The 57,671-nt window shown below is 73.1% G+C and carries 45 protein-coding genes (2 of these 45 cut by a window edge); 21 read left to right on the forward strand and 24 right to left on the reverse strand.

Annotated features, from left to right (window positions below; genetic code table 11):
• The 4 genes in view from ACZ7FF_RS18350 to ACZ7FF_RS18365 are tightly spaced (each overlapping or abutting the next) and all read right to left on the reverse strand, a layout consistent with a single transcriptional unit that may run on beyond the window.
• A protein-coding gene (locus tag ACZ7FF_RS18350) for an XdhC family protein (RefSeq protein WP_470813245.1) crosses the window boundary here: on the reverse strand, positions 1 to 599 show its 5' portion. It extends 541 nt beyond the left edge of the window; 599 of the gene's 1,140 nt are visible here — the first part of the coding sequence; it begins with the start codon at positions 597 to 599; its stop codon lies off the left edge, out of view.
• Positions 592 to 2,730 (reverse strand): xanthine dehydrogenase family protein molybdopterin-binding subunit, encoded by a 2,139-nt coding sequence (locus ACZ7FF_RS18355; RefSeq protein WP_470813246.1) that lies wholly within the window; start codon positions 2,728 to 2,730, stop codon positions 592 to 594. The genes ACZ7FF_RS18350 and ACZ7FF_RS18355 overlap by 8 nt, the downstream gene beginning before the upstream one ends.
• Positions 2,727 to 3,719, reverse strand: a complete 993-nt coding sequence (locus ACZ7FF_RS18360; protein WP_470813247.1) for an FAD binding domain-containing protein — start codon at positions 3,717 to 3,719, stop codon at positions 2,727 to 2,729. Before ACZ7FF_RS18360 ends, ACZ7FF_RS18355 begins: the two co-directional genes overlap by 4 nt.
• Complete coding sequence (locus ACZ7FF_RS18365) at positions 3,716 to 4,294, reverse strand: (2Fe-2S)-binding protein (protein ID WP_470813248.1); 579 nt, start codon at positions 4,292 to 4,294, stop codon at positions 3,716 to 3,718. The genes ACZ7FF_RS18360 and ACZ7FF_RS18365 overlap by 4 nt, the downstream gene beginning before the upstream one ends.
• A 284-nt stretch (positions 4,295 to 4,578) precedes the next feature.
• Here ACZ7FF_RS18365 and ACZ7FF_RS18370 point away from each other — a divergent pair, with 284 nt between their 5' ends.
• From ACZ7FF_RS18370 to ACZ7FF_RS18390, 5 genes are all read left to right on the forward strand, one after another.
• On the forward strand, positions 4,579 to 5,190 hold the full coding sequence (locus tag ACZ7FF_RS18370; RefSeq protein WP_470813249.1) for a TetR/AcrR family transcriptional regulator: 612 nt from the start codon (positions 4,579 to 4,581) through the stop codon (positions 5,188 to 5,190).
• A 383-nt stretch (positions 5,191 to 5,573) separates the two neighbouring features.
• On the forward strand, positions 5,574 to 8,804 hold the full coding sequence (locus ACZ7FF_RS18375; RefSeq protein WP_470813250.1) for a BTAD domain-containing putative transcriptional regulator: 3,231 nt from the start codon (positions 5,574 to 5,576) through the stop codon (positions 8,802 to 8,804).
• 64 nt (positions 8,805 to 8,868) lie between these two features.
• The gene (locus ACZ7FF_RS18380) at positions 8,869 to 10,281 is read left to right on the forward strand and encodes an FAD-binding oxidoreductase (RefSeq protein ID WP_470813251.1); all 1,413 of its coding nucleotides are present in this window, start codon (positions 8,869 to 8,871) and stop codon (positions 10,279 to 10,281) included.
• Positions 10,282 to 10,372: 91 nt separating this feature from the next.
• Positions 10,373 to 10,528, forward strand: a complete 156-nt coding sequence (locus ACZ7FF_RS18385; RefSeq protein WP_470813252.1) for a DUF6131 family protein — start codon at positions 10,373 to 10,375, stop codon at positions 10,526 to 10,528.
• 418 nt (positions 10,529 to 10,946) lie between these two features.
• Complete coding sequence (locus ACZ7FF_RS18390; protein ID WP_470813253.1) at positions 10,947 to 12,017, forward strand: PP2C family protein-serine/threonine phosphatase; 1,071 nt, start codon at positions 10,947 to 10,949, stop codon at positions 12,015 to 12,017.
• 9 nt (positions 12,018 to 12,026) lie between these two features.
• Here ACZ7FF_RS18390 and ACZ7FF_RS18395 read toward each other — a convergent pair whose 3' ends face one another.
• Both ACZ7FF_RS18395 and ACZ7FF_RS18400 read right to left on the reverse strand, forming a co-directional pair.
• Entirely contained in the window at positions 12,027 to 12,830 is an 804-nt protein-coding gene (locus ACZ7FF_RS18395; protein WP_470813254.1) for a maleylpyruvate isomerase family mycothiol-dependent enzyme, read from the reverse strand.
• 107 nt (positions 12,831 to 12,937) lie between these two features.
• Positions 12,938 to 15,397, reverse strand: a complete 2,460-nt coding sequence (locus ACZ7FF_RS18400) for a SpoIIE family protein phosphatase (RefSeq protein ID WP_470813255.1) — start codon at positions 15,395 to 15,397, stop codon at positions 12,938 to 12,940.
• A gap of 181 nt (positions 15,398 to 15,578) precedes the next feature.
• On the opposite strand from ACZ7FF_RS18400, the gene ACZ7FF_RS18405 reads away from it, so the two are divergent.
• The 6 genes from ACZ7FF_RS18405 (at position 15,579) to ACZ7FF_RS18430 (ending at position 27,021) form a co-directional block, all read left to right on the forward strand.
• Positions 15,579 to 17,642 (forward strand): SpoIIE family protein phosphatase, encoded by a 2,064-nt coding sequence (locus tag ACZ7FF_RS18405; RefSeq protein ID WP_470813256.1) that lies wholly within the window; start codon positions 15,579 to 15,581, stop codon positions 17,640 to 17,642.
• Between the two features lie 58 nt (positions 17,643 to 17,700).
• On the forward strand, positions 17,701 to 19,617 hold the full coding sequence (locus ACZ7FF_RS18410) for a glycoside hydrolase family 5 protein (RefSeq protein WP_470813257.1): 1,917 nt from the start codon (positions 17,701 to 17,703) through the stop codon (positions 19,615 to 19,617).
• Between the two features lie 116 nt (positions 19,618 to 19,733).
• A complete protein-coding gene (locus ACZ7FF_RS18415) occupies positions 19,734 to 21,392 on the forward strand; it encodes a penicillin-binding transpeptidase domain-containing protein (protein WP_470813258.1) in 1,659 nt (552 codons plus the stop codon).
• A 546-nt stretch (positions 21,393 to 21,938) separates the two neighbouring features.
• Entirely contained in the window at positions 21,939 to 24,887 is a 2,949-nt protein-coding gene (locus ACZ7FF_RS18420) for a lectin (RefSeq protein WP_470813259.1), read from the forward strand.
• Between the two features lie 193 nt (positions 24,888 to 25,080).
• The gene (locus ACZ7FF_RS18425) at positions 25,081 to 25,935 is read left to right on the forward strand and encodes an SCO2400 family protein (protein ID WP_470813260.1); all 855 of its coding nucleotides are present in this window, start codon (positions 25,081 to 25,083) and stop codon (positions 25,933 to 25,935) included.
• A gap of 84 nt (positions 25,936 to 26,019) precedes the next feature.
• Positions 26,020 to 27,021 carry an NAD-dependent epimerase/dehydratase family protein gene (locus ACZ7FF_RS18430; protein ID WP_470813261.1) on the forward strand — a complete coding sequence of 334 codons (1,002 nt, stop codon included), beginning with the start codon at positions 26,020 to 26,022 and terminating at the stop codon, positions 27,019 to 27,021.
• Positions 27,022 to 27,127: 106 nt separating this feature from the next.
• On the opposite strand, the gene ACZ7FF_RS18435 is transcribed toward ACZ7FF_RS18430, so the two are convergent.
• From ACZ7FF_RS18435 to ACZ7FF_RS18465, 7 genes are all read right to left on the reverse strand, one after another.
• On the reverse strand, positions 27,128 to 27,631 hold the full coding sequence (locus ACZ7FF_RS18435) for a cysteine hydrolase family protein (protein WP_470813262.1): 504 nt from the start codon (positions 27,629 to 27,631) through the stop codon (positions 27,128 to 27,130).
• A 248-nt stretch (positions 27,632 to 27,879) separates the two neighbouring features.
• Positions 27,880 to 28,971 carry an aldose epimerase family protein gene (locus tag ACZ7FF_RS18440; RefSeq protein ID WP_470813263.1) on the reverse strand — a complete coding sequence of 364 codons (1,092 nt, stop codon included), beginning with the start codon at positions 28,969 to 28,971 and terminating at the stop codon, positions 27,880 to 27,882.
• A gap of 78 nt (positions 28,972 to 29,049) precedes the next feature.
• Positions 29,050 to 30,075 carry a LacI family DNA-binding transcriptional regulator gene (locus tag ACZ7FF_RS18445; protein WP_470813264.1) on the reverse strand — a complete coding sequence of 342 codons (1,026 nt, stop codon included), beginning with the start codon at positions 30,073 to 30,075 and terminating at the stop codon, positions 29,050 to 29,052.
• A gap of 80 nt (positions 30,076 to 30,155) precedes the next feature.
• Entirely contained in the window at positions 30,156 to 31,157 is a 1,002-nt protein-coding gene (locus ACZ7FF_RS18450; protein WP_470813265.1) for an ABC transporter permease, read from the reverse strand.
• A complete protein-coding gene (locus tag ACZ7FF_RS18455) occupies positions 31,154 to 32,119 on the reverse strand; it encodes an ABC transporter permease (protein WP_470813266.1) in 966 nt (321 codons plus the stop codon). Before ACZ7FF_RS18455 ends, ACZ7FF_RS18450 begins: the two co-directional genes overlap by 4 nt.
• The gene (locus ACZ7FF_RS18460) at positions 32,116 to 33,765 is read right to left on the reverse strand and encodes a sugar ABC transporter ATP-binding protein (RefSeq protein ID WP_470813267.1); all 1,650 of its coding nucleotides are present in this window, start codon (positions 33,763 to 33,765) and stop codon (positions 32,116 to 32,118) included. The genes ACZ7FF_RS18455 and ACZ7FF_RS18460 overlap by 4 nt, the downstream gene beginning before the upstream one ends.
• A gap of 113 nt (positions 33,766 to 33,878) precedes the next feature.
• Positions 33,879 to 34,994, reverse strand: coding sequence for an ABC transporter substrate-binding protein (locus ACZ7FF_RS18465; RefSeq protein WP_470813268.1), 1,116 nt, complete (start codon positions 34,992 to 34,994; stop codon positions 33,879 to 33,881).
• 575 nt (positions 34,995 to 35,569) lie between these two features.
• Between ACZ7FF_RS18465 and ACZ7FF_RS18470 the strand changes: the two genes are divergently transcribed.
• Positions 35,570 to 37,822 (forward strand): glutaminase family protein, encoded by a 2,253-nt coding sequence (locus tag ACZ7FF_RS18470; RefSeq protein ID WP_470813269.1) that lies wholly within the window; start codon positions 35,570 to 35,572, stop codon positions 37,820 to 37,822.
• A 207-nt stretch (positions 37,823 to 38,029) separates the two neighbouring features.
• On the opposite strand, the gene ACZ7FF_RS18475 is transcribed toward ACZ7FF_RS18470, so the two are convergent.
• Both ACZ7FF_RS18475 and ACZ7FF_RS18480 read right to left on the reverse strand, forming a co-directional pair.
• On the reverse strand, positions 38,030 to 39,136 hold the full coding sequence (locus tag ACZ7FF_RS18475) for a sensor histidine kinase (protein WP_470813270.1): 1,107 nt from the start codon (positions 39,134 to 39,136) through the stop codon (positions 38,030 to 38,032).
• 2 nt (positions 39,137 to 39,138) lie between these two features.
• A complete protein-coding gene (locus tag ACZ7FF_RS18480; RefSeq protein ID WP_470813271.1) occupies positions 39,139 to 39,867 on the reverse strand; it encodes a response regulator transcription factor in 729 nt (242 codons plus the stop codon).
• 103 nt (positions 39,868 to 39,970) lie between these two features.
• Between ACZ7FF_RS18480 and ACZ7FF_RS18485 the strand changes: the two genes are divergently transcribed.
• Genes ACZ7FF_RS18485 through ACZ7FF_RS18495 form a run of 3 tightly spaced genes read left to right on the forward strand, consistent with a single transcriptional unit; the run spans position 39,971 to position 42,035 of the window.
• On the forward strand, positions 39,971 to 40,672 hold the full coding sequence (locus tag ACZ7FF_RS18485) for a glycosyltransferase family 2 protein (protein WP_470813272.1): 702 nt from the start codon (positions 39,971 to 39,973) through the stop codon (positions 40,670 to 40,672).
• A complete protein-coding gene (locus tag ACZ7FF_RS18490; protein WP_470813273.1) occupies positions 40,669 to 41,286 on the forward strand; it encodes a TIGR04282 family arsenosugar biosynthesis glycosyltransferase in 618 nt (205 codons plus the stop codon). Before ACZ7FF_RS18485 ends, ACZ7FF_RS18490 begins: the two co-directional genes overlap by 4 nt.
• The gene (locus tag ACZ7FF_RS18495; protein WP_470813274.1) at positions 41,283 to 42,035 is read left to right on the forward strand and encodes a class I SAM-dependent methyltransferase; all 753 of its coding nucleotides are present in this window, start codon (positions 41,283 to 41,285) and stop codon (positions 42,033 to 42,035) included. Before ACZ7FF_RS18490 ends, ACZ7FF_RS18495 begins: the two co-directional genes overlap by 4 nt.
• 313 nt (positions 42,036 to 42,348) lie before the next feature.
• On the opposite strand, the gene ACZ7FF_RS18500 is transcribed toward ACZ7FF_RS18495, so the two are convergent.
• Positions 42,349 to 43,587 carry a molybdopterin-dependent oxidoreductase gene (locus ACZ7FF_RS18500; RefSeq protein ID WP_470813275.1) on the reverse strand — a complete coding sequence of 413 codons (1,239 nt, stop codon included), beginning with the start codon at positions 43,585 to 43,587 and terminating at the stop codon, positions 42,349 to 42,351.
• Positions 43,588 to 43,700: 113 nt separating this feature from the next.
• Between ACZ7FF_RS18500 and ACZ7FF_RS18505 the strand changes: the two genes are divergently transcribed.
• Both ACZ7FF_RS18505 and ACZ7FF_RS18510 read left to right on the forward strand, forming a co-directional pair.
• On the forward strand, positions 43,701 to 45,047 hold the full coding sequence (locus tag ACZ7FF_RS18505) for a hypothetical protein (RefSeq protein WP_470813276.1): 1,347 nt from the start codon (positions 43,701 to 43,703) through the stop codon (positions 45,045 to 45,047).
• 166 nt (positions 45,048 to 45,213) lie between these two features.
• Complete coding sequence (locus tag ACZ7FF_RS18510; RefSeq protein WP_470813277.1) at positions 45,214 to 46,197, forward strand: alpha/beta hydrolase; 984 nt, start codon at positions 45,214 to 45,216, stop codon at positions 46,195 to 46,197.
• 19 nt (positions 46,198 to 46,216) lie between these two features.
• Here ACZ7FF_RS18510 and ACZ7FF_RS18515 read toward each other — a convergent pair whose 3' ends face one another.
• The gene (locus ACZ7FF_RS18515; protein ID WP_470813278.1) at positions 46,217 to 46,513 is read right to left on the reverse strand and encodes an AAA family ATPase; all 297 of its coding nucleotides are present in this window, start codon (positions 46,511 to 46,513) and stop codon (positions 46,217 to 46,219) included.
• Between the two features lie 322 nt (positions 46,514 to 46,835).
• On the opposite strand from ACZ7FF_RS18515, the gene ACZ7FF_RS18520 reads away from it, so the two are divergent.
• Complete coding sequence (locus ACZ7FF_RS18520) at positions 46,836 to 47,510, forward strand: dienelactone hydrolase family protein (RefSeq protein ID WP_470813279.1); 675 nt, start codon at positions 46,836 to 46,838, stop codon at positions 47,508 to 47,510.
• 14 nt (positions 47,511 to 47,524) lie between these two features.
• Here ACZ7FF_RS18520 and ACZ7FF_RS18525 read toward each other — a convergent pair whose 3' ends face one another.
• From ACZ7FF_RS18525 to ACZ7FF_RS18540, 4 genes are all read right to left on the reverse strand, one after another.
• Positions 47,525 to 47,911 carry a DUF2267 domain-containing protein gene (locus ACZ7FF_RS18525; RefSeq protein ID WP_470813280.1) on the reverse strand — a complete coding sequence of 129 codons (387 nt, stop codon included), beginning with the start codon at positions 47,909 to 47,911 and terminating at the stop codon, positions 47,525 to 47,527.
• 162 nt (positions 47,912 to 48,073) lie between these two features.
• Positions 48,074 to 48,532, reverse strand: coding sequence for an archease (locus tag ACZ7FF_RS18530; RefSeq protein WP_470813394.1), 459 nt, complete (start codon positions 48,530 to 48,532; stop codon positions 48,074 to 48,076).
• A gap of 125 nt (positions 48,533 to 48,657) precedes the next feature.
• Entirely contained in the window at positions 48,658 to 49,989 is a 1,332-nt protein-coding gene (locus ACZ7FF_RS18535; protein ID WP_470813281.1) for an erythromycin esterase family protein, read from the reverse strand.
• Positions 49,990 to 50,008: 19 nt separating this feature from the next.
• A complete protein-coding gene (locus ACZ7FF_RS18540; protein ID WP_470813282.1) occupies positions 50,009 to 50,533 on the reverse strand; it encodes a TetR/AcrR family transcriptional regulator in 525 nt (174 codons plus the stop codon).
• Between the two features lie 95 nt (positions 50,534 to 50,628).
• Between ACZ7FF_RS18540 and ACZ7FF_RS18545 the strand changes: the two genes are divergently transcribed.
• From ACZ7FF_RS18545 to ACZ7FF_RS18555, 3 genes are all read left to right on the forward strand, one after another.
• Positions 50,629 to 51,831, forward strand: coding sequence for a hypothetical protein (locus ACZ7FF_RS18545; RefSeq protein WP_470813283.1), 1,203 nt, complete (start codon positions 50,629 to 50,631; stop codon positions 51,829 to 51,831).
• A 210-nt stretch (positions 51,832 to 52,041) separates the two neighbouring features.
• Positions 52,042 to 53,727 (forward strand): aa3-type cytochrome oxidase subunit I, encoded by a 1,686-nt coding sequence (ctaD, locus tag ACZ7FF_RS18550; RefSeq protein ID WP_470813284.1) that lies wholly within the window; start codon positions 52,042 to 52,044, stop codon positions 53,725 to 53,727.
• A 19-nt stretch (positions 53,728 to 53,746) separates the two neighbouring features.
• Complete coding sequence (locus ACZ7FF_RS18555) at positions 53,747 to 54,091, forward strand: cytochrome C oxidase subunit I (RefSeq protein ID WP_470813285.1); 345 nt, start codon at positions 53,747 to 53,749, stop codon at positions 54,089 to 54,091.
• A gap of 54 nt (positions 54,092 to 54,145) precedes the next feature.
• On the opposite strand, the gene ACZ7FF_RS18560 is transcribed toward ACZ7FF_RS18555, so the two are convergent.
• The 3 genes from ACZ7FF_RS18560 to ACZ7FF_RS18570 form a co-directional block, all read right to left on the reverse strand.
• Positions 54,146 to 54,610, reverse strand: coding sequence for a hypothetical protein (locus ACZ7FF_RS18560; protein WP_470813286.1), 465 nt, complete (start codon positions 54,608 to 54,610; stop codon positions 54,146 to 54,148).
• A gap of 84 nt (positions 54,611 to 54,694) precedes the next feature.
• Positions 54,695 to 55,705, reverse strand: coding sequence for a TIGR01777 family oxidoreductase (locus tag ACZ7FF_RS18565; RefSeq protein ID WP_470813287.1), 1,011 nt, complete (start codon positions 55,703 to 55,705; stop codon positions 54,695 to 54,697).
• A 160-nt stretch (positions 55,706 to 55,865) separates the two neighbouring features.
• Positions 55,866 to 57,671: the 3' portion of an MMPL family transporter gene (locus ACZ7FF_RS18570; protein WP_470813288.1), read on the reverse strand. 375 nt of this gene lie beyond the right edge of the window; 1,806 of the gene's 2,181 nt are visible here — the last part of the coding sequence; its start codon lies off the right edge, out of view; it ends in the stop codon at positions 55,866 to 55,868.

Genomic DNA, 57,671 nt, shown 5'->3' on the forward strand with positions numbered 1-57,671 from the left:
CTGGTCTCGACCAGCAGGGTGAGGCCCCCGGGGCAGCGCGAGCCGTCCGCCGAGAGCTCCACCGTGCCGGTGCGCCCCGCGTCCAGCAGGACGCGGGCCTCGGCCGCCGCCGTCCGGTCCAGCTCGGCGTGGCCGCCCAGCGTGCCCTCGTACTCGCCGTCCTGCCGCACCAGCAGGGCCCCGCCCAGGAGTTCGGCCGGGCCGCGGGCCACCCGGGCGAGGCCCGTGGGCCGGTCATCGGCGGCGGCCGTCACGGCCGCTCCGAGGACCGGCCGGGCGGACGCCCGGCCGGCCACCGGCGCGACCAGCACGTCGATCGTCCCGCCGCAGGTCAGCCCGACGGCGAAGGCGTCCTCGTCGCTGTAGCCGAACCGTTCCAGCACGCTCTCCCCGGTCCGCAGCGCCTCCTGGCACAGGTCGTACACCGCGCCCTCCACGCAGCCGCCGGAGACCGAGCCGATCACGGTGCCCGCGCGGTCGACGGCGAGGGCGGCGCCGGGACCGCGCGGTGCGCTGCCGCCGACGGCCACCACGGTGGCGACGGCGAAGTCCCGGCCCTCCTCGAACCACCGGCCCAGTTCTCCGGCCAGGTCAAGCATCCAGTGCTCCCTCCGCCGCCGACAGGACACGGTCCGGGCGGATGGGCAGGTCGCGGTGGCGTACGCCCGTGGCGTGCCAGACCGCGTTGGCGATGGCGGCCGCGGCGCCCACGATGCCCACCTCGCCGATGCCCTTGATCCCGACGGGGTCGTCCGGGTCCGTGTCGTCGATCCAGTCGGCCTCCACGTGCGGCACGTCCGCGTGGCTGGCCACGTGGTAACCCGCGAGATCGGCACCGACGTTGCCGCCGGAGGCGCGGTCCCGGAGCGCCTCCTCGTGCAGGGCCATGGAGATGCCCCAGATCATGCCGCCCACGAACTGGCTGCGCGCGGTGAGGGTGTTGACGATCCGCCCCGCCGCGAAGATCCCGAGCATGCGCCGCACCCGCACCTCGCCGGTGCCGGTGTCCACGGCCACCTCCGCGAACTGGGCGCCGAAGGAGTGGCGTTCGGCGGGAGCGAGCGCGCCGACGGCCTCGGTGGTGTCGGAGCGCACCGTGATGCCCTCCGGGGGGATGTCGCCGCTGAGGGCGAGCCTGTCGAGCAGTTCCCCGGCCGCGGCCGTGACGGCCCAGGACCAGGAGCGGGTGCCCATGGAACCGCCGGCGATCATCGCCGGGCCGAAGTCGCTGTCCCCGATGAGGACCCGCACGCGTTCCGGGGCGACGCGCAGCGCGTCGGCCGCGACGAGGGTGATCGCGGTACGGGCGCCGGTTCCGATGTCGGCCGCGGCGATCCGGACGGTGAAGCGGCCGTCCGGGTGGGCGGTCACGGTCGCCGTGGACGGCGCCGCGCCCGCCGGGAAGGAGGCCGCCGCCGTGCCGGTGCCGAGCAGCCAGCGGCCGTCGCGCCGCTGCCCGGGGCGCGGGTCACGGTCCGCCCAGCCGAACCTGCGGGCACCCTCCTGGAAGCAGGCGGCCAGATTGCGGCCGGCGAAGGGCAGGCCGGACACCGGTCCCCGGTCGGGTTCGTTGCGCAGACGCAGTTCGATCGGGTCGACACCGCACTTCTCGGCGAGTTCGTCGAGCGCCGCCTCCAGGGCGAAGGAGCCGGGTGCCTCGCCGGGGGCGCGCATGAACGTCGGGGTCGGCACGTCCAGCCGTACCACGTGGTTGGCGGTGTGGTGGGCCTCGGCGTCGTACATCACCCGTGCCACTCCGGCGCTGGGCTCGACGAACTCGTGCACGGTGGAGGTGACGTTGACGGAGCGGTGCTCCAGCGCGCGCAGCCGTCCGTCGGCATCGGCGCCGAGCCTGATCCGCTGGGTGGTCGGGCTGCGATAGCCGGTGACCGAGAACATCTGGCGGCGGGTCAGGACGACCCGCACCGGGCGCTGCAGGGCGGTCGCGGCCATGACCGCGGCCACCTGGTGGGCCCGCACGCCCTTGCCACCGAAGCCGCCACCGACGTGCTCGGAGCGCACGCGCACCGAGGCCGGGTCGAGCGAGAAGAGGTTGGCGAGTTCACCGATGATCCAGGTGGCGCCCTGGTTGGAGTCGACCACCTCGAGCCGGCCGCCGTCCCAGTGGGCGGCCGCGGCATGCGGCTCCATCGGATTGTGGTGCTCCTCGGGAGTGGTGTACTGGGCGTCCACGACGACCGCCGACGCGGCCAGTGCGGCGTCGAGGTCCCCCTTCTCCGTCACCGCGGGCATGTGGCCGTCCGCCGGGTACGCGTCCGCGCGACCCCCCGCGAAGTCGATGTCGTGGGGCTCCTGTTCGTAGTGCACCACGAGCGACTCGGCGGCCTCCCTGGCCTGTTCGGAGGTCTCCGCGACGACCAGTGCCACCGGCCAGCCCAGGTGCGGCACCCGGTCGTGCTGGAAGACGGCGCAGGTCGGGTCGGGGCGGGTGCCCAGCAGGGTGGTGTAGTCGGTGTTCAGGCGCGGGGCGTTGCGGTGGTCGAGCACGGCGAGGACACCCGGCATGGCGAGGACCTGGTCGGTGTCGAGGGCGCGGATCCGGCCGCGGGCGACCGTGGAGAGCACCAGCCAGCCGTGGGCGAGGTCGGCGAAGGGGATCTCGCCCGCGTAGCGGGCCGCCCCGGTGACCTTGTCCCTGCCCTCGACACGGGTGTGGGCGGTGCCGACGGAGGGCGTCCGCGTGGGCGTTCCGGTGGTGACGGTGGTCATCGTGCGGCCTCCTCGGCGAGTTCGGTGAGCACGGCCACGACGAGGTTGCGCATGAGGGGCACCTTGTATCCGTTGTGCGGCAGCGGGCGCGCCGCCGCCAGTTCGGCGTCGCCCGCGGCGGCCCAGGTCTCCGCACCGGCCGGCGCCCCGGTCAGGACGCGTTCGGCGGCTGTGGCCCGCCAGGGCCGGGAGGCGACGGCGCCGAAGGCCAGCCGCGCCTCACGTACGACGCCGTCGCGGACGTCGAGCGCGGCGGCGAGCGAGCCGATGGCGAAGGCGTACGACGCGCGCTCGCGCACCTTGCGGTAGCGGGAGTTGGCGGCGACGGGGGCGGGCGGCAGGACGACCGCGGTGATGAGCGCGCCCGGCGGCAGGGCGGTCTCGCGGTGCGGGGTGTCGCCGACGGGCAGGTAGAAGTCGCCGAGCGGCAGTTCGCCCGGCCCCTCGGCCGTCTCGAAGTGGACGACGGCGTCGAAGGCGGTGAGCGCCACGCCCATGTCCGAGGGGTGCACGGCCACGCAGTGGCCGGACGCGCCCAGGATGGCGTGGTTGTGGTGTTCGCCCTCGATGGCGGGGCAACCGCTGCCGGGGACACGCTTGTTGCAGGGCTGGGTGACGTCGGTGAAGTAGCCGCAGCGGGTGCGCTGGAGCAGGTTCCCGCCGACCGTCGCCATGTTGCGCAGCTGTCCGGAGGCGCCGGCCAGCACGGCCTGGGCCAGCGCCGGGTAGCGGCGCCGCACCTCCGGGTGGGCGGCCAGGTCGCCGTTGGTGACGGTGGCGCCGATGCGCAGGCCACCCCCGGGCACCGGCTGGATCTCGTCGAGCGGGAGTTCCCGGATGTCGACGAGCCGGGTGGGGCGCTCGACGCCCGCCTTCATCAGGTCGACGAGGTTCGTGCCGCCGCCGAGGAAGCGGGTGTCCGGATCGGCGCCGAGCAGCGCGACGGCTCCGGTGACATCGTGGGCCCGCTGGTAGCCGAACTCCCTCATGCCGCCGCCTCCTCGGACGTCACGCCACCGGTGGGCGCCGCGGCCGTCCGCGCTTCGGCCGCCCGGGCCACCGCCTCGACGATGGAGACGTAGGCGCTGCACCGGCACAGGTTGCCGCTCATGCGCTCGCGGATCTCCTCGGCGGTCAGCGGGGGTGGTCCCGCCTCGGGCCTTACGTCGTCGGTGACGGCGCTCGGCCAGCCCGCCGCGTGTTCCTCGATCGCCCCGATGGCCGAGCAGATCTGGCCAGGGGTGCAGTAGCCGCACTGGAACCCGTCCAGGTCGAGGAAGGCCTGCTGCACGGGGTGCAGCCGGTCACCGTCGGCGACCCCTTCGATGGTGGTGATCTCGCGGCCCTCGGCCGCCACGGCGAGCTGCAGGCAGGCGACGGCCCTGCGACCGTCGAGCAGGACCGTGCAGGCACCGCATTGCCCCTGGTCACAGCCCTTCTTGGTGCCGGTCAGAGCGAGGCGCTCACGGAGGGCGTCGAGCAGGGTGGTGCGGTGGTCGACGGGCAGTGTGAACTTCTCGCCGTTGATGTTCAGGGTGATGACACTGGACGTCGATGAGGCCATGAGGAGCTTCTTTCGCATTTCCAGGGCAGTTGGGGGGTGGTGCGGCGATCGTGGTGCTGGACGGTGTGGAAAGTGCGCCGTACGAGACTCTGCCGCACGAATGGGACGGACGCGCGGGATGCCTGGACAGAAGGCGGTGGCGGGCGACTGCCGAGGGTGCGCGTCCGCGGCTATCGTGGAGCCAACCGGACATCTGTCCACTACCTGAACAACGTAACGGACAGTTGTCCGCTTAGCAAGAGCGAGGTTCGGCCACGAACCCTCGAGGAGGACGAGTGCCGCAGATGAAGGACTCACCCCGGCGCTCGGACGCGCAGCGCAACCGTGAGCGCATCCTGGAGGTGGCACTCGCCGAGCTGTCGCGCTGCGCGGACGCCCCGTTGAGCGCCATCGCCAGGAAGGCGGGCGTCGGACAGGGCACCTTCTACCGCAACTTCCCCAATCGCGAGGCGCTCGTCCTGGAGATCTACCGCCACGAGATGCAGCAGGTCGCCGACAGCGCGGCCCGCCTGCTGGAGACGCGGGCGCCCGAGCAGGCCCTGCGCGCCTGGATGGACCGGCTCTCCGAGTTCGCGATGACCAAGGCCGGGCTCGCCGACGCGATCCGGCAGGTCACCAGCGCGCCGGGGAGCCCCGCCAAGCCGGCCCCGACACCGGTGTCCGACGCGGCGGGACTCCTGCTCCGCGCCAACGAGGAGGCCGGCACCATCCGGCCCGGCGTCACCGCGGACGACTTCCTGCTCGCCATCGCGGGCCTGTGGCAGCTCGACCCCCACGACGACTGGCAGCCACGCGCCACCCGGCTCCTCGACCTCGTCATGGACGCCCTGCGCACCGGCGCACCCGGCGCGCCCCTCCGCGGCGAGGGGGTCGCCGCACCGGGGGCCGACAGGTGACCAGGGAGTCGGCTCCCGCACGCGCCGCGTCCCCCTCGGCGACGAAGGCGTGACCGAGGCTGTTGCCGCCTCGCGACCCGCCACGTCACCGAGGCATCGACTCCCGCTCACCCGTGTCCCCCTCGGGACGAGGGTTGAGCAAGGGCGCCGCCGCGCGACAGGCGCCTCAGGCACGTCCCGCCCCCCGGCGCGAGGGGGCCCGGCGCATGACAGGGGCGTCGGCCGGAGCCCGCCACGTGACCGTGGCACCGCCTCGGGCACATCGTGCGATCACCTCCAGAGGGCGGGCGTGACGGGGTCCTTCATGTTTGTGGTCGCTCGGCGTGGCCCGGGCGGGCGGGTCCTGGATGCGGTCGGGCGGTAGCCTGCTCGTGAGGACAGCCATGACCGACGAGGTGCGCATCCGGCTTCTCGGCGGGTTCGCCGTGACGGTCGAGGACCGCCCGGTCGCCGCCGGGGCGTGGCGGCTGCGCAAGGCCCGGAGCCTGCTCAAACTGCTGTGCCTGGCACCGGGGCACCGGATGCACCGGGAACGGCTCTACGACGTGCTGTGGCCCGATCTCGACCGGACGGCCGCCGCCAACAACCTCCACCAGGTGCTGCACGCCGTACGCCGGGCGCTGGCCTCGGCGGGGGCACCGGACGAGGTCGTCGTGCTCCGCGACGACATGGTGCTGCTCGGGCCCGACGGCGGCGTACGGATCGACCTCGACGCGTTCGACGAGGCGGCCCGGGAGGCGGCGGAGGGCGGCGGAGCCGAGGCGCACCGGGCCGCGCTCGCCCTGGCCGGGCCCGGTCTGCTCCCGGAGGACCGGTACGAGCCCTGGGTGAGCGAGGCGGCCGAGGCGCTGGAGACCCGGCGCACGGAACTGCGTCTGCGGCTCGCCGAGGCGCTCGGCCACGAGGGCAGCACGGCGGAGGCCGTCGACGTGCTGCGGGCCCTGACCGCCGAGGACCCGCTGCACGAGCCCGGCCACCGGGCCCTGATGCGGATCCTGGCCGACGCCGGGCGGCGCCGGGAGGCGCTGGCAGGCTACGAGCGGCTGCGGGAGGCGCTGCGCGAGGACACCGGTGCCGACCCCGACCCGCAGACGCGCCGGCTCTACCGTGCCCTGCTCGCCGACTCCGTCGAGGCGCCGGAACAGCGGCGGGAGACCCCGCGGCACCATCTGCCCGCGCCGGCCACGGCCCTCATCGGCCGGGAACGCGAGATGGCCGAGGTGGAGCGGCTGCTGCGGCGGAGCCGACTGCTGACCCTCACCGGGGCCGGCGGCTGCGGCAAGACCCGTCTCGCGCTCGCGGTGGCGGCCGGGCACGGCGACGGCTTCCGGGACGGGGCGTGGTTCGTGGACCTGGCCGGGCTCGCGGAACCGGAGCTCGTCCCCGACGCGGTCGCCTCGGCCCTGGGGCTGTGCCTCCCGCCGTCCGGCGGTCGCCGTCCGGCGCTGGTGGCTCAGCTGGCCGGCCGGGAGCTGCTGCTGGTGCTGGACAACTGCGAGCACCTGGTCGACGCGTGTGCCGCCCTGGTCTCGGAGGTCGTCGCCGGCTGCCCGGACGTCCGTGTCCTCGCCACCAGCCGGGAACCGCTGCGCAGTTACGGCGAACGCACCTTCCGGGTGCCCTCACTGGAGCTGCCGGATCCGCACCGGCTGCCGCCCCTGCCGGACCTGGAACGCTTCGCCTCCGTACGGCTGTTCACGGAGCGCGCCGCCGACGCGGCCCCCGGCTTCCGGCTGACTGCGGGCAACGCGGCCGCGGTTGCGCAGATCTGTTTCCGGCTCGACGGTGTGCCGCTGGCCCTGGAGCTGGCGGCGGCCCGGGTGCCGATGCTGGCGCCGCGTCAGATCGCACAACGGCTGGACGACGCCCTCGCGTTGCTCAGCCGCGGCACCCGGCACGGCGCGACCCGGCAGGAGACGCTGCTGGCCACGCTGGAGTGGAGCCACCGGCTGCTGGACGAGGAGGAGCAGCGCCTGTTCCGCAGGCTCGCGGTCTTCACGGGCGGGTTCTCCCTCGCCGCGGCCGAGGAGATGTGCCCGGACGGCGGCCACGACGGCCCGGTGCTGGACATCCTCGGCAGACTCGCCGACAAGTCCCTGGTGTCGGTGGAGCCCCGGCAGGACGAGGTCCGCTACCGGCTGCTGGAGACGATCCGGCAGTACGCCCTGGACCGTCTGCGGGCCGCCGGGGAACTGGCGGACGCCGAGGCCCGGCACCGGCGTTTCTACCTGGCTCTCGCCGAGGCCGGGGACCGCGAACCGCCGACCGGGGTGTCGGGGGCGATGTCGCTGGAGCTGGAGGCCGACTACGGCAATCTGCGCGCCGCGCTGCGCTCCCTGCTGCGTCACGAGCCGGGCGACGCGCTGCGGTTGGCCGTCGCCCTGCGATCGTTCTGGCCCGAACGGGGGCGGCTCGCCGAGGGCCGCCGTTGGCTGGAGGACGCCCTGGCCGCGGCACCGGAACCCTCCCCGCAGCGGGCGAGGGCGCTGATGGGCCGCGCCGTGCTGGCGATCCGTCTGGGCGACGGCTCCCCGCTGGAGGACATCGCCGGGCAGATCGTCGCGATCCACGAGCGGCGGCCGGACCCGGCGGCGCTGGCGCAGGCCCGCTGTCAGCAGGCGGTCCTGCTCTGGATGCGCGGTGCCTGGGACCGTGCCCGCACCGCCCTCGACCTGACCCGCGCCCTGGCGGGTGAGGCGGGCGAGCCCGCGGTCCTGGCCTGCGCCGCGCTTCTCGAGGGGGTCTGGGCCGTCTGCCGCGGCGAAGGCCCGAGCGCGAGGGAGGCCTTCGGGGAGTGCCTGCGGCTACTGGACGGCGTCGGGGCCGACCGTGGGCCGTTCTTCCCGGTCCTGACGCCGGGTTACGCGGTCGAGGCCGGGGAGGCGGCGGGGCAGGTGTCGCTGTTCTTCGAGGAGACGGTGCTGGCCGGGCGCACGGTCGGCGCGTCCCGGGCCCGCGGTTACGCCCTGGCCGACCTCGCGTGGGCGAGCCGTCTCGACGGCGACACCGGCGCCGCGGTCCAGGCGGCGGAGCGCGGCGTCGACTGCTTCCGTGCCCTGGCCGACCCGCACGGCGAGTCCCTGGCCCTGAACGTCCTCGGCAACGTCCACCGCAGCCGCGGCGACCACGACACGGCGAGGAAGTACCTCGACACGGCGCTGGCGACGAGGCGGGGGCTCGGCGACCGCCGGGAGGAGGGCATCACGCTCGGCTGCCTGGGCCTGCTCGACCTCGCGGCGGGTGACACCGACGGTGCCGAGGCGGCCGTGGCCCGTGCCCTCTCGGGCTTCGAGGAGACCGACGACATCCCCGGCACCGCCAACAGCCTGCTCCACCTGGCGCTCGTCGCCCGGGCCACCGGTGACCCGGAGCGCGCCCGGGCCCTGCTGACCCGCGCCCAGTGCCTGGAGGACGTGGCCGGGTCGCGCCCGGCCGCCGGCTGGGTCGCGATGATGCTGGCGCAGCTGCTGGGGCGCGGCGGCGAGCCCGAGGCCGCCGGGGAGGCCGCGGCCCGGGCGGACGCGCTCTTCGCCGGGTTCGGGGACCGCCGCGGCCGGGCCGTCCTGCAGCGCTCGGCGCCGGGCGGGGCCGACGGCAAAGCGGCTGCTGAGTGAGTGCTAAGAGGCGCTGCCTAGCGTCCTGGGTGTCGTAAAAAGCACTCATGGCAAGGAGCCGACCATGTCGATCGACACGGCCAAGGCCGTCCTGGGAGACGCCACCGTCGCCGAGCTGGAGGCGGGCCTGCGCGGCACCGTCGTCCGTCCCGGCGACGCCGAATACGACCGGGCCCGCGCCGTCTGGAACGGGGCCCACGACAAACACCCCGCGCTCGTCGTGCGCTGCGCCGGGACGGCGGACGTGGTCCGCGCCGTCGAGTTCGCACGCAGCCAGGATCTGCTCGTCGCGGTGCGCGGCGGCGCGCACAGCATCGCCGGGTTCTCGACCTGCGAGGACGGCATCGTCATCGACCTGTCGCCCATGAAGGGCGCGATCGTCGATCCGGTACGGCGCCGGGTCGTCGCCCAGGCGGGCATGACCTGGGGCGACCTCGACCACGAGACACAGGCGTTCGGCCTCGCCGTGACCGGTGGTCTGGTGTCGAGCACCGGCATCTCCGGCTTCACGCTCGGCGGCGGGGTGGGCTGGCTGCTGCGCCGCCACGGCCTGGCCTCCGACAACCTGACGGCGGCCGAGGTGGTCACGGCGGACGGCCGCGTGGTGCGCGCGGACGCGCGGAACCACTCCGAGCTGTTCTGGGCCCTGCGGGGCGGTGGCGGCAACTTCGGTGTCGTGACCTCGCTCGAGTACCAGCTGCATCCGGTCGGGCCACAGGTCCTCGCCGGGCTGATCGTCTATCCGCTCGAGGAGGCCCGGCAGGTGGTCGGGCGCTGGCGCGAGCTGACCGGCGACATGCCCGACGAACTGACCACGCTGGTCAACCTGACGACGGCCCCTCCCCTGCCGTTCCTGCCCACGGAGGTCCACGGCACCCGCGTGGCCGTCGTGCTCGGCATGTACGCGGGCGACCCCGCGACCGGCGAGTCCGCCGTGGCCCCGCTGCGCACGCTGGGAACGCCCATCGCCGACGTCCTGGGACCGATGCCCTACACGGCGATGCAGTCGCTCATCGACCCGCTGTGGTCGGCCGGATACCACAACTACTTCACGTCGGCGTTCATCGACCCGTCCGACGCCGCCCTCGACGCCGTCCTCAAGCACCACCTGGCCACGCCCACCCCCTTCAGCGAACTGCATCTGCACCAGCTGGGCGGCGCCTTCGCCCGGGTCCCCGCCGAGGAGACGGCGTTCAGCCAGCGGAGCGCGGGCGTGCTGTGCAACGTGATCGCCCGTTCTCCCGACCCGGCGGGCTTCGACCGGCACGTCGCCTGGGCCCGTGAGGCCCGCCGGGACATCGCGCGCCACGGCGACGGTGCCATGTACGTCAACTTCACCGGCGACGCCGCCGAGGACAAGGTGCGCTCGTCGTACCCCGAGGCGGTGCACGCACGGCTCGTGCGGGCCAAGGACGCCTACGACCCCACGAACATGTTCCGCCTGAACCAGAACATCCGTCCTTCGGCCGCGGCATGACCCGTCGCAGAATTACCGGCGGCCGATGATGGCATGGCTCATTTCGGGGCACCCGGTGAAACAGGAGCGTTTCGTCAACAGGAGGCGCATCATGATCGCCCTCGGTGTCATCCTTCTCATCATCGGTTTCCTCACCGGGATATCCATCCTGTGGACCATCGGCATCATCCTGCTGGTGGTCGGCGCGATTCTGTGGATCCTGGGGTCGATGGGCCACGCGGTCGCCGGCCGCCGGCACTATTGGTGAGCTTCCCGCCCAAGTCGCCCTCCTGGCCGCCGTGGTGACCCTCCGGGCTCGTGTCCGGGACACGCCGGTACGGGCGCGCGGTGTTCCCGCACCGGCCGCGGACGTGGGCCGCCGGCCACGGCGACCGTCTGCCGCCACCGGCGTCAGGTGACCTTCGGGCCACCGGCGCCGGCGGCGGTCGTCACGCAGGGCTCGGGCCTTGGACACTCGAACGGCCCTCGCCGCTGGGCGGAACATGCCGCTGAGTGGAGCAATCACCGGTGTGCCGGGGGCAGGCCCACCAGGCTGGATTCCTTGTCAGGGTCGTGTGACAGGAGTCCGTGTGCCAAGACCACGTCGCAAACCGGAGGTCGGTACCGCGCTGCGGGCCGGTCCGTCGGCCCCTCCGGCTTGGCTTCGCTGGCTCCCGGTCTTGTACGTGGTGGGCGTCCTGATCCTCGAACCCATCACGCCCGTCGACTGGCCGGTGAGCTTCCTCCTGGTCGCCCTGCCCCTGGTGACCGCCTTCGCGCACGAGCCCCTCGTCGTCGCGGGCGCGACCATCTTCGCGGTGCTCTTCGAGGGAGTGCTGGCGGGCACCCCGTGCTGTGCGGGCCGGACCGTCGGCTATCTGTGGGACCGCCACTACGTGGCCGACTACGTCTGTACGGCCCTGGTGGGGGCCCTCGGCGCGATCCTCGCGGCCCACCGGATGCGCCGTGAGCGCACCCTGGCCGACGTACGGTTCGTGGCCGAGATCGCGCAGCGCGTCCTGCTCCGGCCGGTGCCGCACCGGATCGGCAACCTCCTGCTGGAGAGCCTCTACCTGTCCGCCTCGGCCGAGGCGCGGATCGGCGGTGACCTCTACGAGGCCGTTCCCACCAGGTACGGCGTCCGGCTGCTCATCGGCGATGTCCGCGGCAAGGGCCTGCTCGCGGTCGAGACCGCCGCCGCACTGCTGGGCGCGTTCCGTGAGGCCGCGCACGACGAGCCCGATCTCGCCGCGCTGACGGACCGTATGGAGACGAGCATGAGCCGCAGGGCGACGCAACTCGGCGGCGACGAGACGAGCGAGCGGTTCATCACCGCGGTCTTCGCCGAGATCCCCGCCGACGGCCATGTCGTCCGCGTCGTCAACTGCGGCCATCCGCCCCCGCTGCTCATCCGCCGCGAGGAAGTGCTCGAACTGGACAGCGGGCGCCCGGCTCCGCCGCTGAACCTCGGGATGCTGGCCGGGGAGGCGTACCACGTCGACAGTTACCCGTTCCGTCCCGGTGAACAGCTGCTGCTGTACACCGACGGCGTCACGGAGACGCGGGACGCCTCCGGCGCCTTCTACCCCCTTGCCGAGCGCCTGCGTTCCTGGCGTTCCCTGGCCCCCCACGACCTTCTGGAGCAGCTCCACGACGACCTGTTGGAGTACAGCCGCGAAGGCCTGCAGGACGACACGGCGGCGCTCGCCGCCTGCCTGCTCGCCGACCAGCCGGGCGAGCCGCCGGCGGCTCGCTGACGGCCGGCCTCAGAAGGCGGAGTGTGCGAACCAGAGGTCGAGGGTCCCGGTCTGCCCGGACACGGAGAAGGCGGAGTCCGAGAAGGAGCGGCGCCCGTAGAGCAGCAGCAGGAGGTCCGCCGCCCGGCCGCTGACCTCCGCCGTGGGCGCCCCGGCCTCCGCGGCCCCGCCGTCCGCCGGGGGAAGCAGGCGGAAGGCGTCCGGGTCGAGTCGCACCCGCCACTCGTCACCGCGGTCCACCGCCCGGAACGCGATGGTCTCGCCGGTGCCGCGCAGCTTCTCCACACCCGGAGCGAAGAGTCCCGCGTACGGCAGGTTGACGAGGAACTCGTCCACCCCGTCGGCCGCAAGCACGGGGTCGATGTCCGCCGTGCGGCCGACCGCGGACTCCGCGTCCACCCGGTGCACCAGCGTCTCGAAGAGCATCCGGCGGGCCCAGAACCGGGCGTGCTGGTCCTCGCCCCAGGCCCACATCGCCGCCCCGGGGTCGGTGTCGCGCAGCACGGCCGCCACGGCGGCCGCCCCCGACGCCACCCAGTCGGCGTAGTCCCGCACGTCCTCCGGCAGGCCGAGGTCCACGTCGCGGCTGCGCGGAGGCTCCTGCACCAGGCGGGTCAGCAGGGTGGAGAACCAGCGCTGCAGCGCCCCCACGTGCCGGGTGAGGTCGGCGAGCGTCCAGTCGGGGCAGCAGGGCACCGTGCTCGCGGGGTCGGCGTCCCGGACCGCGTCGGCGAAGCGCAGGGTCTCGCGTTCGACGGCCGCACGGTAGGTGTCGTACGGCAGGGGGTGCCCCGCTCTGTGTGTCGCTGCCATCGTGTGCCGCCATTCCTGTTCCTCGGCCCGGTTCCGGTCCCGGCCAGTGTGGACGCTGGAGTGCGCTCGAAGGCAAATCGAGGGGGGCGGTGCGGTGCTCCGGCGGCTCAGGGCATCTCCTGTTCGGCCCAGATGACCTTGCCCTCGTCGGTGTACCGGGCACCCCAGCGATGGGAGAGCTGGGCGACCAGGAACAGTCCGCGGCCGCCCTCGTCCGTGCTCCGGGCGTGCCTGAGCCGGGGGGCGGTGCTGCTGGCGTCGGCGACCTCGCAGGTCAGGCGGGAGTCGCGGAGGAGCCGCAGCCGGATGGGCGGGGCGGCGTAGCGGATCGCGTTGGTGACGAGTTCGCTCACGAGGAGTTCCGTCGTCATGGCCAGCTCCCCGAGCCCCCACTCCGCCACCTGGCGCGTGGCCAGGGCCCGGACCTCACCGACGGCGGCCGGGTCGGCGGGGACGTCCCAGGAGACGACGTGGCCGGCTCCCAGGGCGTGCGTGCGGGCCAGCAGGAAGGCGATGTCGTCGGGTTGCGGCGCGGGGACGAGCCGCCGCACGGCGGAGGTGCAGAGCACGTTCAGGTCCGGCTCGGCGCGGGCGAGGATGTCCGCGAGCCGGGTCATGCCGCGCTCGATGTCCTCGCATCCCTCGATGAGGCCGTTGGTGTAGAGGCCGAGCAGGCTGTTCTCGGGCAGCTCGATCTCGGCGGCCTCGAACGCCAGTCCGCCCAGTCCGAGCGGGGGCCCGGCGGGGATCTCCGGGAAGTGGGCGTGCCCGTCCGGTGCGACGACCACGGGCGGCGGGTGGCCGGCCCGGGCCATCGCGCACCGCCTGGTGACCGGGTCGTAGACGGCGTAGAGGCAGGTCGCGCCGATGAAGGTGGCCGTGCTGCGGGTGTCCGTCCCGGCGGCGGCCTCCTCGGCGCTGAGCCGGAGCACGAGGTCGTCGAGGTGGGCGAGCAGTTCATCGGGGGGCAGCTCCATGTCGGCCAGGGTCTGCACGGCGGTGCGCAGCCGCCCCATGCTCGCCGCCGCGCTGATGCCGTGGCCCACCACGTCCCCGACCACGAGGCCGACCCGCGCCCCGGACAGGGGGATCACGTCGAACCAGTCGCCGCCGACCCCGCCCGCCGGGTCGGCCGGCAGGTACGAGGAGGCCACCTCCAGGGCGCTGCCGCCCATGAGAGCGGGGGGCAGCAGGCTGCGCTGCAGGGTGACGGCCGCCGTGTGCTCCCTGGTGTAGCGGCGGGCGTTGTCGACGCACACCGCCGCCCGCGCGACCAGTTCCCTGGCCAGCAGGACGTCGTCGGGCCCGAAGGAGACCGGGTTGACCGTGCGGGCGAAGGTGGTGAGGCCGAGGGCGGTGTTCCGCGCCCGCATCGGCACGGCGATCAGCGAGTGCATCCCGAACTCACGGATGCGCGCGGCGCGCAGCGGGTGCGCAGCGACCCAGAGGCCCTCCGACGGGTCCAGGACCGGGACGAGCAGCGGCTCGCCCTTGATGAGCATGTCCACATCGTGGGGTGACGGCAGGAAGCCGACCCTGTCGCCGACCCCGGACACGGCCTCGGGACAGCCCTCGCGCACCGAACTCATCGCGGCGCGGCGCATCACCGGCCGGACGGGTGCGGGCCCCGCGTCGGTCAGCCACGCTCCGTGGCCCTCGCTGCTGAGCACGGGTTCCAGCAGGTCCACGACGACGAAGTCCGCGAAGCGGGGGACGGCGAAGCCGGCGAGCTCCTCCGCCGTGCGCACCACGTCGAGCGTGGTGCCGATGCTGGTGCCGGCCTCGTTGACCAGTGACAGCAGCTGGCGGGCGGTCCACCGCTCGGTGACGTCCAGGACCATGTAGCAGACGCCGGTGATGGCGGAGCCGGCGTCCACCAGGGGGAAGAACGACGTCGAGAAGGCGTGCCGGCGGTGCGGGTCGGCCCAGCTCCATCCCACGTACTCGTAGTCGGTCACCGGCATCCCGGTCGCGAGGACCTTGCGCATCAGCCCTTCCAGGGCCTCGGCCTGGAGCCCCGGCAGCAGGTCGCTCAGGCGCCGCCCCAGCCGCTCCTCCCGGGGCACCCCGCCGATCTGCTCCAGGGTGTCGTTCAGCCAGACGTAGCGCAGATCGGGGTCCATGACGGCCATGCCGACCGGTGAGCGGGTGAGGAACCCGTCGAGGACGGACTGGCCCATCGTCCACTGCTGCCGCTGCTCGCGTGCCGACATGAGGAAGCACTCGTGTCCACCGAGGCGGAAGGAGGGCGAGACCCGCAGTTCGACGTCGCAGCCGCGGCCGTCCCGGTGGCGGGCGCGGATGTGCCCGCTCCAGCCGTTCCCGGCGCGGCAGCGCTCCGCGATGGCGCTCACCCGGCTGGGGTCCTCGGGCATGGCCAGCAGGCGTGCGGCGGAGCCGCCGACGACCTCCGGTGCGGGGTAGCCGAGCAGCGTTTCGGCGCTCCGGGTCCAGGCGACCACGACGCCGTCTTCCGATATCACCGCCGCCGCGTCACCGGACGCGTCGAAGAGCTGCCCCGATCCCCCGGACGTGGATGCGGCGATACCCTCTCGCGCAGGTTCCATCAATTCCACCTTTACACCACTATCGTGCTGTTAAACCGTCCGCTTCGCACGGGTCCGGGGTGCAGCGGCCCCACGGGTTGGGCGGCGCGGAGTGCCGGGGCAGCATGGAAGGACCGGCTGCCGGCGCTCCCGTGCGGCCGGGCCGGCCGACGGACGACCGGCGGGTGGAGGTGGTTCCGGGATGGCATTGGAATCCTTCGAGGCCGGCCATGACGAGCAGCCCGAGCTCCCCCGGCCGACGGGCCTGCTGGACGTGCTCAGCGTGGCCGCCATGGCGCTCGACCCGAGCGGGCGCATCGTCTTCTGGACACCGCAGGCCGAGGATCTCTTCGGCTACTCCGCGCAGGAGGCCCTCGGCAGGCACGCGGCGCAACTGCTCACCCACCCCGAGCACTTCCGGGCCGTCACGGGTCTGTTCACCGAGGTGCTGGAGAGCGGCCGGGCCTGGGCCGGCGCGTTCCCGGTCCGGCACAAGGACGGCAGCAGCCGGCTGACGGAGTTCCGCACCATGCGGCTGCTGGACGACGTCGGGGACGTCTACGCCCTGGGCATCGCCGCCGACCACACCCTCCTGGAGCGGGTGGAGACCGATCTCGCCCTGTGCGAGCAGCTGATCAACCAGTCCCCCATCGGCCTGGCCCTGCTGGACCCCGATCTGCGCTACCGGCTGGTCAACCCGGCGCTGGCCCGCATGGACGGCATCCCCGCCGAGGACCACATAGGCCGCCGGCTGCGGGAGACGCTGCCGTTCCTGGACGTGGGCACCGTGGAGTCCGCACTGCGTCAGGTGCTCACCACCGGCACTCCCCTCCTCGACCAGTACCACGTGGGCCGTCCCGCGACCGACCCCGAACACGAGCACGCCTGGTCGCTGTCCTTCTACCGCCTCGCGGACCCGAGCGGCCGGGTCCTGGGCGCGGCCGCATCGGTCGTCGACGTCACCGAGCGGCACCGCGCGGCCGGCGAGGCCGACCGGGCACGGCGGCGCCTGTCCCTCATAGCCGAGGCCTCCACCCGGGTCGGCACCACGCTCGACGTGGAGCAGACCGCGGGCGAACTGGCCGAGATCGCCGCTCCCGCGCTGGCCGACGTGGTCGCCGTGGACGTCCTCGACTCCGCGCTCGCCTGCCGTCGCATGACCAGACCCGGCGACGGCCCGGAGCTGTTCCGGTCGCTCGCCCTGAAGGCCGCCCACCCCACCGAGGCGCTGCGCGCCGCCGACGCGCCCGGTGACATCGCCGCCTACGAGGGCGACCGCCTGGTCACCCTGTGCGTCCACACCGGCCGGCCGGTCCTGGTGCGTCACGTGCGGGCGCAGGATCTGCCGCGCATCGCCCGGAACGCGGAGGCCGGCGCCCTGCTGGCCCGCGCGGGCGTCCACTCGTACCTGGCCGTGCCGTTGATCGCCCATGGCGAGGTGCTCGGCGCCCTCGACCTCAAGCGCACCCGCAATCCGGCGCCGTTCGACGACGACGACGTCGTCCTGGCCGCAGAACTCGCGGGACGGGCCGCCGTCGCCATCGACAACGCCCGCTGGTTCCAGAGCGTCCGCAACACCGCCCTCACCCTTCAGCGCAGCCTGCTGCCGGAGCACCCGACCCACCACACGGGCCTGGAGGTCGCCTCCCGCTACCAGCCCGCGCAGGCGACCAGTGAGGTCGGCGGCGACTGGTACGACGTGCTGCCGCTGACCGAGGACAAGACCGCCCTGGTGGTGGGTGACGTCATGGGCAACGGCATCGACGCGGCCGCCACCATGGGCCGGCTGCGCACCGCGACCTGCGCCTACGCGGACCTGGACCTCGCCCCCGGCGAGGTGCTGCAGCACCTGGACAGGATCACCTGCGACCTGGAGCACTACATCGTCACCTGCCTGTACGCGGTGTACGACCCGCGCACCCATCGGTGCTGCACGGCCAACGCCGGACACATGCCGCCCGCCCTGGCGCGCCCCGGCGAGCCCCCGGTGCTGCTCGACCTGCCTCCCGGGGCGCCGCTGGGCGTGGGCGGCATCCGGTTCGGCGCCACCCCGGTCGAGCTGCGCCCCGGCGACCTGCTGGTTTTGTACACCGACGGTCTGGTCGAGACCCGTCAGCACCCCATCGACGACCGGCTGGACGTGCTGCTGGGTCTCCTCGACGAGCCCGGCAGGCCGTTGGAGGAGATCTGCGACGTCCTGCTGTACGGGCTGCGCCACCCGGACGACCACGACGACGTGGCCCTGCTGGTCGCCCGGGCCCTGTAGGCCGCCGCGCACGACCGGACCCTTTCGGCGAGGCCGGGCACCGTGCATTGTTGTGGACATGCCGTTCGCATCCGCCGCCCCGCGCCTGGCCGCCGCCTTCGCGGGCCTGCTGCTCGCCGCCGCCACGACCACCGCGGCGTCCGCCGCCCCGCCGCCCGCCGCACCGGCGCAGCCCGCCGCCGCGGCCGCGGATGCGGCCGGCTGGTCCCCGCCCCTGTCGACCCAGGGCCGCTACGTCGTCGACGCCCAGGGCGACCGCTTCCGGCTGAAGGGCGCCAACTGGGACGGCGCACAGGGGTCGTGGACCGGTACGGGCGACGAGGCCGATCCCGCCAACCACCACGCCGGCCAGGACTCGCACGGCATCCCGCTCGGCCTGGACCGCACACCGCTGCCCCAGCTACTCGCGGATTTCCACGACTTGGGCATCAACACCATCCGGCTGCCGTTCTCCAACGAGATGATCCACAGTACGGCCCCCGTGCCCGACAGCGCCGTGGCGGCCAACCCCGGGCTGCGGGGCAGGACTCCGCTGGAGATCTACGACACGGTGGTCGGCGAACTGAGCCGGAGCGGTTTCGCGGTCATCCTGAACAACCACACCAACACCTCCCGCTGGTGCTGCGGACTGGACGGCAACGAACGCTGGAACACCCGTCAGTCCACCCAGCAGTGGGCGGACGACTGGGTGTTCATGGCCCGCCGCTACGCCTCCGTCCCGCGCGTGGTCGGCGCGGACCTCTACAACGAGGTACGGCGCGACGCGCTGGACGACCCCAACTGGGGCCTGGGCGACGGCCACGACTGGTACGCCGCGGCCCAGCTGGCCGCCGACCGCATCCTCACCGAGGCGAACCCGCGCCTGCTCATCGTCGTCGAGGGCATCAACTGGACCGGACTGCCCGTGGACGGGCTCCCGCACGGGCGCCCGGTGCTCACCCCCGTCCGCACCCTCTCGCACACCCTGGTCGACGCCCACAAACTGGTCTACTCGGCCCACTTCTACGGGTACACCGGCCCGCACCACAGCGGCGCCACCGGAATCGGCGAGACCCACGATCCCCGGTACCAGGACCTGACGCGCGACGAGCTGGACGCGACCCTCGACGACGAGGCGTTCTACGTGGAGGAGACCGGCCGGCACTACACCGCACCGGTCTGGGTCAGCGAGTTCGGCATCGGGTCGGGCGAGACGAACCCCGCGGCCCGTACCTGGTTCGGCAGTCTCACGGACTATCTCGCGGGCCACGACGCCGACTTCGCGTTCTGGCCGCTGGTGGGTTTCGAGGGCCACGACGACTGGGCGCTCCTGCGCTACGACGGCGCGGGGCACCGCTCCGGCATCCTCGACCCCGGAGACTGGCGCGGTACGGCATGGCGGCATCTGATGGACACGCCGGGGAAAACGGGTCCTGTTGCGCCCGCCCCCACCTGGCGCATGCTCAGCACCGACCACGGCGACGCGGTCGAGTCCCTGCGCGCGCGGGCGAGGGGAGACTGGGACAGCGGAGCGTACAAGGCCGCCTGCCCCGACGGACTGCGGCTCGCCGGGCTCAGCCACACCGGTGGCCGGGGCCTGTGCACCGACGCGGGACCGGCGGCCCCGAGCGCCTCCGACGGGAGCCCGACGGTCGTCACCGACGAGCGCTACGTCCCCACGGACGGCGACTGGGCGTCCGGGTACACCAAGTACCAGTGCCCTTCGGGGGACTTCCTCACCGGTTACAGCGAACGCGGCGAGCGCGTGTCGGCGGCCCTGTGCGTCCCCGCGCTGGGCACGCTGTCCGGGGCCGGGCGGACCGTGTGGTTCGACCGGTCCGACAACCGCCCGGCCGACGTCCCCGGCGGGGACTTCGCCTACGGCCGCTCCAAGGGGCAGTGCGCGTCGGACGAGTACGCCGCCGGAATCGCCTTCACCACCCGCCTGGGCAGCAGCCCCGGACCGGCGGCCCTGCTGTGCCGGAGCCTCGGCTGACCGGAGCGGCTTTGCCGTCCCTGGCCCGAGTTTTTGAGCACCCCGTCTTGACAGTCCGGTAACGAAACGGCTGAGAGCGCACCCCATCTACATGGAACGTACATACGATCCGGCGCATGAACAGAGCTGTGAAGATCGGCCTCGCCGGTACGTGCACCGCGCTGCTCGTCATGGGGGGCATCGGTACCTACAACCTCGTGCACGCGCTCGCGTCCGACGGGTCCGACGACAACACGACCAAGGCGGCCCGCGGATTCGATCCCTCCGCGGTGTCGAGTTCGCCGCCGTCCGACGCCGAGGCGCTGAAGCTGGCCCGGACCTTCCTGGACCAGTGGTCCGGCCGACACCTCGACGGCGCGGCCGGCGCCACCGACGCGCAGGACACGGCCGCGCAGGCCCTGAAGGGGTACGGGGACGGCCTGCACCTGAAGAAGCTGGCGTTCGGCGATGTGCGGGCGGCGGGCCCGTCGACGGCGACGGCGGGGGCCGCCAAGGTCTCCTTCACCGTCACCGCGCAGGTCGAGGGGGGCACCTGGACCTACCCGAGCGCCGTCGCCGTGCTGAAGAGCACCAACGGCCGGGTCGCGGTGCACTGGAACAACTCGGTGCTCTACCCGGGCCTGGGCGACGACCAGTCGCTGAGCGCGGGCAGGCTTCCCGCCGGCGCGACCGCGGCGAAGGTGGTGGCGAGCGACGGGAAGACGGACCTGTCCGGGTTCCCCTCGCTGAAGGACATCGCCGCGACGATACGGCAGCACGGCGATGCCACCGGCGGCACTCCCGGCACCGGTGTGGCCGTCGTCGACGGCGAGGGCGCCGGGGTCAAGACGCTGAAGGTCTTCGTCAAGGGGCGCCCGCCGGTGATCCGGACGACCATCGACGCCCATCTGCAGACGGTGGCCGAGACCGCCGTGAAGGACGCGCACCTGCAGGGGAGGCCGGCCGGGTCGGTGGCCCTCGACTGGCACGACGGACACATCCTCGCGATCGCGCACACCGGCGCGGACGGGGACATCGCGATCAACGGCATCAAGTCGCCGGGCTCCACCATGAAGATCGTCACCTCGGCGGCCCTCTTCGACAAGGCGGGACTCTCCCCGGCCAGTCCCGCGCCGTGCACGGACTCGCTGACGGCCAACAGCCAGCTGTTCCACAACGACCCGGGGGTGCACGCCAACCCGGGGGCGACCCTCGCCCAGGCCTTCGCCGTCTCCTGCAACACCTCCTTCATCAAGGACGGCTTCCGCGACCTGGTGCACGACGGGGACGCCTCCGCACTGCACGACGAGGCGGTGAACGTCTTCGGCATGGGCAGCTGGTCCATCGGCGGCGGGGTGGCCACCACCGACCCGAGCATTCCGCCGGACGCGCAAGGGGGTGACCAGGCGGCCCAGTTCATCGGCCAGGGCAAGGTCACGGCCACACCGTTGTTCATGGCGTCCGTGGCGGCGACCGTGCGCAACGCCGGGTTCGAGCAGCCCGTCATCCTGCCGGGGCAGCACCAGGACGCCGCGCCCCGGCCCATCTCGGCCCGCACGGCGGGATATCTGCAGTCGATGATGCGCGGCGTCGCGGCCGGCGGCACAGCGGCCCCGCGGCTCGGCGGTCTGGCCGGGGTCGGCGCCAAGACGGGCACCGCCGAGGAGGGGGACCACACCAACGGCTGGCTGACCGCCTACAACTCACACATCGCGGTCGCGTCCCTGGTCGAGGGCGGCAGCTCCGGGGTGGACTCCGCGGGGTACGTGGTGCGGCAGCTGCTGACGGGGAGCTGACGGCCGGACACCGGCCCGGCGGAGGCCGCCGGGCCGGATGTGCCGCTGCCCCGGGGCACCGCGTGCGTCAGACGAGCGGGAACTTCTGGGCGGACGAGCCGTTGCAGTCCCACAGCTCCACCTTCGTGCCGTGCGCCGTCCCGTTGCCGTCGATGTCCAGGCACCGGCCGAGCGTGGCGAGCGAACCGTCCGCGCGGTGGGTCCAGTGCTCGTCCCGCCCAGGGCTGGCAGTCCGGGCAGGCCTGGGGGGTAAGTCCGGTTCACAGCCGCCGGGTTGGAGCGGCCGGGCGGCCGGTGCGGAACCTACGCACCCTGATACTTCCCGTCAACATTTGTGGCTTTCGGCTTCTGAGAAGTTCTGTAGCTGTGTGGAGTTGTTGATTGTCGATCTCGGCCGGTTCTGGAGCACAGCCGCTTGACAGCCGGGGGTGAAGGGGTCAACGTTCCCGGAAGTACGGCCTGTTGACCCGATACAACGTTGTCGAGCGTCTCGCGCAGCATCCCCCTCCAGGTTGATCAGCCTGCTTGGCGAAGGGACTAGGTCACATGGCATGTCCGAAAGGACCGGGCAGACGGCGGAGTCACGGCCTGTCACGGCTCCGTCTTCCCTCCCTGCTGGCCGTCGTCGCGCTGGTCACGGCGCTCGGAGCCGTTCCGGCCCGGGCCGCGACGGCCGCACCGGCGCCGGTCGCCGATCCCGCCTCCCTCGTGAACCCGTTCATCGGCACCGCGAACGCGGCCGACGACTTCCCCGGCGCCGACACCCCGTTCGGCATGGTCCAGTGGAGCCCCGACACACCGCACCGGCCGTACGGCGGCGGCTACGCGTACGGCGACTCGTCCATCACCGGCTTCAGCCTGACCCACATCGCCGGACCCGGCTGCCGCGCCGCCGGTGACATCCCGGTGCTGCCGACCGTCGGCGCGCTCGACACGGGTGCCACGGCGGGCTTCTCGCACACGGACGAGGCCGCCTCCCCGGGGTCGTACACCGTGTCGCTGGACAACGGTGTCCGCACCGAACTGACCGCCACCACGCGCAGCGGGATGGCCCGGTTCACCTTCCCCGCCACCAGCCGGGCGAACCTCCTCTTCAAGCTGACGGGCAGCCAGGCGGGCGACTCCGCCGCCCGGTTCGACGTGGTGGGCGACCACGAGGTGAGCGGCCAGGTCACCAGCGGCAACTTCTGCGGGACGCACAACGCCTACACCGTCTACTTCGACATGGTCTTCGACCGGTCGTTCACGAGCGGCGGCACGACAGCGGCCACCGGCGCGGTGCCCCCCTCTCCCCCGTCGGGTGTCTCGCCGAACGCCCCCGAGGCGCCGAACAGGCCCGTGCCGCACGGCACGCTCCCCCGCGCGGGACACACCTTCACCCCGCGGGCGGCGGGGAGCGACGGCTACGTCACCTTCGACACCACCGGCCGCCGGGCCGTCCAGGCCAAGGTCGGTCTGTCGTACGTGTCGGTCGCCGACGCGGTGGGCAACCGGCAGGCGGAGAACGCGGGATGGGACCTCGGCCGGGTGCGCAGCGCCGCGCACGGCGGCTGGAACTCCCTGCTCGGCCGGGTGCGGATCGCCGGCGGCACCCGCAGCGAGCAGACCGTCTTCTACACCGCCCTCTACCATGCGCTGCTGCACCCGAACGTGATCAGCGACAGCAACCGCAGCTATCCCGGCTTCGACGGGACGACCCACACCGTCGACCCCGGCCACGGCGCCGCCTACGCCAACTACTCGGGCTGGGACGTCTACCGCTCGCAGGCCCAGCTCGAGGCGCTCGTCGCCCCGGGCACCGCCTCCGACACCGCGCAGTCGATGGTCGACGACTACCGCCAGACCGGCCGGTTCCCGAAGTGGTCCGAGAACAACGGCGAGACGTATGTCATGGTCGGCGACCCGGCGGACGAGATCCTCGCCGACTACTACGCCTTCGGCGCCCGGCACTTCGACACCGCCACCGCACTGAAGGACATGGTCGCCGAGGCCACCGCCCCGAACGGCAACCGGCCCGGGCTGAACCACCTGGAGCAGCTCGGCCGGCTGCCCACGAACGGCACGTACGGCTGCTGCAACTACTACGGACCGGTCTCCACCACGCTGGAGTACGACTCGGCCGACTTCGCGGTCTCCGCACTCGCCGGAGCCCTCGGCGACCGCACGGACCAGCGCCGTTTCGTGGACCGGGCGCAGGACTGGGGGAACCTCTTCGACCACGCCGGCGGCTTCGTCCGGCCCCGCGACGCCTCGGGCACCTGGACGGCGGGGTTCTCGCCGACCTCGGGCAAGTACTTCGTGGAGGGCGACTCCTGGCAGTACACCCCCATGGTGCCGTTCGACCTGCACGGACTGGCCACCGCCATGGGCGGCGACGCGGCCATGGCCAGGTTCCTCGACACGGACCTGTCCTCCCTGACCGGCGCCGGCGGCCACACCAACCTGGGCAACGAGCCCAGCCTGAACATCCCCTGGGAGTACGACTACATCGGCCTGCCCTACCGGACACAGCAGGTCGTACGGCAGGTCCAGGACCAGATCTGGACCGACGGACCGGCCGGTCTCGCGGGCAACGACGACCTGGGCGAGATGAGTTCATGGCTCGTCTGGTCCGAGCTCGGCATGTACCCGGAGACCCCGGGCACCGCCGATCTCGCCCTCGGCAGCCCCCGCTTCCCGCGCGCGGTCCTCACCCTCCCCTCCGGCCGCACCCTCACGATCGACGGCGCGGGCGCCGCGGACGACGCTCCCTACGTCCGGTCGGCCACATGGCGCGGATCGGCGTGGAACAAGGCCTACGTCCCCGCCGGCGCCCTCACCGACGGAGGCACCCTCGCCTTCACGCTCAGCACCTCCGCCAACCGGTCCTGGGCGTCGGCCGCGTCCGCCGCCCCGCCCTCCTACCCGGGCGCGCCCACCTACACCGACGTCGGCACCTCCGCGGACTCCGCCGCCGCCTCGGCCGACTTCGACGGCGCCGGGCACAGCTACTCCGCGGACGCGCTGGCCGGGGCGGGAGTCGCGCCGGGCTCGCGGATCACCGTCGACGGCGTCCCCTTCACCTGGCCCGGCGTGGCACCCACGACCGCCGACAACTACGAGGCGAACGGCCAGACGGTACGGGTGTCCGGTTCGGGCGCGCTGTCCTTCCTGGGGTCGGCGAACAACGGCCCGACCTCGGGTACGGCCGTCGTCACCTACACCGACGGAACGACCCAGCAGATCGGTGTCCGCTTCTCCGACTGGACGCTGAACGGGGGCCGCTCCGCGCCCCTGCCCGACGACACGGTCGCGGTGACCACCCCCTACCGCAACCACGCCGGCGCCGCGCGCGAGGACGTCACGACGTACGTCTTCGCCACGGCACCGGTCCCCCTCGCCGCGGCCAGGACGGTGCGCAGCGTCCGGCTGCCGTCCGACGTCACCACGGGAGGCATGCACGTCTTCGCCCTCGGCTTCGGCCCCGGGGCGTCCCCCGCACCGGTGCGGAAGTGACCGTTCCCCGGGGTCACCGGCGGTCGTCGGGAGATGCCCGGGGAATCTGCGCAGGAGTACCACACAGACTGCACACAGCCTTTCGATCGTCCCGTTAGCGTGACTGGCCGCTCGGTCCTCCGTGCGAACGTGACCAGGCCGTGGCCCGGACGGGCCGACGGCGCAGTCTGACCAGGAAGACCGGAAGACGCAGATGGACTACTGCTCCGCGTGCCGACGGCACCTCAACGGCGCGCTGGTGTGCCCCGGGTGCGGCGCCTACGCCCCGGACATCGCACCGCCCGGCACCGAGGGGTACAGCGGTCCGTCCCTGGCGCCGGCGGGCGCCGCACCGACCGCCACCCGGGGCTGGGAAGACATGCCCGCGGATCCGTGGCCGGACCGGTCGGCGCCCGCCGGTTCACATGTCGGGGCGGCGGAGGAGCCGGCTTCGGACACCGGTTCGTCCGCCGACGTCGAGGACGCGCCGCCCGCCCGGCAGGGGCGGGCGGCGCGCCGTCGCCAGCTGGCCCGCTGGAAGAAGAACCAGCGCCGGGCCGTGGTCGCGACCGCCGTCGCCCTCGTCGGGGGCGGACTGACCCTCGCCTCGATGGACCGGCACTCCGCCGACCGGGCACAGGCGGCCTCCGCGCCGGACGACCGGCCCATGGGCGCCACACACGGGCAGACGACCGCTCACGCCCCTTCGGCGTCGGTGCCGCCCGCCGCCCACCCGTCTTCCCACCCCGCCGCGGCGGCTCGGACACCGGGCTCCGCGGCGCCCCGGCCGCGGTCCGAACCGGCCCAGCCGGAGCCGACGCTGTCCTCCGTCCGGCCGGACTCCGCCGCGCCGCCCGCTCCGGCCACGACGTCCGCCCCGCAGGCACACACCGCTCCCGCGTCCACCACCCGTCATGCGGTCTCCGCCCCGAGCAGCGCACCGGCTCCGCGGACGGCGTCCCCCGCGCCCGCCGCCGATCCGGGCTCGGGCACATCCCACAGCGCCTCCCCCGCGCCGGCCTCGACGTCGCCGACGCAGCTGTGCGTGCTCGTGCTGTGCCTCGGCTGACCCTGACCCGCGTCCGTCTTACGGAGTCGTGACGTGGCGGGCGCGCCCCGCGGTCGGGGTGGTGCCGCCGTCTAGCGTGGCCGCATGCGTGTACTGGTCACCGGCGGTGCCGGGTTCATCGGTTCCCATGTCGTCGAGGCGCTGCGCGAGAGCGGGCACGAACCCGTGGTGTACGACGTCCGCGAGGACCCCGGCGCGGACGTGCGGGACGCCGGGGCGGTGGCCCGCGCGCTGACCGGGGTCGACGCCGTCTGCCACCAGGCGGCCATGGTCGGGCTCGGCAACGGTGTCGCCGACGCGGCCGAGTACGTCTCGCGCAACGACCTGGGCACGGCGGTGCTGGTCGCCGCGATGGCCGAGGCGGGGGTGCGGCGCCTGGTCCTCGCCGGGTCGATGGTGGTCTACGGCGAGGGCCGGTACGCGTGCCCGCGGCACGGCGGGGTGCGACCCGGACCGCGCGCGGTGGCCGACCTCGGCGCCGGACGGTTCGAGCCCAGGTGCCCGGAGTGCGGCGAGGACCTCGTCCCGGGCCTGGTCGCGGAGGACGCCCCTGCGGATCCCCGCAACGTGTACGCGGCGACCAAGCTCGCCCAGGAGCACCTCGCCGCCGCCTGGGCCCGCTGCACCGGCGGGAGCGCGGTGTCGCTGCGCTACCACAACGTGTACGGGCCCCGGATGCCCCGCGACACCCCCTACGCCGGGGTGGCGTCCTTCTTCCGGTCCGCGCTCGCCCGCGGCGAGGCCCCCCGGGTGTTCGAGGACGGACGGCAGCGGCGGGACTTCGTGCACGTACGGGACGTGGCGGCGGCGAATGTCGCGGCGCTGCGGGCGGAGCACGCCCCGGGCGCGCTCACGGCGTACAACACCGGCAGCGGCGAACCCCGTACCGTCGGCGCGATGGCGCGGGAGCTGGCCGCCGCGTGCGGCGGTCCGGAGCCCGTCGTCACGGGGGAGTACCGGCTGGGGGACGTGCGCCACATCACCGCGGACTCCGCACGCCTGCGGGCCGCGCTGGGCTGGGCGCCCCGGGTCGGATTCGCGGAGGGCATGCGGGAGTTCGCGTGCGCGGGGCTGCGCGAGGGCTGAGCCCGGCGGCTCCGTGCGCCGTCGCCGGACGTACGGGACCGGCCCGGTGGCCGAGCGCGACCTGGGCCTCCCCTGCCTCACCGGTCCCGGCCGCCGCGGGCCCTGTTCACGAGCCGCTGCCGAGCGTCCGCGCCCACTCGGAGACGGTCGGGGTGTCGCCCCTGCGGGCGAAGACTTCGTTCATGAGGGTGTCGTGCAGGGCGGGCCTGGGGTCGGCGCAGGTGTCGGACAGGACGGTCACCCGGTAGTCGAGGTCCGCGGCCTGGCAGAGGGTGGACAGGACGATGCCGCTGGTGGCGATGCCGGCCAGCACGAGGTGGTCGATGCCCTGGACGGACAAGAGCTGCTGGAGGTTGTTCCCGGCGAAGGCGCTCACCCGGTTCTTGTGCACGACGATCTCGCCGTCGCGCGGGGCGACGTCGGGGTGGATGGCGGCGCCCGGGTCGTCCGCCGTGAAGTAGCCGGCCGGCAGGGAGCCGAACACCTTGTTGCGCGGGTGGGCGTCGACGTGCCCCGGGCGCAGCCGGAGGACCACGTGGAGGACCGGGACACCGGCGGCCCGGGCCGTCTCCACCGCCCGGGCGGCGCGCGGCAGGTAGTCGGCGGGCACCCGAGGTCACTGGTGGTGACGCCGTCGGCGGTGGACAGCCGGGCCAGGGCGGACGCCTGGGGAAGAGTGAGGTCGCCGGCGTCGGAGGCGTTGCGGATGCGGCGGCGGAGGCGGCCGATGACCGCGCGGACCTCCTGCGAGGCGCGGAGCGCCGAGGGTTACAGCGGTGGGTTCTCACTCATGCGGGCGACGATAAATCCTTCAGTCTGAACTGTCCAGCTAACCTGTACAGCTGACCTGACGACCGGTCACGCCGCGAGGTGCGGGAACCGGAACTCGGTGCGGCTGCGGTACTCCTCCCCCGGCCGCAGCACGGTGCCCGGGTACTCCGGGCGGTTCGGCGAGTCGGGGTGGTGCTGGGTCTCCAGGCATACGGCGCCGTGCCGCTCGTAGGGCTTGGCGTCGGTGCCCGCGAAGGAGCCGTCCAGGGCGTTGCCGGTGTAGACCTGGATGCCCGGTTCGGTCGTCCACACCTCCAGCAGTCGGCCGCTGTCGGGGTCGGCGAGCCGGGCGGCGCGGCGCAACTCGCCTGCCGTGTGCGGCGGTTGGAGCAGCCAGCAATGGTCGTAGCCGCCCGCGTCGGTCAGCTGGACGTCGTCCGCGGCGATCCGCTCGCCGATCGGGTGCGCGTCGCGGAAGTCGAAGGGGGTGCCCGCGGTCGGCGCGGACGGGCCGAACGGGATCGCCTCGGCCGTCACCGGGAGGTAGGCGTCGGAGTCCAGTTGCAGGGTGTGGCCGAGCACGTCGCCACTGCCGGCCCCGGCGAGGTTGAAGTAGGAGTGGTTGGTCAGGTTCACCACGGTGGGGCGGTCGGTGCGGGCCCGGTAGTCGACGGCCAGGGTGCCCTCGCCGTCGAGGCTGTAGGTGACCTCGACGTCCAGCGTGCCGGGGAAGCCCATGTCGCCGTCGGGGCTGCGCAGCCGGAGGGTGAGCGCGGCCACGTCCGCGCCGTCGGCCGCGGCCGGGCCGCCCTGCCAGACCCGCCGGTGGAAGCCGTCGGGTCCGCCGTGCAGCGCGTGCCCGCGGTCGGTGGCGGGGACGCGGTGGGTCTCCCCGTCGAGGGTGAACGTACCGTCCGCGATGCGGTTCGCGTAGCGGCCGACGAGGGCGCCGAAGTAGGGGTGCGGGGTCGCGTACTCGGCCATGCCGGGCAGGCCGAGGACGATGTCGGCGACGCGTCCGGAGGGCGCCGGAACGCGCAGGGCGGCCAGGGTGCCCCCGTACGTGAGCACGTCCGCGCCGACCCCGCTGCCTGATTCCAGCCGCCAGCGGTCGACGGGCGTGCCGTCGGGCGCGCTGCCGTACGGGGACTCGGTGAGGGTGCAGTGGGGTTTCGGCATCGTCATCCTCGGTCGTGGTCGGGGCACGGCGGCGTACGCCGGCGCACTTCGGTGGCGGCGTGAAGGGGGTACGGCCGGTCAGCCCCGTCGGATCGCGGTGGACTCGCGCACGATCAACCGGTGGCCGGGCCTGATCCGGCGGGGCGCGGGCGCCGTGTCCTGGTCCCGGGCGGCGATCCGCGCCACCAGGCAGTCCACGGCGAGCCGGGCGATGCCGGTCTTGTCGGGGGCGACGGTGCTCAGCGAGACCGCCCCGTAGCGCCCCTCCTCTATGTCGTCGAAGCCCACCACCGCGATGTCCTCGGGGACCCGCAGCCCTCGCTCGACCAGGGTGCGCATGGCGCCGAGCGCGACCAGGTCGTTGTAGGCGAAGACGGCGTCGGGCCGCTCGTCCCGGTCGAGCAGGGCCGCCATCGCGGCGGCGCCGTCGGCCCGGTCGTAGCCCTCGGTCGCCACCACCAGGGACTCGTCCGGCACCAGACCGGCCCCGGTGATCGCCTCCCGCCAGCCGCGCAGCCGCAGGTGGGCGGGCTGGCGGGCGCTCTCGCGGCGGGCGCCGAGGAAGGCGATCCGGCGTCGGCCGAGATCGAGCAGATGGCGCACCGCGATCCGGGCCGCCCCCACGTTGTCGATCATGATGTGGTCGTAGGGGCCGTCGTACTCGCGCTCGCCCAGCAGCACCATGGGCGGGCCCTCGGGCCGGTCCAGCAGGTCCTCGCGCTCCAGTCCGATCGGGCTGAGGATCAGCCCGTCGATGACGTGCGAGCGGAAGCCCTGCGACACCAGCAGTTCCTTCTCCCGCAGCCCCGCGGTGTGGTCGAGGAGCACGGTCAGGTCGTGCCGGGCGGCCGCGTCGATCACCGCGCCTGCGACCTCCGCGAAGTAGGGGTTGCCCAGTTCCGGGATGGCCAGGGTGATCAGCCCGGTGCGCCCCTTGCGCAGGTGACGGGCCGTCAGGTTGGGCCGGTAGCCCAGCTCGTCGATGGCCCGCTGCACCCGCTCCCGGGTGTGCGGGGTCACGTGCGGGTAGTCGTTGACGACGTTCGAGACGGTCTTGACCGACACGCCGGCGCGCAGCGCGACATCCTTGAGGCTGACGCCCACGGCGATCCTTTCTCAGAAGAGGACGGGGGATCCGGCCGTCCGCTGGGCGGCCGCGCCGCGCCAGGTCCGGCGGTGGGTGCTCATTCCAGCTGTTGGGTACGGCTGAGCAAGGCCTGCATCAGAACTACCACAGCGAGAAACGCGCCGTTCACGGTGTCCGTGAAGGCGGAACCGTACTGCGAGAAGTAGTGGTCGATGAGGTTGTGGATGACCGCGAGCAGCAGGACGCCGCTGACGGTGCCGGCCACCGAGCCGCTGCCTCCGGTGAGCAGGGTGCCGCCGATCACCACCGAGGCGATGGCGGTCAGTTCGTAGCCGACGCCGATGGTGGTCACGCCGGAACCGAGGCGGGCGCCGCCGAGCGCGCCGGCCGCCGCGGCCAGGGTGCCCGACAGCAGGTAGACCAGCACCTTGGCGCGCGCCACCGGCAGGCCGAGCAGCAGCGCCGCGTTCTCGTTGCCGCCCATCGCGGTGAGGGTGGCGCCGAACCCGGTGCGGGTCAGCAGCAGGGCGCCCAGCGCGAAGAGCACGGCGACGATCAGGACCGGGGTCCAGGTGCCGGCGCCCAGGTCGCGGAAGGCGGAGTGCTGCGGGACGAGATAGGTGTTCGCGCCCTCGTCGGTGATGGCCTGCAGCAGGCCGCGCAGCCCGAGCAGGCCGACCAGGCTGACGATGAACGGCGCCATCCGGGCGCGCGCGACGAGCAGTCCCTGCAGGGCTCCCCAGGCGGCGCCGACGGCGAGCGGCAGCAGGACCGCGAGCCAGGTGCCGTGGGTGGAGCCGTAGGCCCCGAGCACTCCCCCGAGCGCGTACATGGAGCCGACGGACAGGTCGATGCCGCCGGTGATGATGACGAAGGTCATGCCGAGGGCCAGCAGCCACACGAACGCGTTGTTGCCGAGGATGCTGCTGATGTTGGACCAGGTCGGGAAAGTGTCGGAGGTGGCCGAGGCGATCGCGACCACCAGCACCAGCACGGCCAGCGCGCCGCGCCGCTGGATCTGCGGGGCGATCCGCTCGCCGAGGGTGGGGCGCGGAGCGGCCGCCCCCGGCTCCGCGGTCGTCAGGACGGTGGAGGTCATCGGGAACCACGCTCCTGGGAGGCGTACACGGCGAAAGCGATGATGGCCGCCTCGACGATCTGGGTGTACGACGTGTGCACGTTGTGCTGGGTGAGCACCGCCGTGATCAGCTGCATGAACAGGGCGCCCGCGACGGTGCCGAGCACCCGCACCCGGCCCCCGGACAGCGGGGTGCCGCCGACGACGACCGCCGTGATCGCGTTCAGCTCCATGTTCAGGCCCTGGTTGGCCGGGTCGGCCTCGGCGCCGTGGCTGACGATGAGCACGCCGGCCAGCCCGGCCAGCACCCCGGAGATCACGTACACGGTGATCAGCACCCGGCGCACCGGCAGGCCCGACAACCGGCTGGCCTGCCGGTTGTCCCCTACGGCCACCAGCTGCCTGCCGAAGGTGGTGCGGCGCACGAGGAGCCCGGTGAGCAGTGCGCAGACGGCGGCGATCCACGCCATCTCGGGCAGCCCCGCGATGTTGCGCGAGCCGAGGTCGAGGATGCCCGACTGCATGACCGGCTTGGCGGAGTTGCCGTTGATGATCTCGGCGAGCCCCCGCACGCCGATCATCAGGGACAGGGTGGCCACGATGGGCTGGATGCGGGCGAGGGCCACCATCGCGCCGCCGACCGCGCCCGCGACCGCGCCGAGGAGCAGGGCGACGAGCAGCGCTCCGGCGAGACCGTAACCCGCGTACAGCGGTACGACGGAGGCGGCCAGCGCGATGACGGCGCCGACCGACAGGTCGATGCCCTCGGTGCCGATGACCAGGGCCATGCCGAGGGCGACGAGCAGGGTGGGGGCGAGCTGGAAGAGCTGGACGCGGAGGTTGCTCATCTCGACGAACGACGTGTCCAGGCCGACGGCCACGCAGAACAGCACGACCAGGGCCGCGTAGACGCCGTAGTCCTGCAGCAGGCGCAGCAGCCGGGCCCGGTCGGCGGCGGGGCCGCTCCAGGTGAGCGTGGTCATCGCTGGTTCTCCTTGACGGGGTCGGACGCGTCCTCGGCGGAGCCTTCGCCGGGGGCCCCGGCCGGTGTGCCGGGGCCCTGGGCCGGCTTCCCGGCCGCTTCGTGCGGTGCGGTGGCGAGCGCGTCGAGCAGGCGCTCCTCGGTGACCTCCTCGTCGGCGAGGTGGCCGACGACCTGTCCGTCCTTGAGGATCACCACCCGGTCGGAGCCCTCGATCAGCTCTTCCAGGTCGGAGGAGATCAGCAGCACGCCGAGTCCGTCGCCGGCCAGTTCGTCGATCAGTGCCTGCACCTCGGCCTTGGCGCCGACGTCGATGCCGCGGGTGGGCTCGTCCAGCAGCAGCACCTTGGGGTTCAGGCAGAGCCAGCGGGCGAGCAGCACCTTCTGCTGGTTGCCGCCGGACAGGTCGCTGACCCGCTGGTCGGGGCTCGACGCCTTGATCCGCAGCCGCTTCATGAAGAAGGAGACGATCTCGTCCTGCTTGGCCCCCGAGACCAGTCCGGCGCGCGACAGGCGCGGCAGCGCGGCGAGCGAGATGTTCTCGCGCACCGAGAGGCTGGGGATGATGCCCTCCGCCTTGCGGTCCTCGGGCAGCATCACCACACCGGCGCGGATCGCGGCGGCGGGGCTGCGCCGGCGCATCGGCCGGCCCTCGACCTCGACCGTTCCCCCCTCGGTGGCGAGCGCGCCGACGATCGCCTTGGCGGTCTCGCTGCGTCCGGCCCCCAACAGGCCGCCGAGACCGACGACTTCGCCGGGGTGGATGTCGAGGGAGACGTCGTGCAGCCGGTGCCGCACCGAGAGTTCCGTCGCCCGCAGCGCGGGGCTGCCCTCGCGACGGTCGTGCCGGTCGGTGCCGAAGGCGGTGGTGCCCTTCTCCCGGACGGTGGACATCTCCCGCCCGAGCATCAGCGAGACCAGCCGCAGCCGCTGGAGGCCCGCCATCTCGCCCGTGTGCACGACCGCGCCGTCGCGCATCACGGTGACCCGGTCGCAGATCGCGTACAGCTCGTCGAGCCGGTGGCTGACGTAGACCACCGCGATGCCCTGCCGCTTGAGGTCGCGGATGACCGAGAAGAGGGTGTCGACCTCGCGCGGCTCCAGCGAGGAGGTGGGCTCGTCCATGATGACGACCCGCGCGTCGATCTGCACCGCCCGGGCCAGCGCCACCATCTGCTGGGCACCGAGACCGAGGGTGCGCAGCGGGCGGGTGACGTCGACGCCGACGCCGTAGCGGCCGAGCACCTCGGCGGCCTCGCGGTTCATCCGGGCGACGTCCACCAGTCCGAAGCGGCGCGGCTCGCGGCCGAGGTACAGGTTGCGCGCGACCGACATCAGCGGGACGAGGTTGACCTCCTGGTAGATGGTGGAGATGCCGTCCGCCTGGGCCTGGAGCGGGTTGCGGAACTCGCGTGCCCGGCCGGCCAGTCGCACCGTGCCGGAGTCGGGCCGGTAGACGCCGGTCATCACCTTGATCAGGGTGGACTTGCCCGCGCCGTTCTCACCGATGAGCGCGTGCACCTCGGCGGGGCGCAGGGCGAAGTCCACGTCGCGCAGCGCGTGCACGCCGGCGAAGCTCTTGTTCACGCCGGCGACCTCCAGGACGGGGCCGGGGTCGGCGTGGGGGTGCGGGTCCTGCTGGACCACGTCTGCCTCCTCGAAGGGGGCTGCCGGGGGCGGGGTGCGGGGCGGCAGCCGGTGCGACGGGTCCGGGGGCCGCGGGGGTGTGGGCCCGCGGCCCGCCGGACCCGGCGGCTCGGTCAGTACACCAGGCCCTGGGACAGGGCCTGCTCGGCGTTGTCGGACGTGAAGTGACCGTCCTTGATGATGACCTTGGGCTGGACGCCGGTGGTGCCGTAGAAGTCCTGCAGGGACTGGAAGGCGAGGGGCCCGAAGCGGGGGTTGGTCTCGATGTCGGCGACGGCCTGGCCGGCGGCGACGTTCTGGACCATCTGCGAGATGCCGTCGATGGTGACGATCTTGACGTCCTTGCCGGGGGTCTTCCCGGCGGACTTGATGGCCTGGATGGCGCCCAGGGCCATCTCGTCGTTCTCGGCGTAGACGGCGTTGATGTCCGAGTGGGCCTGGAGCAGCTGCTCCATCACCTTCTGCCCGTCGGTCTGGGCGAAGTTGCCGGTCTGGGAGGCCACGATCTTCATGTTCGGGTACTTGGCCTTGACCTGGTCCTCGAAGCCCTTGGTGCGGTCGGTGGTGACGTTGTTGCCGGGGCTGCCGGTCAGGATCGCCACGTGCGCGCTGCTGTTCGTGGCGCCGGCCAGGTCGTCGGCGGCGATCTGCGCCTGGCCGTAGAAGTTCGAGCCGATGAAGGCGACGAAGTCGGTGCAGGCGCTACCGGCCACGGAGCGGTCGATGGTGAGGATCGGGATCTTCTTGGCCTTGGCCTGGGCGAGTGCGGGGCCGAGGCCGTCGGAGTTCTCCGGGGCCACGATCAGCACCTTCGCGCCCTGCGCGATCATGTCCTCGATCTGCGAGTTCTGCGTGTTGACGTCGGCGTTGGCGTTGCGCTCGATCAGCTTGACGCCCAGCTTCTTGGCCTGCGCCTCGATGCTCTTGGTCTCGGTGGCCCGAAACGGGTTGCTGGTGGACTCCGACTGGGAGAAGCCGACCACGGTCTTGCCGTCGGTGATGTCGAGCTTGGGGACACCGCCGCCGTAGCGCTGGTAGCTGCAGCCGGGCCCTGAGGCGGAGGCGCTCGGCGAGGCGACCTGCTGGGCGGCCGCGGTGTTGTCGCCGGAACCCGCCTTGGAGCCCGAGGACGAGTCGCTGCCGGAGTTGGTGCAGGCGGACGCGGAAAGGCAGAGGCCGGCGGTGAGCACCGCGGCAGAGACGGCCTTGGCCCGGAAGGTGGCGTACATGCGCCGATCACATCCTCGTCGAAGCGGTCGGGAGGGGTGGAGTTCTTGCTGGAGAGCGAAGAGGAAACCGGCCGGGCGGGCTCGTGGGCGACCAGGCCTGACAGGTTGGTACAACGATGTAGAACAACGATGTAGAGGAACAGTGAGGGATGGCCCGGATCACTGTCAATACGTCAGTTCGAGTTCTCTGCGAACGACTTCCATCGCGCCGTCCTCAGAAGGGCTTCAAGCGGTGCGAGTTGGGTAGCCGACCGACCCGTAACGCTTCCGCGGCCTAGGGGGTGACACAAATACCCAGCTCAGAGCAGTACTTGAGGCGTGTCACCCGTGATCCGGAAGGCTGCGGCAAAGGTTCTCACCGAAGGGTGGACATGACATCCAGTCTGTGCTGTCATCGTCCTGCTTCGGCTTTTCATCGTTGTACGAACGGCCCTCCACCTCCGCCGTGTGGTCGATGCCGGACCACCGCGCGTTCCCCCCATGGCTCCTCCGGCAGTTCGACGCGTCCGCCCCGCCCCGCGCGCACATCCCTGCCCTTCACCGCTTTCCCCGAGCGGCTCCTCCAGGAGAACCGAATGACCCAAAGGAACGACAACGCCGGTCTGCCCGCGAACGGGTCCAACCTCCCCGGTCCGCAGGCCGGTTCGGACTCCCCGGGCGGCTCCGGCGGCCTCACCCGCCGCGGACTGATCAGATGGACCGGCGCGGCCGGCCTCGGTGCGGCCGGTGCCGGTCTGCTCCCGGGCCTCACCCAGCGCGCGCAGGCCGCCGAGCTGTCGGCAGGGGGCACGGCCGCCGCCTCCTCCGCCGGCGCGGTCGCCCCGGCCTTCGACCCGATCCGGCCGCCCGCCGTCCCGCTGGCCGTGCGCTCGCCCTACCTGAGCACCTGGCTGAACGCGGACCTGCCCAGCGGACACTGGCCCGGGTTCTGGACCGGCCGCACCACGGCCATGGCCGGTGTCATCCGGGTCGACGGCACCAACTTCCTGTTCCTGGGCGCCCCGAGCGTCACCGACCACCCGATCTCCCGCGGCGCGGTGCAGCGCTCGCTGACCCTCACCGCGACGCGCTCGGAGTTCGTCTTCGAGGCCGGCGGCGCGCAGCTGACCCTGACGTTCCTGTCCCCCGTGGAGCCGGGCGACCTGCGCCGCCAGTCGATGCCGCTGTCGTACGTCGTCGCGGACGTGCGCAGCCTGGACGGCAAGGCGCACGACGTCGCGCTGTACTTCGACATCTCCGGCGAGTGGGCCTCGGGCAACTCCGGGACGAAGATCCGCTGGTCGCAGGAGCAACTGTCCGGTTCGGGCGGTACGACGGCGACCTCGCTGACCTTCACTCCCGACAGCCCCGGAGTGCTCAGGGAGAACGGCGACATGGCGTCCTGGGGCACCGTCGTGTGGAGCGCCACCAACCGCTCCGGGCTGAGCTGGCAGATCGGCTCGGACACCGCCGTGCGCGCCACCGCGCTGGAGGGCAAGGCGCTGGCCAACTCCGCCGACACGCGCCAGCCGCGGGCCATCAACGACAGCTGGCCGGTGTTCGCCTTCCGGTTCGACCTCGGCAGCGTCCACGCCTCGACCCGCGCGGTCCTGTCGGTCGGCCACGTGCGCGAGCCCGCCGTCAGCTACCTCGGCGAGCAGCTGCCGCCCCTGTGGAAGTCGTACTGGTCGAGCTGGCAGGACATGGCGGCCTACTTCCACTCCGACGCGGCCGCGGCGCAGAAGCGCACCGCGGCCCTGGACCACAAGGTGCGCAAGGACGCCACGGCCGCGGGCGGCGCCAAGTACGCCGCGCTGTGCGCGCTGGCCCTGCGGCAGGCGTACGCCGGCACCGAACTGGTCAGCCGCAAGGGCAAGCCCTGGGCGTTCCTGAAGGAGATCTCCTCCGACGGCAACATGTCGACCATCGACGTGGCCTATCCGGCGATACCGGTGTGGCTCTACCTGGACCCGGAGTACCTCGGCCTGATCCTGCAACCGCTCCTGGACTACGCGGAGAACGGCGGCTGGCCCAAGAAGTTCGCCGAGCACGACCTCGGGTCCGGCTACCCGAACGCGAGCGGGCACAACGACGGCAACGAGGAGGACATGCCGGTCGAGGAGTCCGCCAACGCGGTGCTGATGACCGCCGCCTATCTGGCGCGCACCGACTCCGCGGACGCCAAGGCGTTCGCCACCGCGCACTACGCGATCCTGAAGCAGTGGGCCGACTACCTGGTGGACAACGCCCTCGACCCGCAGAACCAGAACCAGACGGACGACTTCACCGGCTGGATCGCGCACAGCGCCAACCTCGCCCTGAAGGGCATCCTGGCCATCGGTGCCATGGGACAGATCGCCACCGCGGCGGGCAACTCCGCCGACAGCGCGAAGTACGCGAGCACCGCCCGGGACTACATCGGCCAGTGGGTGGACAAGGCCCAGGACACCGACAAGGACCACCTCAAGCTCGCCTACGACCAGCCCGGCACCTGGAGCCTGAAGTACAACGGCTACCCGGACGCGCTGCTCGGGCTCGGTCTGATACCCCGCGACGTGGCGCGGAAGGAGGGCGACTGGTACCTGACGCAGGCCAACCAGTTCGGCGTGCCGCTCGACCTGCGGCACAGCTACACCAAGGGTGACTGGGAGATGTGGACGGCCGCGTGGCTGCGCGGCCACCCGGTGAGCGAGCTGCTGATCTCCAGGCTCTACGAGTTCGCGCACACCACGCCCTCGCGGGTGCCGTTCACCGACTGGTACGACACGGTGGCCGACGTCCAGAGCGGCGGCTTCCAGGCCCGCCCGGTGGTCGGAGGCGTGTTCGCCCTGCTGAGCCTGCGCGGCTAGGTGTATTGACCTGCAGGGTTGTTTACGCGGGACGGCCGGACAGGACGCGTTCGACCAGGACGCGTCTGCCGTGAACGGTCAGGCGGACATTACGGCGGGACACGAAGACCTCCGTGTGCGGTGCAGCTCAGACACCTCGCACCACACCGGAGGTCTTCGCCATGATCAAGACCCCGGCCCTGTTGACAACGCTCGTGATCAATACACCTAGGCCGTCGGCAGGGTCACCTCGAAGCGGCAGCCGCCGGGGATGTTGCGGACGCTGGCCCGGCCCTGGTGGGCCTCCACGATGCCCCGGACGATGGCCAGGCCGAGGCCCGCGCCGGCCGGGGGCGTGCGGGCGTCGGTGCCGCGCCAGCCGGTGTCGAAGACGCGGGGCAGGTCCTCGTCGGGGATGCCGCCGCAGCCGTCGGTGACCGACAGCACCACACCGTCGGCCGTGCGCTCGGCGGCGATGGCGACCGTGCCGTCGGCAGGGGTGCGGCGGATGGCGTTGACCAGCAGGTTGCCGAGCACGCGGCTCATCTCCCTGCCGTCCACCTCGACCGGCACCGGCTCGACGCCCTGGCCGACGAGGCGTACGCCGTGTTCGCGGGCCAGCGGATCGGCTCCCGCGAGGGCGTCGCCCACCAGGTCGTACAGGGAGATCCGGGAGAGGCTCAGCGACAGGGTGCCCGCGTGGATGCGGGAGAGTTCGAAGAGGTCGCCGACCATGTCGTTGAGCCGTTCCACCTCGGCGCGGATCTGCTTCAGATAGCGGTCGGGGTCGGCCGCCACCCCGTCCTCCAGCGCCTCGGACATGGCGCGCAGCCCGGCGAGCGGGGTGCGCAGGTCGTGCGAGATCCAGGCGACCAGCTCGCGCCGGGACGTCTCCAGCGCCCTCTCCCGTTCCCGGGATTCGGCGAGTCGCGCGCTGGTGGCGGCCAGCTCGCGGCTGAGGGCCTCGAGTTCGGCCGTCGCGGGGCCGTCGGGGGCGGCGAAGGAGCCGCCGTCGCCGAACGAGCGGGCGGCATCGGTGAGTTCCCGGCTGCGGGCCACCACCCAGCGGCCCATGAGCAGGGCGGTGGCCAGGGACACGACGGCAGCCATGGCGACCACGGTGGTGACGACGCTCAGGTCGTGCGGGGACAGGAACATCGCCCAGGCGACGGCCAGCGTGCCCGCGAGCATGGCGACGACCCCGACCGCCGCGACCACCGCGAGGGAGGCGGTGAGCGAGCGCCGCCGGATCAGACGCAGCACGCAGGCTCCGGCGAGGCCCGTCGCGGCGGCGCCGGCGAAGGCGTAGAGGACGATGAGGAGGGTGTCGCGCATGGTCAGCCCTCCGGTTCGCCGGGCTCGAAGCGGTAGCCGACGCCCCACACGGTCTGGATCAGGCGGGGCCTGGCCGGGTCGTCCTCGACCTTGCCGCGCAGCCGGCGCACATGGACCGTGACGGTGGACAGGTCGCCGAAGTCCCAGCCCCAGACCTCGCGCATCAGGTCCTCGCGGCTGTACGCCCGGCCCGGGTGCCGCAGGAAGAAGGCGAGCAGGTCGAACTCCCTCAGGGTGAGGGCGAGTTCACCGCCGTCCTTGGTGGCCCGGCGGGCGTCCGGGTCGACCGAGAGCCCGGCCGCCGCGAGCCGGTGCCCCGTCGCGGCGGGGCGGCTGCGGCGCAGCACGGACTCCACGCGCAGCACGAGTTCCCGGGGGCTGAAGGGCTTGGTGACGTAGTCGTCGGCGCCGACCTCCAGGCCCAGGATGCGGTCGTCCTCGTCGCCCCGGGCGGTCAGCATGATGACCGGCACGGGACCCCGGTCCCGCATCCGCCGGCACACCTCCAGGCCGTCCATGCCGGGCAGCATCAGGTCCAGGACCACGAGGTCGGGCCAGTGCGCACCGGCACGGCTCAGGGCCGTGGGACCGTCGTCGGCGCAGTCGACCACATAGCCGGCGCGGTCCAGGTACCCGGCCACGACCTCGGCGACGGTGGGGTCGTCGTCGACGACCAGGACCCGGGCCGCGGCGGTGGCCCGGGCCTCGTGGGGCTCGTACGGGGGTTGCATGGGTCCAGCCTCGCACCACGCGCGGTCCGTCGGCGCGGCACGGGGGCGGCGTCCGTGTTTCGTAAGGAGCGGTGGACCGGTATGCCCGGTTCGCGTTCGTAGGGTGAAAGCCGTGACGACCACTTCATCGGACGTCGACGTGGTGCTGCCCTGCCTGGACGAGGCCGAGGCCCTGCCCTGGGTGCTCGGCCGGATCCCGGCGGGCTGGCGCGCCATCGTCGTCGACAACGGTTCCACCGACGGCTCGGCCGAGATCGCCCGCGCGCTGGGCGCGACCGTGGTGCACGAGCCGCGGCGGGGTTTCGGTGCCGCCTGCCATGCCGGGCTGACCGCGGCCACCGCGGGCATCGTGTGCTTCTGCGACTGCGACGCCTCGCTCGACCCCTCGCTGCTCATGACGTTCGTAGGGGAGGTGCGGTCCGGCGAGGCCGACCTGGTGCTCGGGCGGCGGCGTCCCGAGGGCCGGGGTGCCTGGCCCTCGCACGCGCGGGCCGGCAATCTGGCGCTCGCGCGCATGCTGCGCCGCCGTACCGGGCTGCGGCTGCGCGATCTCGGGCCGCTGCGGGCTGCCCGCCGTGAGGCGCTGCTCGCGCTGGACCTCACCGACCGGCGCAGCGGCTACCCGCTGCAGATGGTCGTCCGCGCCGCCGACGCCGGCTGGCGCATCACCGAACACGACGTGCCCTACCTCCCGCGCACCGGCGCCTCCAAGGTGACCGGCACCTGGCGCGGCACCTGGCAGGCGGTACGGGACATGCGCCGTGTCCTCGCCGAGGCGCCGGCCGGCGAGAGGATCCCGCGGTGACCACACTGCTCGTGATCGCCAAGGAGCCGCGCCCGGGGCGGGTCAAGACCCGGCTCACCCCGCCGTTCACCCCCGAGGAGGCGGCGCAGCTGGCCGAGGCGGCGCTCACCGACACCCTGCACGCGGTGGCGGCCGCTCCCGCCTCCCGGCGGATCCTGGTCCTCGACGGTGCCCCGGGCCCCTGGCTGCCGCCGGGATTCGAGGTGCTGCCGCAGTGCTCCGGCGGGCTGGACGAGCGGCTGGCGCATGCCTTCGGGCACTGCCGGGGTCCGGCCCTGCTCATCGGCATGGACACCCCCCAGGTGACGCCGCAGCTGCTGAGCGTGGACTTCGCGGACTGCGACGCGTGTCTGGGCCCGGCGGAGGACGGCGGCTTCTGGGCGCTGGGGCTGGCCGAGCCCGACCCCGCGCTGCTGCGGGGCGTGCCCATGTCGACGCCCGTGACCGGGAAGGTGCAGCGGGAGCGGCTGGCCGCCGCCGGGCTGCGCGTGCGCGAGCTGCCGCGGCTGCGGGACGTCGACGTGGCGGCCGACGCCCGTGCGGTGGCCGCGCTGGCCCCGACCAGCCGGTTCGCCATCCGGCTGGCCCGCTGCACCCCGGCAGGACCGCGATGAGCGGCTCCGTCGCCTGGGCGGCAGCCGACCCGTACTCCGCCGCGCTGCGCACCGGCCGCGGCCCGCTGTTCCTGCGCCGCACGGACGGCTGGCTGCTGCCGCTGGAGGTGGAGCGCTGGTGCGCCCGGGCCGATCCGGTCGACCTGGAGGTGCTGGACCGCTGCGAGGGCGCCGTGCTGGACGTCGGCTGCGGGCCGGGCCGGCTGGTGACGGAACTCGCGGCCCGCGGCCGTACCGTGCTCGGCATCGACGTCAGCGACGCCGCCGTCGAGCACACCGCGGGGCTCGGCGGGCCGGTGCTGCGCCGCTCGGTGTTCGAGCCGCTGCCCGGCGAGGGCCGCTGGGACACCGTGCTGCTCATGGACGGCAACATCGGCATCGGCGGCGACCCGGCCGCCCTGCTGGAGCGGGTGGCCGGGCTGCTGCGGCCGGGCGGCCTGCTGATCGCGGAGAGCGCGGCGGTCGACGTCGACGAACGGGCCCGGGTCCAGGTGGTCGACGTGGCCGCCGGCCCGGACGGCGCCGGCGCCCCGTTCCCCTGGGCGCGCCTCGGCACCCGGGCCCTGCTCGGGTACGCGCGCGGGGCCGGCTGGCGGCCCGTCGCTCAGTGGGGCGCCGGCGGACGGTGCTTCGCCGCCCTGCGCAGCCGCCGGGCCAGCAGGAGCGCCGAGCCGCCGAAGAGCACGGCGGTGATCAGCAGCCAGCGGGCGAGGAAGCCGTCCGGGGACAGCCCGGTGGTCACCCGGTAGCGCTGGTCCGCCATCCCGCTGATCAGCGGGAACCAGACGAGCAGCAGCAGGCCGGACAGCGCGGCCGGGACCCGCACGTACGGGGTCCAGGCGCGCCGCCCGGCCGCCCCGAGGCCGTGCGCCACCGCACGGTCCGCCGCCGCGTACAGCGGCAGCAGGACGAGGTCGTGCAGCAGCGCGGCGGCCACGATCCACACCGCAACCCCCCACCAGTCACCGGCGAACAGCCGGACCCCGGCGTACGCGGCGAGCGCGAACGAGCAGACGAGCAGCAGCAGTTGGAAGGGGCTACCGAGCGGCACGCGACGCGGCATCACAGGTCTCCGAAGGTCAGCCGGCCCACCCACTTGGTGTTGAGCACGCCGGGCGCGGCGGGCACGATGACGCGTGCCGGGTGGCCGTGGTCGAGGGACAGTTCCTCGCCGTTGACGTACAGGGCGAGCAGGGAGCGCGGATCGGCCACCTGGTTCGCGCGCAGGGCCGCGCGGCGGAAGGCGCCGTGCCGTTGCAGGGACTCCACGAGCAGGTCCGGCGGGTTCCCGTCGTGTCCGACGAGCGCCGCGAGGTCCCGCAGCCTGACCCCGCGCCACCACTGGTCGGCCGTCGACCAGCCCTCCACGCAGGCGATGGGCAACGACGAGCTGTGCAGGGGCAGTCGCAGGAGGTCCGCGCGGCTGAGCCGGACGGTGCCGGTGCGGCCGGTGACGACGAGGCGCCAGGCGTCCTCGTGGATGTCGGCCGGGGTGATTCCGGCGTAGGCGGCCGTCTTGTTGATCTGGAAGCCGTTCGGGCCGCCGGCCGGATCGGCCGCGCCGTGCGGCGCGAGCAGGGCCGTACGGCGGAAGGGGCCGCCCAGGCTCTGCCCGACCGTGGTCAGGAACAGCAGCAGCGAGCCGGCGCCGACCAGGCCCAGCGCCCCGCGCCGGGAGACGGTGGGCGGGGCGGGGTCCGGGGACACCAGGTCGCCGGCCTCGTCCTCGCGCAGCCGCCGCCGTACGGCCCGCAGCGCCTTCGGTGTCTTGAGCGCGGCGTGGGCGACGAAGGCCGCGAAGAACACCCAGGCGCCGTAGAAGTGCAGGGGGTAGAAGGAGCCCGGGAAGACGTAGTCCAGCTGGATGTTGAGCACTCCGGTGGTGAACTCGAAGAGTCCGCCGCCGACCAGCAGCAGCAGTGAGATCCGCTCCAAGGCGTGGGCGACGGAGCGGGCCGGCGGCAGCGTGAACAGCCTCGGCACCACCGACCAGAGCTTGGCCAGCAGCACGGGGATCAGGGTGACGCCGAGGGTGACGTGGACGCCCTGGGTGAGCCGGTACAGCCACACCGGGCCGGTCGGCCAGGCGAAGAGGTAGAACCCGAGGAAGCCCTTGTCCGGTGTCATGTCGTTCACCCGGGACAGACCGGGGTTGTACGCGGCGTACGACACGAGGCCGGTCACGAACAGCACGGTGATGCCGGCGAGCAGGACGAGGCCGAGCACCGAGGTGAACCAGGGACCGCGCAGTGAGCTGCGCCAGAAGCCTGGAGAAGTGGGGAGCCGGTGATGGTCGCGCATGTCCCGACCGTAGGCCGGGAACCACCCGGAACCGGGCGTGCGACCGGTGACGAAACGCTGACGTCCGGCCCGGACGGCGGCCGGGTACCGCCCGCCCGGCCTAGCGTTCCGGTGTGACCCGCTCCCTCAGCCGCGACCTGACCGCCGCCGGCGCCGCCGCCCTGCTCGTCACGGCGGCCGTGCTCGTCGGCCGACACATCCAGGACACCCGCCACACGCTGTTCGTGCACTGGCCGCCCCTGTTCGCCGACTGGGACCCGCACGTCGGTCCCGGCACTCCCGCGGCACTGGCCGTGGCCGCGGCCACCGTCGTGTACGGCCCCGCCCTCGCGGTCCGCCTGCCCTGGCGCGGGCTGCTCGCGGCCGCCTGGGCGACGGCCCTGGCCTGGATCCTCTCCCTGGCGCTGGTCGACGGCTGGCAGCGGGGCATCGCGGGCAGGCTGACCACCGGCAACGAGTACCTCCGGGTCATCGGCCGCTTCCACGACATCCCGGCCACCCTGCGCGACTTCACCCACCACATCGTCAGCGGCACCCCCGACCCCTGGCCCGCGCACATCGCCGGTCATCCCCCGGCCGCCACGCTGACGTTCGTGCTGCTGGACCGGATCGGGCTGCGCGGCGGGGGCTGGGCCGGGATGTGGTGCGTCGTCGTCGGGGCGACGGGCTGCGTGGCCGTGCTGGTCGCGGTCCGCGCCCTGGCCGGCGAGCGGCCGGCGCGGCGGGCCGCGCCGTTCCTGGTGCTGGCGCCCGCCGCGGTGTGGCAGGGCACCTCCGCCGACGCCTACTTCGCGGCCGCCGCCGCCTGGTCCGTGGCCCTGCTCGCCCTCGCGCTGACCCGGCGCTCCCTCGGGGCGGCGGCGGCCTCGGGCCTGCTGTTCGGCCTGACCTGCTACCTCTCCTACGGCCTCGCGCTCTTCGCCCTCATCGGCGCCGCGGTGCTCGTCCTCGCCCGGCGGGACCTGCGGGAGCGCCCCCTCCTGCTGCTCCCCCTGCTCGCCGGACTGGCCGTGTTCCCTGTGGTGTTCACGCTCGCCGGGTTCAACTGGTGGGAGGGCTACCACCTGCTGGTCACCCGCTACTACCAGGGGGTGGGCGGCACCCGCCCGTACAGCTACTGGGTGTGGGCCGATCTGGCCTGCGCCGCGGTCATCACCGGCCCGGCCACGGCGGCGGGCCTGTGGCGTACGACCACCGCGCTGTTCCACCGCCGTGGCGGCACCGCTGCCGGTCCGTGCGATGCGCGAACCCGTCTCGCGGTCCTGGTCTCCGTCGCCCTGGCCGCGATGCTGGTGGCCGACCTGTCCGGCATGAGCAAGGCCGAGACGGAGCGCATCTGGCTGCCCTTCGCCCTGTGGCTCCTGCCGGCGTGCGCGCTGCTCCCCCGCCCGCGCCCCTGGCTCGCCGCCCAGGCCGTTCTCGCCCTGCTCATCAACCACCTTCTGTTCACCGGCTGGTGACGGGTGATTGACTACGGCGCATGGATCTCGCGCGACCGCTCCGCCCCCGCACGGACGTGCTGACGAGGTGTTCCGCCCGGGATGCGGGACCGTGTCACCGGCGGGAGGGACTGTCGTGAGTGCGGGTGGCCCGCCGTCACGCCCGGGTGCCGTCCCCGCTCCCCCCTTGGATCCCGAACTGAGCGCGGCGGTCGCGGAGTTGCCGGACGAGAGGTGGGAGGCGATCACCCCGGAGAACCTCGCCGCCCGGCAGGAACGGGACGCCGCGGGCCGGCCGAGGCCGACGGTCGCGGACCTTCAGGACGGCGGCCGCTTCGAGGTGCGGGAGCTGCGGGTGCCGGGGCCCCCGGGCGGGCCCGACGTCACGCTGGTGAGCGCGCGGCCCGCCGGGATCGCGGGCCCGCTGCCGCTGCTCTACTACCTGCACGGCGGTGGGCTGATCACCGGCAACGCGTGGTCCGTCGTGCCGAGGCTGCTGCGCGAATGGGCGCTCCCGCTGGGGCTGGCCGTCGTCTCGGTCGAGTACCGGCTGGCACCGCGGGCGCGCTACCCCGGGCCGGTGGAGGACTGCAGCGCCGGGCTCGCCTGGGTGACCGCGCACGCGGCCGAACTGGGCATCGACGCGGACCGCGTCGTCGTGGGAGGGAAGAGCGCCGGCGGCGGACTCGCCGCGGCCCTCACCCTGCTCCTCCGCGACCGGGGCGGGCCCGCGCCGATCGGGCAGCTGCTGATCTGCCCGATGCTCGACGACCGCGGCGACACCTTCTCCAGCCGTCAGATGGCCGGCGTCGACCCCTGGGACCGCACCTCCAACGCGACCGCCTGGCAGGCTCTGCTGGGCGACCGGTACGGCGGCGCGGACGTGCCGCCCTACGCGGCCCCCGCCCGTGCCACGGACCTGTCCGGGCTGCCCCCGGCCTACATCGAGGTCGGCTCGGCCGAGACCCTCAGGGACGAGGACGTGGCCTACGCCCAGGCGATCTGGCGGGCCGGCGGTCAGGCCGAACTGCACGTGTGGCCCGGCGCCTGCCACGGCTTCGACACCTTCGCCCCGAACGCGTCCCTCAGCCAGGACGCCCGCGCGACCCGCACCCGCTGGCTCCGGCGCATCCTCACCCGGTCCGGCCCGGGCAGCCACCGGGGTGTCTGAGTCTGCGACGCGTGTGCGGTCATGGGCGGGCCGACAGGCCCTGGGCGCGTACCTCGAAGCCGCCCCGGCCGTCGAGGCGCACCTCGTGCACCGCGTCGAAGCCGTCCGCCGGTGACGGCGTGCGCAGCCGCTTCAGGGTGGCGAGGACGCCGACGTCGGGGACGCGGTCGCGGCCCTCGCGCAGGGCGTTGCGCCGCAGCGAGCCCGCCACGTCCGGCGGGAACCAGTACGCCGTCACGGTCGCCCCGACGGCGCGGGCCAGCCGCACCAGCGGGTCCCACTCCTGCGGCGAGGGGTTCGTGTTGTCGACCGCCACCGCCGGCCGGCCGCCAGGTGCTCCTCCACCAGCCGCGTCTGCCGCCGCTGCCGGTTCCTGGCGCCACGTGGGAACAGGTCCTTGCTGACCAGCTCGTACCGGCCGGACAGCCGCTGCGCGTAGAACGTGGACTTCCCGGAGGCCTGCAGCCCGATCAGCATGGCCATGTCGGGTTCTGTCGCCATACCCACCACGATGGCACGACTCCCTCGCCGGACGAAGCCCGGCCCGTGGGTTCGGCGGGAATGGTGGGTACGCGGTGCAGGGACATCCGGGCCGTACCGGTCGGCAGGGTCGGCGGACGTGGAAGAGGTTGGTGCCGATGATCTCCGAGATGGTTCTCGTACGGACGGCGGACGCCGCGCTCCACGGAGACTTCGTGGTGCCGGCACCGGCGCGGGCGGTGGTGCTGTTCGTGCACGGCAGCGGCAGCTCCCGGCACAGCGCCCGCGACCGGACGGTGGCCGCCGAGCTGCGCACCGCCGGGTTCGGCACCCTGCTGCTCGACCTGCTCAGCGAACGGGAGGAACGGCACGACGCGCTGACCGGTGAGCACCGCTTCGACATCCCGCTCCTCGGCCGACGCCTGGTGGCCGCGATCGACTGGCTGGACGCGCAGCCCGACACCGGGGGGGTGCCGGTCGTCCTGTTCGGTGAGAGCACGGGCGCCGCCGCGGCCCTGGTGGCCGCCGCCGAGCGTCCGGACCGCGTGCTGACCGTGGTGTCCCGCGGTGGGCGGCCCGATCTGACCGGCGACGCCCTGGAGGACGCGCGGGCCCCGATCCTGCTCATCGTCGGCGACCAGGAGCGCGAGGTGCTGAGAGTCAACGAGGAGGCGGCAGAGCGGCTGCGGGGCCCGCACTCCCTGCACGTCGTCGCGGGTGCCAACCGTCTCTTCGAGGAGCCCGGCGCCCTGCAGCAGGTGGCCGACACGGCCAGGGAGTGGTGCGACGAGCACCTGCGGGCCCGGCACGAGGAGGCGCGGGGGCAGGGGTGACGACATGGGTGCCGTCAGCTCAGATCCGGCCTGCCGAAGAGTTCCGCGTAGCTGGTCGGCAGGTGTGACAGCAGGTCGCTGACCTGCACGCCGGAGACCGCGTCGGCGACGGTGGACAGCACGGCGCTCGCATCCCACTCGGCCGTCCGCGGACGGGCGCCCGTCTGCTGTGCCACGCGCCGGAGGAACTCCTCGCGCCCGAAGGCCTCGGCGCACCCCCGGTCGAGGTGCAGGGCCTCGTCGAGCGGGGCGGGCAGCTGGGCCGCGAGGCCGTCCGCCTCCTCCGGAGTGATCCGCGTGGCGAGCGTCCACAGGACGGCCGCGCTGACGTGCTCGGCCTCCTCCTGGCTCCGGTACTCCCCGCGGTCGCGGACTCGGGTCAGAAACTCCGCCAGCTGCACGGTGACCTCCTGCTGTCGGTCCGCGGAGGGCCGCGGCGCCTGCCGCCACTCGGGCGACCCCTCGGAGTGCTCACTCCAGGGTGCGGGTTCCCCGCCCCGGCTGCCCGTCGGCAAAAACGGGGCAATGGCCGGCCCGGCGGAGCCGTGGCGCACGGCCGGCGTTCACCCCTCCACTGTCGCCGTGCAGGACCAGCCGAGCGCGTCGGGACCGATGTGCAGCGCCTGCCAGGAGACGCCCCTGGGCACCGCGCCGGTGATCTCCACGTCCGCGAGGTCGGCGACCGACAGCCGCGCCTCCACTCCACCGTCCCCGGCGGGCGTCACCTCCACGTCCACCGGCACCCGGCCCGCCGTCTCCAGCCCGAGGACGACCTCGTCCAGCAGGGCGACGAGCAGGTCCTCGTCACTGCCCCGGTCCGGCCGGACCCGCTCCACCGCGCGGGGCCGGGCTCCCGAGACGTCCGCGAAGGACTCGACCATGCCGCGCACCGCCTCGGCCAGGCAGTGCTCCCGGGTGGTGCCCCAGGCCTGGACCCGGGTGTCGGGGGCGTACGGCACCGACCGGTGGCCGTCCTCGCCCTCGCGCCGTGCCCGCAGTTCGTCACCGATGTCACCGACCATGACCACGGGTGTCCCTTCTCCGCCCCCATGGACCGCCACACCTTCGGTACGGGCGCGCACCGGGCACCCGTCGACGGCCGGAGCCCCCCGGACCACCGATCAGCAGACGCCTCCGCGCGCCCCCGTCACACGCCCACGGGCCAAGTCTGCTCCTCCCTGCTCTCCGCGGGCAGGGGGTACAGCGGAGTGAGGGCCTGCGTGTGGTCGAGATGACAGAAGGCGTCGTAGCGCTGGGAGAGGACCGTCGGCACGTAGTTGGCGATCTGTTCGAACCCCGGCCGGTACACGACGCCGATCGCCCGGTGCCCGTGCTCCTGGTGGAACCACTCCGGCCGGCCGGTGAGCGGCGGCCGCTGGAACTGGACGTGCGGGAAGACGAACAGGGCCCGCGTGCCGGGCAGCGCCCGGTGCAGCAGTTCCTCCAGGCTGCCGGAGTGTGCGGGCGGGACGTCCATGACGCGGGGGACGTCGCCCCAGGAGTCGGCGGCGATCACCGTTCCCGTGTACGAGCCGAAGCCGACCAGCACGACGCCGTCCCCCATGTGGCGTTCGCGGACCAGCTGGCCGATGTTGATCATTCCGGTGTCGGCCATGTCGGTCGCCCTGGCGTCCCCGACGTGGGTGTTGTGCGCCCACACGACGGCCTTGGCCCCGAGGCCGTGGTGCTCCATCAGCCGGTCCAGGGTGTCGGTCATGTGGCGGTCGCGGATGTTCCAGGACTCGGGCCCGCTGTCGAGCATGGCCCGGTAGTAGTGCTCGGCGCCGGCCACCACCTCGGCGTTCTGCCGTGCGTCGAACTCCGCGAGGCTCCCGTCCGGAGCGGTCGCCGAGGCGGCCCGCCGCCGCAGCTCGGTGAGCAGGGCGACGACCTGCGGCGCACAGCCCTCGGGCGTCAGTCTGGCGGCCGGCGCGTAGGAGTGCGGGTCCTCGGCGTACGGTTCGAGGCAGCGGTACGCCTCCAGGGCGGGCCCGACATGTTCGGGGTCGTGCTCCCGGAGGTGGCCGAGGACCGCGTCCAGCGACTCCCACAGGCTGTAGACGTCCAGCCCGAAGAAGCCGACCCGCTGTCCGGCCGGCCGTCCCTCGTTGTGCCGCCGCAGCCAGCGCGTGAAGGCGGCGACATCGGTGTTGCCCCACATCCAGGCGGGCCAGCGCCTGAAGCCGGACAGCACCTCGGCGGGGTCCCCGGGCGCGCCCGGGGCGCCGACGACGGAGCGGTGCACGGCCTGGCAGTCGGGCCAGTCGCCCTCCACGGCCACGAACGAGAAGCCCTTCTCCTCGATCAGCCGACGGGTCAGCACGTCACGGACCTGGTGGTAGTCGGCGGTGCCGTGGGACGCCTCGCCGAGCAGCACGTAGCGGGCGTCGCCGACGCGTTCGAGGAGCGGGTCCAGCGACTCCGGGCCGGTCAGGGGCAGGGCTTCGTCCCGGATGTGGGTCTGGTCGATGTCGGCCACGGCGCCTCCGTCTCCCGGGTCACCACCAGGGTCCGGCGCCGGGTTCCCGCCCTGGTCGGGTCCGAAACGGCGTCGCCCCCCCTGGCGCGGGCGCGACGGCCTGCCCGCCCCCCGGCCCACGGCGCCCGAGCTCGCGCCGGGGCCCGGAGTAGTGCTCCAGCAGGGCGGCGGACGGGTCCGGATCGGTCTGCGCCTGGCCTATGAGTTCGGCGATGACCCGCCCGGCCGGTGTCTCGGTGAGCAGACGGACGAACGCGCGCAGCTGAGCCGCCAGGTCGGCCGCGATGTCCCCGGTGTCGGGGAAGGCGAGGGTGGATTCGACGGCGTGGACGTAGCCGTCGAGCGCGAGAGTGCCGCAGGAGGGCCACCACTTGTAGATGGTCGTCTTGCTCACCGCGGCCTCCTGCGCGACCCGTTCGATGGTGAAGGCCGCCATGCCGTCCCGGAGCAGCAGGGCCCCGGCGGCGGCGAGCACCTCCGCGCGCACTTCGTCCGCGGGCCGCCGCCCCCGTCCGCGCCGCGCCGGCGCACCCGGCGTCCTCATCACCCCCTCCCGTCCCCGCGAAACGGCGGCCCGTCGGGTCCGGGAACCGGCGTGGCCCCATTGCGCCGGGGCGCGGGGGCGATCAAGGTCTGAGCGTGAGTACGTTCTCCCCGCAGCGTCGCGACTCCTCCGCCGACGAACGGCCCGGCGCGTCCGCCCCGAGCGGGCGTGGACGGTGGGGGTGCCCGCCCGGTGCCCTGCCGGCGCTCGCCCTCTTCGCGGCCGTACGGCTGACCGGGGTGGCCCTGGTCGTCCTGGTGGACCGTCTCAGCGGCCACTCGGCGCTCAAGGGCCTCGCTCACACCTGGGACTCGGTCTGGTACCTGCACATCGCGACCCACGGCTACGGCACCCGGCTCCACATCTCCCCGTCCGGAACCGTCCAGACGGACTGGGCGTTCTTCCCCCTGTACCCGGAACTCATCCGGGCCGCGACCGCGATCCTGCCCCTCCCCCCGGCCGAGGCCGCGCTGCTGATCGCCTGGAGCGCGACCGCGTCCGCCGCGCTCGGTGTGTACGCGATCGGCCACCACTTCCACGGCCGCGCGGTCGCCACCGCGTTGGTCGCCCTCTGGGCGGCGCTCCCCCACTCGATCGTCCTCACCCTCGCCTACACCGAGCCCCTGTGCGTCGCCCTCGCCGCCTGGTCCCTGTACGCCGTGGTCAGGGAACGCTGGCTCGCGGCCGGGGCACTGGCCGGCCTGGCGGGCCTGGCTCGGCCGAACGGCATCGCCGCCGCGGCGGCCGTGATCGGCGCCGCGGCCTGGGAGGCCGGGCGCCGACGCGGTCGCGTCTCCCCGAGCCTGTGGGCCGGCGTGTGCCTGGCCCCGCTGGGCTGGGCGGGCTATCTGCTGTGGGTGGGGCACCGCACCGGCGATCTGCTGCACGGCTACTTCCAGGTGCAGAGCGCATGGGAGTCGCGTTTCGACTTCGGCACCGGGACGCTGCACTTCCTGTGGTCGCTGCCGTACGACGACGGTGTCATCTACCCCGTCGCCCTGCTGACCGTGGCCGCGGGCATCCTGATGTTCTGTCTGCTGTGCGTGGACCGTGAGCCGTTGGTGCTGGTGATCTACACCGCGGCCCTGCTGCTGCCGGTCGTGGCGGTCTCGGGCCCCTTCGAGTCCAAACCTCGTTTCCTGCTCCCGGCCTTCCCGCTGCTCGTCCCGGCCGCCCGCGCCCTCGTACGCGAGTGGCACGCCAGACCCGCCAGGACCCGGACGGTGAGCCTGGTCCTCACCGGCGTGTCCCTGTGCTACGGCGCCTATCTGGCCACGTTCGCCAACCACTCCCCGTGAGTTGCCACCCGCGGGAGGACCGGCCCACGGCGACCGGCGACCCGGATCCGGGAGACACGCTCGACCGGACGCCCGATTGCTCCATTCGGGTGCGAGCTTCATGCGATCGGCCGTGTCTCGGCCGCTCCGGGCGTCGGCGTCACCTCCGCACCGCGAGGATGGCGGATGACTGACGTGGGCGAACCACAAGTGCCGGGAGAAATACGAGCTGTGAGCATTCTGAACGAGCCCAAGGGGCCGGCCGACACCTATGACAGCGAGTTGCCGCTCAGGCGCAAACAGCCCGGCAACGTCGTGGTGAAGTGGCTGACGACCACCGACCACAAGACGATCGGCACGCTGTACCTGGCGACGTCGTTCGCGTTCTTCCTGATCGGCGGCGTGATGGCCCTCATCATCCGGGCCGAGCTGGCCCGGCCCGGCCTGCAGATCATCTCCAAGGAGCAGTACAACCAGCTCTTCACCATGCACGGCACGATCATGCTGCTGATGTTCGCGACGCCGCTGTTCGCCGGCTTCACGAACTGGATCATGCCGCTGCAGATCGGCGCGCCCGACGTGGCCTTCCCGCGGTTGAACATGTTCGCCTACTGGCTGTACCTGTTCGGCTCGCTCGTCGCCGTGGCCGGCTTCCTGACGCCTGACGGCGCGGCCGACTTCGGCTGGTTCGCCTACTCCCCGCTGACCGACCTGGTCCACTCGCCGGGTCTGGGCAGCGACCTGTGGATCATGGGTCTGGCCTTCTCCGGTTTCGGCACCATCCTCGGCTCGGTCAACTTCATCACCACGATCATCTGCATGCGTGCCCCGGGCATGACCATGTTCCGCATGCCGATCTTCGTGTGGAACGTGCTGCTGACCGCGGTACTGGCCATCATGGTCTTCCCCGTGCTGGCGGCCGCGCTGTTCGCCCTGGAGGCGGACCGCAAGTTCGGTGCCCACGTGTTCGACGCCGCCAACGGCGGCGCACTGTTGTGGCAGCACCTCTTCTGGTTCTTCGGCCATCCGGAGGTGTACATCATCGCGCTGCCGTTCTTCGGCATCATCTCCGAAGTGATCCCGGTGTTCTCCCGCAAGCCGATGTTCGGCTACATGGGCCTGATCGCCGCGACCATCTCGATCGCCGGCCTGTCGGCGACGGTATGGGCCCACCACATGTACGTCACCGGCGGTGTGCTGCTGCCGTTCTTCGCCTTCATGACCTTCCTGATCGCGGTCCCGACCGGTGTGAAGTTCTTCAACTGGATCGGCACCATGTGGAAGGGCTCGCTGTCCTTCGAGACACCGATGCTCTGGGCGGCGGGCTTCCTCGTCACCTTCCTCTTCGGCGGTCTGACCGGTGTCATCCTGGCCTCGCCCCCGATGGACTTCCACGTCTCGGACTCGTACTTCGTGGTGGCCCACTTCCACTACGTCGTCTTCGGCACGGTCGTCTTCGCGATGTTCGCCGGGTTCCACTTCTGGTGGCCCAAGTGGACCGGCAAGATGCTGGACGAGCGCCTCGGGAAGATGACGTTCTGGACGCTGTTCATCGGCTTCCACACCACCTTCCTGGTGCAGCACTGGCTGGGCGCCGAGGGCATGCCGCGTCGTTACGCCGACTACCTGGCGGCCGACGGCTTCACCACCCTGAACACGGTGTCGAGCATCGGCTCGTTCCTGCTCGGCCTGTCGATGCTGCCGTTCCTGTACAACGTGTGGAAGACGGCCAGGTACGGCAAGCCGGTCGAGGTCGACGACCCGTGGGGCTACGGCCGCTCGCTGGAGTGGGCGACCTCCTGCCCGCCGCCGCGGCACAACTTCCTCACCCTGCCGCGGATCCGCAGCGAATCCCCGGCCTTCGACCTGCACCACCCCGACATCGCGATGGCCGAGGCCGAGGCCCACGGCGTGTGACGAACGACTGAGGACTGCGGTGAGCGAACCGACGAAACAGGGGGCCGGCGGGGGGCTCGCGAACGAGGTGGAGGGATACCTGCTGTGGCAGGCCCGGGTCGCCGAGGCCGAGCAGCGGGCACAGGAGTTCCTGCGGCCGATGGACTGGCTGACGACCGCACAGCGCGCGGAGATCGAGCAGCAGTACGTCGCGGACAGCCTGCGCCGCGCCCAGCAGGACCTGGAGCGCATCGCGGCCCGGTGCGTGTCCTTGCGTGCCGAGTACGAACAGCGCTACCGAGTGCTGAAGCGGCGCTGCGTGGGCCTGGCGGTGGCGGTCTGCGCCGGTTTCACCACCGCGGCCACCCTGTTGCTGATGCTCTGACGGGCGGCCGCCGTCCGGGCGCCCGCGCGTCCGTCCGGCGGCCCCCCGCGCGGCTCAGCAGGGCCGGTCCGAGGCGGCGATCATCCCGTAGGTGACCAGGCCGTACGCCAGGTGCGGGACCACGTCCGAGGTCCAGTCGACCGCCGACCAGGTGCGCGGGTCGCTGATGCCGAGGCCGGCCATCGGGACGTCGGTCAACGCCATCGCCAGGGCGCCGGTGCCCAGGCCGCCCAGCAACACGGGGACGCGGACGCCCGCCCGGTGGAAGAGTGCCACGACCACGCCCGTGCCCACACCGACGGCGATACCCGCCAGCGCCCCCAGGCCGGACAGCCGGTTGTCCCGCCCGTCCGAGTCCGGGACCGGGTGCCCGGCCTTCGTCGTGACCTGGTCCACCACGGCCTCGGGGGCGCCGCTCGCGGGCCGGGCACGCAGGGCCATGTCCAGGTACGACACGGCGTTCAGTGCGGTGGTGCCGGCCGCCCCGGCGGCGCAGCCGCGCGCGATGCTTCGGAACATGTCGTCTCGGGTCCCGTCATGAGCTCGGTCAGAGGAAACATATGAGCCCATTCATCCCCGATGTCCACATCGGGGAAACGGCCGTCAGCGGCGCAGTTCGGCACCTGCGCCGGCCGCGGCGCCCGCGCCGCGGCGGACCCGACCGGGGTCCGACCGGGACAGCCTGGCACGCCGGACGAGGTCCGCGGCGGCCCGCTCCCACTCGGGGTGGGCGAACTCGAAGCCCGCGGCACGGAGCCGGCCCGGCACGACCCGGCGGCTCTTGAGCAGCAGTTCCGTGTCCGAGCGCAGCGCGAACGCCCCCAGCTCCGCCATCCAGCGCGTGGCCGGCAGGCCGACCGGGACGCCCCGGGCCGCGCGCAGCGCGCGCATGAACTCCCGCTGCGGAAGCGGTCCGGGCGCGGCGAGGTTCACGGGCCCCTCGATGTCGTCCCGGGCGACGATGAACTCCACGGCCCGCACGAAGTCCTCGTCATGGATCCAGGAGACGTACTGCTCCCCGCCTGCGACCGGGCCGCCCAGGCCCAGGCGCACCAGCCACTGCAGGACGTCGAAGACCCCGCCCCGGTCCGGGCTCATGACCATCGCCGCGCGCAGGGCGACCTTCCGTGTGTGCGGTGTCCGCGCCTCGGTCTGCGCGCGTTCCCAGTTCCTGGCGATCTCGACGCTGTACGCCCAGTAGCCCGGCACCCCGGACTCCGAGCCGCCGAGCACCCCCGTCGCCTCGTCGTGCGGCGCGTCGTGGCGGTGGGCGTAGATCGTCGCGGTGCTCATCTGGAGCCAGACGCGCGGCGGTCGCGCGGCGGCGGCGATCGCCTCACCGACCACGCGCGCCGAGTCCACCCGCGAGTCCATCATGGCCCGCAGGTTCTCGGCGGTGTACCGACAGGAGACGCTGCGCCCGGCCAGGTTGACCACGACGTCGCAGCCGTCGAGAGCCTCGGCCCAGCGGCCGAGCGTGACCCCGTCCCAGCCGACGTCGCGCGCCCGCACCGGCCGCCTGGTCAGTACCGCCACCTCGTGGCCGGCCGCCGTCAGCGCCCGGTCCAGGACCGTACCCACCTGTCCGGTCCCCCCGGCCAGCACAACCCTCATCGAGCCCCCTCGGCTTCGGCTGACCCCCAGCCTACCCCCATAATTGAACACGTTCAAAACGTGGTCCACGACCGAGAGAGCACCGTCGAAACCCTTCGCCGTGAAAGACGAAGGGCCCCACCGGGCCTCTCGGCTCGGTGGGGCCCCGCTGGCGGTGGCGTCAGCCGCGGTGTCCGGCCGGGTCGTGGGTGGTCGTGTCGGTGTTCTCGGCGCCCGCGAGCGAGTCGGCCGCCGTGGCGGTGGGCGCCTCTTCCGCCCGGTCGCCGTGTCCCGGCCACCACGCCGCGTGGCCGATGAGCGCGGTGAGGCTCGGCGTGAAGAACATCGCCATGACGAAGGCGGCGACGGCGATACCGAAGGAGACCGCGAAGCCCATCTCCGTCAGCAGCGAGTTGCCCGCCAGCATCATCGTGGCGAAGGTCGCCGCCAGGATGAAGCCGGCCGCGGCCACGGTCGGCCCGGCATGCCTCAGCGCCATGCCCGCCGCCTCGCGCGGTTCGCGGCCCTCACGCGCCTCCTCCCGGAGCCGGGCGATCATGAGGATGTTGTAGTCGGTTCCGATGGCGACCACGAACAGGTACATGATCACCGGGAGCATGAACATCAGGCCGGAGTGCCCCTCCCCCTTCTGGAAGATCCACACGGTCGCGCCGAGGGTGGCACCGAAGCCGAGCCCCACCGAGGCCATCAGGTACCAGGGGGCGACCACACTGCGCAGCAGCAGCCCCAGGATGACCATGATGAGGAGGGCGGCGACGGGGAAGACCGTGCGGTAGTCGTGGTTGACCGCGGTGTCGATGTCCTTGTAGATCGAGGACATGCCGCCGACCAGGGCGTCGGTGCCATTGGGGGCGCCCGAGTGCGCGGCGTCGCGCACCCGCTGCACCGTGTCGATCGCCTTGTCCGTCGACGCCTCGTACTTGAGCGTGACGGTGAAGTCGGCGGTAGTGCCGTCCTTGTTGAGCTGGGTCATACGGGCGTTGGCGACGCCGTCCACGGCGCCGAGCTTCTTCGTGTACGCGTCGAAGCCGGCCTTGTCCAGCGGCTTGCCGTCCGTGCTGGAGAGGTAGACGTCGGTGGGTGCGGCGGCGCCCGCCGAGTACGCCTGCTGCATCCGGTCCTGCACGACCATGGACTCCTTGGTCTTGGGCATCGAGCCCGAGGCCAGGTCGAACGTGGCGTGGTAGCCGAGCGTGCCGAGCGACAGCGCGACCAGGACCAGGCCGGACGCCACGGCGGTCAGCGCCGGCCGGCGCTGAACGGCACGGCCGAGGGCGGCGAACCGGGCGTTCTGCGGCTCCCGCTGCCAGGACTTGGAGGGCCAGAAGACCTTCGGGCCGATCAGGGAGACCACGGCCGGGATCAGGGTCAGGCCCGCGACGAGGGTCGCGGCGACCGCGATGGCGAGCGCCGGACCCATCTGCTTGAGGAAGCCGAGCGTGGACAGCACCAGCGCGAGGAAGGCGATGATGACCGCTCCGGCGGCCGAGGCGATGGCCTCGCCGACCCGGCCGACCGCGTTGATCATGGCCTGCTTGGGCTCGTCACCGGCGCGCAGGCGTTCGCGGTAGCGGAACATCAGGAACAGGAAGTAGTCCGTGCCCACGCCGAAGAGCACGACGATCAGTATCGACGAGATCGAACTGTTGGCCTGGAGGTCGAACAGCTTGGTGGCATAGGCGATCAGCCCGTTGGCGATGGCGGACACGACACCGATCAGGACCAGCGGCAGCAGGGCCAGTATCGGCGCCCGGAAGATGATCAGCAGGGTCACCAGGATGATGCCGAAGGTGCCGACGCCGATCAGCGTCTGTCCGCGCTTGGACGAGTCCTGCTGGTCGAGGGCCTGCGCGGCGGAGCCGCCGAGCCTGACGTCGAGATGGGTGCCCTTGGCCAGTTGCTTGATGTCGGCACGCAACACCTTGGCCGCGTCGGACTGTTTGGGCTGGCCGGCGTTCTTGCTGTC

It is taken from the genome of Streptomyces sp. NPDC037126, assembly GCF_055605965.1.

Coding starts and splice junctions, on each gene's coding strand:
- ACZ7FF_RS18355 (WP_470813246.1), bottom strand. CDS start 2,730: ATGACCACCGTCACCACCGGAACGCCCACGCGGACGCCCTCCGTCGGC.
- ACZ7FF_RS18360 (WP_470813247.1), bottom strand. CDS start 3,719: ATGAGGGAGTTCGGCTACCAGCGGGCCCACGATGTCACCGGAGCCGTC.
- ACZ7FF_RS18365 (WP_470813248.1), bottom strand. CDS start 4,294: ATGGCCTCATCGACGTCCAGTGTCATCACCCTGAACATCAACGGCGAG.
- ACZ7FF_RS18370 (WP_470813249.1), top strand. CDS start 4,579: ATGAAGGACTCACCCCGGCGCTCGGACGCGCAGCGCAACCGTGAGCGC.
- ACZ7FF_RS18375 (WP_470813250.1), top strand. CDS start 5,574: ATGACCGACGAGGTGCGCATCCGGCTTCTCGGCGGGTTCGCCGTGACG.
- ACZ7FF_RS18380 (WP_470813251.1), top strand. CDS start 8,869: ATGTCGATCGACACGGCCAAGGCCGTCCTGGGAGACGCCACCGTCGCC.
- ACZ7FF_RS18385 (WP_470813252.1), top strand. CDS start 10,373: ATGATCGCCCTCGGTGTCATCCTTCTCATCATCGGTTTCCTCACCGGG.
- ACZ7FF_RS18395 (WP_470813254.1), bottom strand. CDS start 12,830: ATGGCAGCGACACACAGAGCGGGGCACCCCCTGCCGTACGACACCTAC.
- ACZ7FF_RS18400 (WP_470813255.1), bottom strand. CDS start 15,397: ATGGAACCTGCGCGAGAGGGTATCGCCGCATCCACGTCCGGGGGATCG.
- ACZ7FF_RS18405 (WP_470813256.1), top strand. CDS start 15,579: ATGGCATTGGAATCCTTCGAGGCCGGCCATGACGAGCAGCCCGAGCTC.
- ACZ7FF_RS18410 (WP_470813257.1), top strand. CDS start 17,701: ATGCCGTTCGCATCCGCCGCCCCGCGCCTGGCCGCCGCCTTCGCGGGC.
- ACZ7FF_RS18415 (WP_470813258.1), top strand. CDS start 19,734: ATGAACAGAGCTGTGAAGATCGGCCTCGCCGGTACGTGCACCGCGCTG.
- ACZ7FF_RS18420 (WP_470813259.1), top strand. CDS start 21,939: ATGGCATGTCCGAAAGGACCGGGCAGACGGCGGAGTCACGGCCTGTCA.
- ACZ7FF_RS18425 (WP_470813260.1), top strand. CDS start 25,081: ATGGACTACTGCTCCGCGTGCCGACGGCACCTCAACGGCGCGCTGGTG.
- ACZ7FF_RS18430 (WP_470813261.1), top strand. CDS start 26,020: ATGCGTGTACTGGTCACCGGCGGTGCCGGGTTCATCGGTTCCCATGTC.
- ACZ7FF_RS18440 (WP_470813263.1), bottom strand. CDS start 28,971: ATGCCGAAACCCCACTGCACCCTCACCGAGTCCCCGTACGGCAGCGCG.
- ACZ7FF_RS18450 (WP_470813265.1), bottom strand. CDS start 31,157: ATGACCTCCACCGTCCTGACGACCGCGGAGCCGGGGGCGGCCGCTCCG.
- ACZ7FF_RS18455 (WP_470813266.1), bottom strand. CDS start 32,119: ATGACCACGCTCACCTGGAGCGGCCCCGCCGCCGACCGGGCCCGGCTG.
- ACZ7FF_RS18465 (WP_470813268.1), bottom strand. CDS start 34,994: ATGTACGCCACCTTCCGGGCCAAGGCCGTCTCTGCCGCGGTGCTCACC.
- ACZ7FF_RS18470 (WP_470813269.1), top strand. CDS start 35,570: ATGACCCAAAGGAACGACAACGCCGGTCTGCCCGCGAACGGGTCCAAC.
- ACZ7FF_RS18475 (WP_470813270.1), bottom strand. CDS start 39,136: ATGCGCGACACCCTCCTCATCGTCCTCTACGCCTTCGCCGGCGCCGCC.
- ACZ7FF_RS18480 (WP_470813271.1), bottom strand. CDS start 39,867: ATGCAACCCCCGTACGAGCCCCACGAGGCCCGGGCCACCGCCGCGGCC.
- ACZ7FF_RS18495 (WP_470813274.1), top strand. CDS start 41,283: ATGAGCGGCTCCGTCGCCTGGGCGGCAGCCGACCCGTACTCCGCCGCG.
- ACZ7FF_RS18500 (WP_470813275.1), bottom strand. CDS start 43,587: ATGCGCGACCATCACCGGCTCCCCACTTCTCCAGGCTTCTGGCGCAGC.
- ACZ7FF_RS18520 (WP_470813279.1), top strand. CDS start 46,836: ATGATCTCCGAGATGGTTCTCGTACGGACGGCGGACGCCGCGCTCCAC.
- ACZ7FF_RS18530 (WP_470813394.1), bottom strand. CDS start 48,532: ATGGTCGGTGACATCGGTGACGAACTGCGGGCACGGCGCGAGGGCGAG.
- ACZ7FF_RS18540 (WP_470813282.1), bottom strand. CDS start 50,533: ATGAGGACGCCGGGTGCGCCGGCGCGGCGCGGACGGGGGCGGCGGCCC.
- ACZ7FF_RS18560 (WP_470813286.1), bottom strand. CDS start 54,610: ATGTTCCGAAGCATCGCGCGCGGCTGCGCCGCCGGGGCGGCCGGCACC.
- ACZ7FF_RS18565 (WP_470813287.1), bottom strand. CDS start 55,705: ATGAGGGTTGTGCTGGCCGGGGGGACCGGACAGGTGGGTACGGTCCTG.